We start from the raw sequence: 43,989 nt of genomic DNA on the forward strand, positions 1-43,989 counted from the left end.
TTACTTGGGGGATAGGCAAATCTACATCAAGTATTTTTCTATCTCCTCTCCAAAAGTTTCTTCCATCAATTACAGCATCAATACCACCAGCTATACCACCTGTTATAGCTCCGAAAGCAGCCCCTGTTAATCCATCGTTAATTCCATTTTTTAGTGCTTGTCCAATATTTTGACCTGAGACTAAACTATTACCAAAGCCTCCTACAAATCCAGCACCTAAGCCAGAGGCTGCCCCTATAGCAGCACCATTTATAAAACTCGAAGAAACCGCCACTGAGGTACTCATAAACCCTCCTGCAAACGTACCTCCAGCCAATGAAGCACTCACTCCAGAGCCTATACCAGCTCCCACAGCCCCTGCCACAGCTCCTACTGCGAAATAGCCAAGTCCTTTAGCATCAAGACGTGCATCATTTGAAATCCAATTTATCACTCCTCCTACGACAGCACCTATGATTAAATGCCAAAACTCCCCATTCTCATCCACATACACCAGCGGGTTATTCAAACAATACCCATACCTATTAAAGTTTTGGGTGTTAAAAGGGTCTTGGATATAGTTGTCGGGCATTAGAAACCTATGCAAAGCAGGGTCGTACAAACGCCCATTCATATGAATAAGCCCTACGCTTGAGAGGTGTTCGTGTCCTGTATAACCGCGGTCAAGTAGTAAGTTTTCTAACTTATTGCCATTGCCGTCAGTGATGCTTAGCACCTTGCCCCAAGCATCAAAATGGCGGGCTTCTACGAGCTTGCCGTTAAGGTCGGTGATGGCTATAATACTATCAAGCTGATCGCGGTGTAGGAATAATAATTTGCCTTCTTCACCATTGCTGCTGTATACCGCAGGAGCACTATACGGGTCGCCACCGAGATAAAAGACAAAGTCAATACTTCCTTTTGTTTTATCCTCTTTAATTTCTACACTGCCATCGGCACTGTAATGTTTATGAATAGGGCGTTTTTCCTTTTCAGCTTCAGCATTACCGTAATAGCAATGTGAACGCTCGCCAAAGGCATTGTACTTAATTTTATTTTTCTTCTATAAACTGAGAAGGCACTATTTTATCTAAACAATTATTCACAAAGTACTCCCATTCATACACTTCTATTTCTCCACCAAAAGTACTAATAACACATAGTTTACTTTTCTTTATAGCTGTAAAATATCCATAAACTCCTCCCATATAGAAAAGCATATCAAACTTCTTATCAAAAAGAAATTTAGCTAACTCATTTTCTGGAAGAGATGATTTATATGCTCTTGAGTTTGAAATAAATCTCACATCTCCTGTCGCAACTAACTCACCTTTACTATCAGTAATATAAGTACGAGTATATAAGTAACTTTTCCTTTTCTTAAAAAGTCCTTGAGGTTTTATGTTATAATAGTTAGGCATTAAGTAGCAGACAAAAGAACCGTCTAAATACTCCTCTTTATAAGCCTTATAGTTTGGCACTCTAAATAAAATATTATACAATCCAAATATATGAAATTGCTTGAGTTCTTCGGTTTCATTTACTATCTTAGCTTTTCTCACAAGATACTCTATTCTATCCTCTAACTCTTTCAGTTCTCCCTTGATATGCAACCTATCAATCATATTGATAGTATCTTGAGAGTACAAAAAGCACCAAGAAGAATTCAATACTATAATAATAAATAGCCTCCTCATTATCATTATCTTGATATATAAAAAATATTATAGGAATTTGTGATTTGAGTAGCATCTATTTTATGAAAACTACCGCCATTAGCTGGGTTCATAACATAATAGAATGTTTTTTGTATAACACTTCCATTAAGCTTTATAATTGTTTTTTGAACAATACGTTGCATAATCACACTATGTCCAACACTTTGTCCCATATTCATATTAATAGCTACCCTTGCTCCTCCTTGCATTTTAGATAATACTGTTGGTAAAGATATAAGTTTAAAATGTTCTCCTGCTACAGTATGTCCAGAAGCATTTGCATAAGCACCCCAAAGTCCCACATCATCTAAAGGAACTATATTAGGGTCACTTCCGAAATTAACTAAATCTCTTATTTGTTCCTGAGTCATATTTCCTCCAAAAGACTTGTCTACAGCTTCTGCACTGGCTGGTAAACAATTATTATCACCTACTTGTCCAACTTTAGGAATATTTTGTTGAGCTAATATGTTTTTTTGCACAGTAGCTCCATCCCAAAAACGTCTTCCGTCAATAGCGGCATCTATACCTCCTGAGAGACCTCCTATAACACCTCCCATTGCCATTCCTATCAATCCATTAGTTATACCACTACCAAAAGCTTGTCCGATATTTTGCCCTCCTACCAATCCATTACCAAAGCCTCCTACAAATCCAGCACCTAAGCCAGAGGCTGCCCCTATAGCAGCACCATTTATAAAACTCGAAGAAACCGCCACTGAGGTACTCATAAACCCTCCTGCAAACGTACCTCCAGCTAATGAAGCACTCACTCCAGAACCTATACCAGCCCCTACAGCCCCTGCCACAGCTCCTACTGCGAAATAGCCAAGTCCTTTAGCATCAAGACGTGCACCATTTGAAATCCAATTTATCACTCCTCCTACGACAGCGCCTATGACTAAATGCCAAAACTCTCCATTTTGGTCTACATATACCAGTGGGTTATTCAAACAATATCCATACCTATTAAAGTTCTGGGTATTAAAAGGGTCTTGTACATAGTTATCGGGTTGTAAGAAACGGTGTAGTGCTGGGTCGTACAAACGAGCATTCATATTGATAAGCCCTACGGTTTGCAGGCGTTCGTGTCCCGTAAAACCACGGTCAAGTAGTAAGTTTTCTAACTTATTGCCATTGCCGTCAGTAATGCTTAGCACCTTGCCCCAAGCATCAAAATGCCTTGCTTCTACGAGTTTGCCATTAAGGTCGGTAATAGCGACAATACTCCCTAATTGGTCTCTATGCAAAAAGAGTAGTTTTCCTTCTTCTCCATTGCTGCTGTATACCGCAGGAGCTGAATATGGGTCGCCACCGAGGTAAAATAGAAAGTCAATACTGCCCTTTGTTTTATCCTCTTTGATTTCTACACTGCCATCGGCACTGTAATGCTTATGAATAGGGCGTTTTTCTTTCTCAGCTTCCGCATTGCCATAAAAACTATGGGCACGATTGCCAAAGGCGTTGTATAAGTAGGTGATACGCTCTTTGTCCTTTACGTATAGCTGTTCAGGACTTATTTTTCAATATTTTAATGTACTTAAATCACGATGCAAGGTTACAAAATATTTTTCAAAAAGATAGTCTTTATATCCATAATCTATTAGTAGCTTGAGTTAACTATTACGAAAATAATAATATGTCTTGCTGTATCGGAGTTAATTGATTTCTGTTGATGTATATAATTGTTCTAACACATATTCACTAGGAAATCCACGTTCCTTTAGCCATTTGATCTCTTCTGTGTTGTTAAGAATTTCTTTTGCTAAATTTTGATATTCCTGCCCAATTGCCATATAGTATGCCCATTTGTAAAGTTTTCTCTTAGGCTCTAAAATATGGGCTTTCTCTTGGAATACTATTGCTTGAGTAGTGTCATTTAGTCCAAAGAACCACTCAGCAATGAAGAGCCTTTTTCCTACAAAGAAAAGATACTCGGCTGATACTGCAAATTTAGGATTTGCTTCGGTAAACCACTTTCGCAATAGGCAGCTCATAGGCTCTGTGGACTGTATCGGGTACTCCTCTTCTACTAAGATGTTATGCAAAAAGTAGAGAGCCCTGATATGTAACTGCATATCATTAGGATAGCGTTCTAAAAACTCCTCAACTGTGCTGATCTTTTCAGTCCAGCTGATAGGTTTATGAAATCCAAAGTCTTTTTCTATTTCTGAAAACCAATCTCTCCAATTCATCATTTATAAATTACAGGCGTTTTCTATCATTCTCATTCTCTCTGGGTCGGACATATCCCAATACCACCACTTGTAAGGAGTGTTTTTCTCTTTAAGATAGCGCCTTTGATAAGCAATTTTAAATAGATGCAAGAATAAGATAAGAACTTTATCTAATTCCTCCTCAGGAAGGTGAATTATCTTTATCAAGTTATGGTATTCTTTTCCTCCTTTTCTCAATAATACACAAGGGGTAAAAGTTGTTCGTAACTTACTATTTACAATAGAATTAGAAATATCTTCCTCTTCAGGTTTTGATTGTATTATAAGCGAGGAAAGTTCTCTGAGATATTCTCTTTTCTGATCTACGTTGAACTTACAGAAGTATGTTGTAATTTCTTTTTCTTCAACAAGCCCTTGAGCATATTTGTTTAGCCGTATTTCTTCAGTGTTTATCATCTTAATTAGGATATATTTTTATATAAGGTTTAGATCTATTTATATTACCATCGAAAATATCTATTTTTCTCGGAGTATTATCAATAAAAGATTTAGCTCCTGGAATAGAATTTTTAATTTTACTCCATTCTTTACTATTAAGTCCCTTTTCTATTACATAATCCCAATCAGAATAAGGCCCAGCTTTTCCAGCAGCTCTACTCCCAACAACTGTAATAGGTCTTCCTATACGATTTGCTGCATTTTGAATCCGTAATAATTCAGCATTAGACAATTTTACACTAGTATTTGTCTCTATCCTTATAGTTTTAATACCATTTTCTAAGGTTTTGACTGGGATAAGCTTCGTTTCTCCCTCTATTACATTAGAATGTTGAATTTGACTTTTTAAGCTAAGTTCTATTTTTGAATTTTCAGGTTCTATACTTAAAGGTTTAATTCCTTTCGAAGAAGTCTCTAATGGTGAAATAGATTGTCTTATAGGATTGCCTGTCCATACATTATTTCCAGACTTGTAGGCGGCAAATCCTCCACCAGCACCTCCTATAACAGCACCTCCTATACCACCATACAAAGCACCTTTTCCTGCTCCTCCCAAAAAATCTCCATCACCACCAGGCAGTCCACTCATAAATCCTCCAGAAATAAATCCTGAGGCTATTCCTCCTGAGACCCCAGCAATAGCTCCCCCCATAATTCCTCCTGAAATTCCAACAGCAGCTAATTCGGCTGCAACAGCTTCTCCTACGGCAATTCCAACTCCTGCAGAAGCTACTCCTATAATAGCACCTCCTGTAATACCCATCCAAGTATCTGCATTGCTATAATTCCATTTAAACGGATTGTATGTGCCATTAGCTTGCGCTCCTCCTATATAAGCACCTATTACCGCAGCAACTAAAAATATCCATTCCCCATCCTGATCTACATATACCAACGGATTATTCAAACAATACCCATATCGATTAAAGTTCTGCGTGTTAAAAGGGTCTTGTACGTAGTTGTCAGGTTGTAAGAAACGGTGTAGCGCTGGGTCGTACAACCGTCCGTTCATATGTATAAGTCCTACCGTTTGTAGGTGTTCGTGTCCTGTAAAACCTCGGTCTAATAGGGTAAGTTTGTCTAGGGTGTTACCTGCAGCATCTTCTACTTTTATGGGTTGTCCCCAAGGGTCAAAATGGCGTCTTTCAGCGATGTTGCCGTTCTCATCGGTGAGCATTACTATAGAACCCAAGTAATCTCTATGTAAGTAATAGAGTTTTTGCGTTTCACCGTCCGAAATGAGTATTGCAGGGGCACTATAGGCATCACCGCCTAAGTAAAGTATAAACTTGGTGCTGTTATCGGTTTTGTTACATACTATCTCTACACTACCGTCGTGGCTGTAGTGTTTTAGCATTGGGCGTTTGGCTTTTTCTACTTCGACATTACCATAATAACAGTGTGAACGTTCACCAAAGGCATTGTATTCATAGCTTATTCGCTCTTTGTCCTTTACATATATCTGCTCAGGAGCTTTAAAAGCATTATACCTTACAATAGGCAAAGGGTGTTTTTCTAAATGAGTATCGCCTGCTTCGTTGGTGATAGGTTACAAAATCATCTCACTAAAAAAAAGATATTGCTTAATAGTTTCATCTTTTACATTAAGTACAAGGATAAAATAAGCATTATCCTTTTTATATTCTAAAATGTATTTAATAGCTCTTTTAGCACTTCTCAAAGCATAATCAGCATCAGACTCATTTTTTTTCTTTCGCAACTCCAATTGTCATAATTATGTTCAAAATAATTATTTTTATACTCTACTACATCCCCTCCAAAAACTGTAATTTTTAGTTTTAGGCATTCTTCTAAAATCTCTAAGGCATCATTTTTTGAAAAAGATTTTTGTATTGTTCCATATACTGGAGTTCCTCTTTTTAGTAGTGCTATTAATTTATCTGTTAATTCCATATTATTTAACGTGAGTTCGACGTAAGTAATTGTTTAACAATCAGCAAAATATTTTAAATCTCCCACGAATTTCACGAATTTTCACGAAATTGAGACTGTATAAAACTCTTTACTTTATATTATCTCACGAATTTTCACCTGACGGTGAATTATTTTGTGAATATATTATGTTACAAAGCTGTAAATCAATATTCTGTTATATCGAACTGACGTTAATTATTATGACCATCAAAAACAGAACAACTGTATATAATTATCACAAATAAGCTATAAATAATTTTTTTTTTTACCATAATGTAAATCCATTTCGTGTTTTGAATTGATAATAATCATCTCATCAGGAAGAGATATATTACCAATCAGGAGAATATATTAACCAATCCTTAGGTATTATTTTTTTCTTATACACAATAGTATCCTTATTAAAAATTCCTTCTCCTATGGTAACTAACAAAGTATCTTCTATATTTATACTTTTTTCTTTTAACAGAAAACGACCTACTTGAGAATTTCTTGCTATAAAATTCATATAAATTTTCCCATTTTTTAGCTCGAATTTTCCCATTAGAGCCCTTCTGGGGTCTATTGTTGTTATGTCAGTAGAATCAACATAAAAAAAACAACCAACTTTTCCATCTTTATAAAACTTAATAGCTTTTTTATATTTATTTGAGCAATCTTTATAAAGAACTGTAGTATCTATTTTACTATAAACCGAGTTAAATTCTAAAGGTTTAATAATGTTTCTTTTTTTTAATCTAACCATTCCGTATTCATTCCTAAAATAGCATTGTATATTGAACAGAATAAATAACATTAATATTATCTTTCTTACCATGATGTAAAAGGATTATAAGTTCTGTACTGATAAAAGGTTTCCAATTCTGTATAAAAACTATTGTTGATTGTATTTTGCATTGATAGGAGTTAACCTTATACTCTTTTCGCACTCATCTTCATACCTAAAATAGAGAACTCCATCACACACAGCTGTAAGGATTTTCTTTGTTCTTATTCCTCCTTGCGGGTATTTTACATAGGTATTCAATACTAAAAACTCATCCTCTAAATAAAATCTTCCTCTTTGAGTTCTATTAGGAACACTCTTCCAGCCATAAAAATAATAAATCTTTCCTGTAGAAGAAAACTTACAAGAGATAGAGTTATAACCTGTTTGCAGATACTCAATTTTATAATATTGAGTAGTATCTATCAATGAAAAAATATTTTCTGTAATGATCATATCATTACAATTTTTATATCTACTTCTATTCATCATTTGGCAAGAAAAAGTATTTGCCAATACTGAGACGAAAAATAATATATAGAAAACTTTTCTTACCATGATGTAAAAGGATTATAAGTTCTATACTGATAAAAAGAATCCCATTTCCAAGATTGATTTTCAAAACCTCTGTCTTTTATCAAACCGTGAATAACCACATCTTGAATAGCATGTCTTACTTTTTCGCTATTAGCTCCTACTCGGAAACCACCATATCCCAAAGTTAAAGCCCCCAAACGATGCTTTACCCCCATTTCATTAACATATCCTCTTTTATAATTAGCTCCATAGCAGTCTACTGTATTTACAATAGGATTTTCATATTTCCCTCTAGAATTAATGATTTTGACTTCTTTTTCTTGATCTTTCCTGTTTCTTCTACCAGTAAAAAGATTAAATCCAGCAGTAAAATCTCCTATTCCAATATTTAAGGCTGCTGTTCTATAACTATCGTTTCTATCCCCTAATCCTAAATGTTTAATTCCTGCTCCCCCATCATTTTCATACATCATTCTAAAATCCCCACTATGAAGTCCTATAACCCCTGTTCTTTGCTCAAAATCACCTTTCCAGATGTTTGTTCCAAGAGACAAACCTAATTTACCATCATCCCAAGAAGCCATAGCAGAATAGCGTGTTTCAAAATTGTTCTTCCAGAATCGATTGTAATTAACATACCCCATAAGTCCTACGCCTCCCGAAATAGAAAAATTTCCACTTTGATAACTAGCACCTAAGTTAACCCCCATTCCTCCAGCGTTACCAAAAGCAATAGCTAAAGAGAGACCTACACTAAAATCACCTATAGATACATTGTAGCTTGGCATAAGGACAGAAGAAGCCCCTGTGATAAAGCCATTTAAGACACTCTCTCCCGATAGTGAAGTTGCCACTGAAGAACCACCAATAGCACCCATAACAGCTCCTCCTAAGGTTGACCAAGCAAATTTTTCCCACGACCAATTATCGTGCATAGCTGCGCTAGTAGCATAGCTTGTTGCTCCTATGATAGCACCAACAATAACAGCTGCCCAAATGATTTCTCCATTGGGGTCTGTATATTTTAGCGGATTATTCAAACAATACCCATACCTATTAAAATTCTGAGTGTTGAATGGGTCTTGAATATAGTTATCAGGCATTAGAAACCTATGCAAAGCAGGGTCGTAGAGACGTCCGTTCATATGTATTAAGCCTACACTTGCGAGGTGCTCGTGCCCTGTATAGCCGCGATCTAACAATAAATTTTCTAACTTGTTGCCGTTGCCGTCAGTGATGCTTAGCACCTTGCCCCAAGCATCAAAATGGCGGGCTTCTACGAGCTTGCCATTAAGGTCGGTGATGGCTACAATACTGCCTAACTGATCGCGGTGTAGGAATAATAATTTGCCCTCTTCACCATTATTAGAAGTATATACCGCAGGAGCTGAATACGGGTCGCCACCGAGGTAAAATAGAAAGTCAATACTTCCTTTTGTTTTATCCTCTTTGATTTCTACACTGCCATCGGTACTGTAATGTTTATGGGTTGGGCGTTTCTCTTTTTCAACTTCCGCATTGCCATAAAAGCTATGGGCACGACTACCAAAGGCATTGTACAAATAGGTGATACGCTCTTTGTCCTTTACGTATATTTGCTCAGGACTTTTGAGCATATTGTAACGTATCACGGGCATTGGTGCCTCTTTATAAAAAGCTTCGCCTGTAGAGTTCAATACTAATTTTTCTTGGTCATAACCCTTAGCAGGATATTTATAAGTACCCAAAAGACTATTTTCAGTAATGCGCCCACGCTCATCATAGCTATGGGTTTGTGCTGGGGTGTTGGCATCGCCCCAAGCGGTCAGGCGGTCTAAGTTATCATAGCTAAAATCCTCTTGTTTACCCCAAAAGCTGTATTGACGGCTATCTAATAGTCCTTTTTGAGGGTTAAACTGCCACGTAAGTGCTCCAATTGCCTTGTCTTCATTTTGCAAGAGCTGACTTACAGGAAAGCCTTTGTCGTAGGTATACGTCTCTTTTACATTGCCTTTATGACTTACAAGGGGTTGTCCGTAGGGGTTTTCACTGCTGAGTTTCCAAAGGGTTACACCCTTGTCGTCCTTCATTTCCACGAGTTCACCATTTTGATAGCGGTATTGCACCATTGCACTCGCGCGTTTGCCTGCTGCCTCTGCGGTGGTCATTTCCTTTTGTACCCGACCGAAAAGGTCATAAGTATAGGCTTGGGTATACTTTGCCCAAGGGTTGGTCTCGCTGCTGGTAAGTAGCTGGCGGTTGTGGTCATAAGTATAGGTGTAATGATCGCTATTGCCGTCCTGGTTCTCATTGTCTATTTGGGTCAGGAGCTTTTCGGCATTATAGGTATAGCGGATGAGCATATCGGTATGGTCGCCTACTAAGTGCTTGCTCTTCAAGCGGTCGCTGTTGGGCTCGTAGGTAAGCGTAGTTTTACCCTTAGGGGTAGTCTCCTCAGTAAGACGCCCCCAGCTGTCGTAAGCGTAGCGATAAACACCTGCGGCAGGGTCGGTAAGGCTTGTTTTGCGACCCCAGCCGTCTTGGGTTATTTTCTGTTCGACCCCCTCGTAGTTAGCAGTTTTGAGTGCACCATTGCCAAAGTAGGTGTACTTAATCGTGCCTCCTGGGTCGCTTTGGCTTATGGTTTTTCCGATAGCATTTTGGGTAGTGGTGATTTGTTTAGAGCCATCGTCTACAGTGGTCTTTAAACCGTCGTAAGAGGTGCGAATGGTCTTGCCGTGAGCGGTAGTTACTTGCACAGGACGCCCATAGCGGTCGTACTCAGTGCGTGTCCAGCCCTGTGGACTGCCACCAGCAGCAAAAGGTTCACTTTTACCTATGGTTCTTCCTAAGGCGTCATACTCATAGCGCACAGCAGTAGCTCCCAAGGCAGTAGACGCTTCACTTTCCAAAAGCCAACCGAGTGCGTTGTAGGTTTCACTTGTATAGCTGTCGTCATCACTATCCGAGCGGATGTTGTATTTGCTGCCATTCGCTTCATAAGTAGTGTGCAGGCTTTTATCTAAGTAATCAGTTACCTTTATAGGGCGATTCCAGATATCATATTGGTAGGAGGTAGACTGCCCCCAAGGGTTTGTTTCTTTATGAAGATTACCGCGCTCATCGTAGGTAAAAGTTGTTTTTAAGCCTTCAAAATCGGTATGGGTAGCAACGAAACGGTGGGTAGGGTCGTAGGTGTATTGCTCACTGCGCTTTTGTCCGTCTTCAGCAATAGTTTCCTTTTGGGTTATATTGCCATAGGGGTCATAACTAAATTTTTCGGTGTGCTCGCCTGTGCCGTTGCCTTTTGTTTTGGCAGTGCTGATTAACCCATTCTCATAAGTATAGCTTTCCTCAGCCGTAAAAGTATCACCGTCCAAAGTGCTTGCTGTGCGTTTATGGGTGAGCAAGCCCATACGGTAGGGACTGCTTTCTTTTGGGGCGTATTGCAGTTCCTGTACTTGTTTATAGCCATCGGTTTCTGTGGTGATTTGTGTAGGGTTGAGGTCAGCATCATAGGTAAAAGCTTGGGTGGTAGTAACGCCTTTGAGTTTATCCTCAATAACCTGCTTGTCCAACTGGAGTTTAAAGCACTTGTTAGGGGCTTCGGAGTGGGTGTAGATATAGGTGGTTTTGGAAAGAAAATCAAGTGTAGGAATATATGTTGAAGGGTAACTGAGTGTATATTCATTGGCAGGAGCTCCTCTTAATAAAATATCTCTCTCTTGATAAGAATACAATGCTTGAACATTTTGTTTGTTTGCTTCAAACCAATTACTACGACATATTCCCTTAAAACCTAAAAATCCTAATCCATCAGAGTGTGTATAGGCACCATAATAGTTAAAATGTTGTTCGGTGTTTGGGAAATTAAATCCAGAACGCTCTATTTTAGATACTAAATATATAGAAGGCACACTTCCTAATCCTATATAAGGAAATTTATGAGCAAAATGAGCATCCTCATATAGGACTCCGTGATAATGTGTTTCAGGGTCTAATCGACTCTTACCTTCGTTAGATTCCATTTTTCCATAACTAATACTATAAGCTTGTTTATTATTGATAGTACGTAGAAGCATTTCTTCTTTATTATTCTTTTGTGAGTAGAGTGTCTCAACACAGTTGTCAAAAAGTAAAGAAATATCCATAAAAACATTCTTCTTATCTGGATTTGAAAATATCAAATGACCAGAAGACCCTGTTGAGAAATCTATATATCTATCACTTCCTATTCTTTCAAAAAGATCTCCTGTGTTACCAATGTTTTTATATATTTTAAAACCTCTGAAATCCTCTTTTTTATCTCTATTTCCAATACGGAACTCTAATATATCACTTTTTCCATCATTATTAAAGTCAATGGCGATGAGACGAGTGTCTATATACCCATTGCCATCAGGAGATGGGTATACCTCATAAAGGAAAGGTAGACTTATTTCCTTCTTAGTTGTAAACCCCTTCCCTGTTCCATACAAAATATCATAGACTTTGGTAGAAGTAGTTCTAGGTAACATTAAGTCAATTTTTCCATCTCCATTAAAATCACCAATCACAGGAGGTATTGTGTGAGTGAATAGCAGTGTATTTTTATATAAAATCAATGGGTTATGTTCTTCTATAAGCTTTTTGAGTTGATACTGCTCATTAAGTTCATAAACATATATAACCCCCTGTGAAATATGCACTAAATCAGTCTTACCATCACCATTCATATCAATGGCTTGCAAGAGGTCGCCATTCTCATATTGTTTTTCTAATTCTCCTATATGTTTAGTATAGTTATTTTCTTTTCTCCTATCCAAATCTAACCAATTTACTTTAACGCCCCCTTCAATATAGTGCTTGCAACTACAATGCCCTCCATACTCTCCTTCACAATCTGTGCTTAATATCAAAGGCTCTTCTATTGTAAGAATATCTGTAAGTCCATTCCCATCAAAATCTCCCGATAGTACTTTTATTTTAACAGGTACATCTATATCTTCTCTATAGCATCTTTCTTCTGTATAGGTTGGTATTTGAAATTCTTTACTATACTGATAAATAAATGGTGTAATAGAATATTTTGAATATATATCAAAAAGCAATTTATTATCTTTTACTCGTGTAGCTATAAAAGCCTGCCCTTCCATCTGGTAATTAAGATGAGAGAGAATCTGTGCAGGAAATATTTCTTTAAATTCTGGCATAGAAACACCTATGGTAAAAGGAGCTTCTTTATTCCTAAACCCATCAAAAATATATACTTTTTTATAGGCATCAGGACCTTTTGTAGGATACATTATAAAGTCCAAATAACCATCTCCATTGAAATCTAAGGAAACTACTGCTGAATTTAAGTTGCTTACTCCTGTTAATCCCAAACTTCCTTCTGATTTTATCAAACTTAGTCCTTCGTTACCTATATTTGTATATCTTAATTCTATTGGATTTCTTAGTACTCCTCCTACGCGCTCTTGTATATTAATCAATCTATTATAGCCTAAGCTATTGCTGTCGTATTGTAATTCATAGCTTCTATAATGTCCTTTATCAGCATAAGTATCAATAGAGAGTAAAGGTCTTATGTTCTCAAAATATATCCCTGCAACATAAAAGCTAATAGGACGCTTTCGTGGTATAGGATCATAGGTAAAAGAGATTGACCCTCCTTGATAGTTAATGACATCAGGGAGACTCATATTATTTACTTTTACATATTTATAAATAATACTTATTCCTATAGCATTTTCCCAAGAAGATATATTATATTGGAGAGGATCGCTACTTTTCTCCCCCTTCCCATAATACGCCTTACTCCCATCAGGATATAGCACTTCAAAATAACTCGGTCCAAAGATACCATTTCCAAAAGTTCCCTTGGCTATAACCTTCACATTCGAGAAATTCTCTGTCTCATACACTGCTCCATCTGCTCCGTGAGTGCCTTCTTTAAGCAATAAGCGCTGACCATCAAGAGCAAACTGATCCGTTTCAGTGAGATTAACCCCTGTGAGTTGTCCGTTGTGGTAAGGGGTGGAGCCTACACGGCTAATCTTTGAGATACCCGTGATATTCCAGCCATAGCCTGCAATGTCATTACCCGCCTGACTGTTATAGGTAAGCGCAAGATTAGGCTGCACGCCATTGATACCCGCAGGCACTGCAATAGGAATGGTATACACTGCTGCCCCTGTGGCACTCACGTCCAGACTGCTCGGGGTGATGCCTAAGTCAGTCCCCGACACCCCACCAGCGGTTGTTGCACTGCTCACAGGTAGCTGCGTAAGGGTAGGAGGCGTAGGCTCATCACGATGAAAAGAAGTCTTTTTGATGATCTTATAAGGCAGCTCCTGTGCTGTAACAGTTAGGCTGCTTAAGCTGAGTAATATGTAGAGTATGTGTTTCATAGTAATAATAGTAATATAGGTATTGTTATTTTTTTACAATTTTAAAGATTTTCTTGCTACCATCCGAGAATGTAGCCACCATAAAGTAATAGCCTGCTGACCAAGTGGAGATATTGATATGGTAAGGTTCTGTAGGTGGGAGGTTATCAATTTGTTGCATTAACTGTCCGTTGACGGTGAAGATTGCTAAATGCGTAAGCGCTCCATTTTCGCTGTGTTGCCAATAGACTCCTATCTGGTCGGTAGCAGGGTTAGGCACACCATATAGCTGTACTTTTGAGTTATCGCTATTTAAAGATTTGAGATTATCAGGAAGTTCATCAAAAATTTCTTCATCAGTAGCCTCATCGGTTGCATTGAGACACAAGAGCGCACGGCGCTGGTTGCCAGCGCTATCATACTGAAAACAGTACTCTTTTTGAGCGTAGATACTTAAAGTACCAAAAAAGAAGAGGAAATATTTTAACATTGTTTAGTAAGTTTGGTAATAATCGGCACAAAGGTAGGAATAAGAAATGAAAAGTGCAAGAAAATATGGGAAATATTTTTTGCACTTTTATACTTCATTATTAGTTATTAAAAACTAAGTCGAATTCATCAATAATAGTAACAAAAGCAGGAGGTAAATATTCTCTACGTATTTTATCTACTATAACTTGTGACATCTCCTTATAAAAAGCTATTGCTATACCTCCTGTTATGCAAGCAATGGTATCGCTATCACCACCTAATGAAATTGCTAATCGTATAGCGCTATCATAGTCTGTGCTCTCCAAAAAGGCAACAATTGACTGGGGTACTGTACCTTGACAACTTTCGTCAAATGGAAAAGTAGGGCGTATTTCATCAAGGGTAAAATCTAAATCATATCCAAACTTTTGCTCTATATAAGCTTTTATCTCAGCTTTATTTTTACCTGTTCGTGCCAGAAAAATAGCAGCTGCTGTAGCTTGTGCTCCTTTGATACCCTCTGGGTGATTGTGTGTTACTACTGCTGTTTTTTCTGCTTTTTTAAGTACTTTATCTAAATCATTATAAGCAAAACCCACCGCACTTACACGCATTGCCGAACCGTTCCCCCAACTATTGTAGGGTGGTGCGGGGGTATCGTGTGCTAACCACTTAAAAAAACTTGTTCCATAACCTCTATTTGGATAACGCTTACCATAGTCTAATATTGTTTGAGCAAAATCCTTATTGTGAAGGATCGCATCGGCTATGGCAATAGTCATTACTGTATCATCCGTAAAGGTTGTTTCTCTTTTAAATAGTGGAAAATCAGTAGTTCGTGTGTTATTAAATTCGTATACTGAACCGATCACATCTCCTGCTATTGCTCCTAAGATCGTCTGTTTCATAACTAATAATCAATTAGTTGATTATGGTATTACTCAATGGTTTGCATTTCTACTAATCGTTTGTACATACCATTTTTTTGTATTAGTTCGCTGTGGGTACCTTGTTCTACGATACGTCCTTTTTGCATCACGACAATCAAGTCGGCATTTTGTATAGTGGAAAGGCGGTGAGCAATAACTATAGAGGTACGGTGTTTCATCATATTCTCTAAAGCGTTTTGCACCAATCGTTCGCTTTCGGTATCGAGTGCTGAAGTAGCTTCGTCGAGTACCATTATAGGGGGATTTTTCAGTACGGCACGGGCAATACTCAAGCGCTGTTTTTGACCTCCACTGAGCTTGCTACCTGCATCACCTATATTAGTTTCAAAACCTTCAGGCAAGTCGTTTATAAACTCATAGGCGTTGGCGATTTTGGCTGCTGTTATAAGTTCCTCATCGGTAGCATCGGGTTTACCTATCAGTAGGTTGTTCTTTATGGTATCATTGAAGAGTATAGAGTCCTGCGACACTACCCCTATAAGTTTGCGCAAGGAAGTGGTTTGCATATCTTTTACATCCACTCCATCGATGAGGATTGCACCTTCGTTTACATCGTAAAAACGAGTGATTAGGTTAGCAATAGTACTTTTTCCACTCCCTGATTGCCCTACTAAAGCTACTGTTTTTCCTTTAGGCACTTCTAACGAAAAATGGGAGAGCACGGGTTGTTCAGCATAAGCAAAAGTAACCTCTTTTAAGGTGATAGCTGTAGTAAAATTTTTTATCACCACAGCGTTTTCACGTTCTTTGATGGGGTTTTCGTAATCGAGTATTTCCAAGATACGCTCGGCAGCAGCATTTCCGCGGCGCATATCGTAAGAAGCTTTGCTGATAGCTTTAGCAGGTGTGAGGATATTGTAAGCTAAGCCCATAAAAGCGATGAACTGAGTTCCCTCTAAAGTTTTGTCGACCAACACCAGAGAACCACCGAACCACAACAATATAGCAATCATCAAGATACCGAGGAACTCACTCATAGGGGATCCTAAGTTTTGTCTATTCATTACCTTGTTGCTTAATCGGTTAAAGGTTTGGCTAGAGTCGGCAAATCGCTTGGAGAATATACTTTCGGCATTGAATGCTTTGATGACACGCAATCCGCCTATAGTTTCTTCTATGAGAGAAAGAAATCGCCCTTGTTCTTGTTGTACTGCTATAGAGTTCTTTTTAAGAGATTTACCTATTTTAGAAATGATAGCTGCTGCAATAGGGATAAATATAAAAGTAAACAGAGTGAGTTTTACGCTGATGCCTAACATTACTAAAATAGAAAATATGATGGTAAGAGGCTCACGTATAAACGATTCTAATGCTGAAAGCATAGAGTTTTGTACTTCGTTTACATCGCCTATCATACGGGACATTATATCACCCTTGCGTTGATCGGAAAAGAAAGCTATTGGCTGATTGACTACTTTTTTATACAGATTATTGCGCAAATCTTTAAGTACCCCATTACGAAGATAGGTAATAAAAAAAGAAGCTAAATAACTGAATAAATTTTTTAGTAAGAAAAGAGAAAGCACCAAAGCAATCACAATTGCTAATGCCCAAATGGTATTCTCGCCTGCTAACGCACCTACTTTATAGTTCAAATAGGCTTTGCCATAACTACCCAGATCTAATAGATTTCCTGAATAGACAGGTTCTTGTAATATAGGTTGCGTTTTGCCAAAAAGGACATCGAGCATAGGAATCAGTGCGACAAACGATAAGGCGCTGAAAAGTGAGTAGAGTATATTAAAAAATATATTCAGAAACGCCTGTTGTTTATAGGGCAATAGGTAAGGGATAAATCTCTTGAGTTTCATTCTTATTTTTTGTATTTTTTAACGGTTTCGTCCCTTCTTAACTTTTGATTATCAGTATATACAAATTCAGGAACGAAATAGATTTGGCGAGGTACTTCGTACTTTAGCATATCTTTATCCATATAGATATCGTGAGCTAAAGTAGGGTAATCTTTTTCATCGCCTTGTACGTATAATACAGCGCGCTGTCCTAATTCATCATCAGGTTCTTTGGTAATAAAGTAATCTCCTTTGATATACTTTTTGATTTTGCGTTCTACACTTTCAGGAAAGACCTTAAAACCGCCAGAGTTGATGATATTGTCGAAACGTCCTAACCACTCAAACTCATTGTGAGAGATAAGGTTTACCATATCGTTTGTAACTACAGGGTGATCGGCAATTAAAGGAGCATTGATTACTAAGCAATGGCGGTCGTCTTGGGTGAAAATCACATTAGGCATTGCCTTGTAAGTAGTTTCGTGTTGCTCGGTGTGATTTACCTTACGCATCGCAATATGCGAAATGGTTTCGGTCATTCCGTAAGAAGAGTATACTTCGGTAGAAATATTCTGTAATTTAGCTTCTAACTCACCATCAATAGAAGCTCCGCCTAAAATTAGTTTTTTTACACGAGGTAAATCGGTAAGAGATTTTGCTGCTTGTAAAGGAATCATTGCACAGAAATCGTAATTTTTATTGGTGAGCGATAGCGGCATAGATGAAGGTCTGATAATATCGAGGTGCAAGCCCAGAACAATTGCACGAATGAGCATCATTTTTCCTGCGATAAAATCGGCTGGCAGACACAACAGAGCACGGTCTTTGGGTGAAAGGTTTAGATATTCACCTGTAGCCAAAGCAGAGTTTACCATTCCTTGTTTTTTAAGTTGAATTTGTTTAGGGATACCTGTTGATCCTGAGGTTGTAGCTTCGATATAATCTTTATTATCAAGCCAATCCAAAAGAAATCTTCCTACCGCTTTACGGTAAGGCAAGCCATCCTTTACATAGGCTACTGCTAAAATGATTAAGCGTTCTCTATCAATAGGGAAACCGTTGATTCTAAAATCTTTATGTACAAATTTGTAATCTATTTCTTCCATATAAAATAATATTATTGTTTAGATAGCAATTGCAAAACTACAATTTTTAAACGAAATAGACAAAATTAAATACAAATATTAGATTTTTTCTACTTGAAGCTACAATGAAAAAAGTTACCCTTGATATCAAACCTCTCAATTCTGGAAAATTATATTGATTTAGAAAAAATTACTAATTCATAGATAGCAAATAGAAAAATCACCTTAGTATTTCTTTTTATTTTTTAGCTGTATTTGAGCATTTTACAAAAAAACAGCAAAAATATTTTCTCTAATGTTCAGTTTTATATCAAAAAAATTCTTAATTTTACCGCATCAAATTCAAATATTATGTATCAATTAGACCGCATAGATTTAAAAATCTTAGATGAACTACAAAAAGATAGCAAACAATCGGTTAAAAGTCTATCTGAAAAAGTAGGTTTATCAATTACTCCTGTTCACGAACGTATTAAACGGATGGAAAATACAGGTGTTATTCAAAAATATGTTGCTGTTGCTGACCCTAAAGCCCTTGGGAAAAGGCTGATAGCTTACTGCCAAGTAAAACTTTTGAGACACAGCGGACAACTATTTGAAGAATTTGAGAAATACATTAGTAATCTTGACGAAGTGCTTGAAGCCTCGTATATGGCAGGTAGTTACGATTTCCTCCTGAAAGTTATACTCAACGATATGGAAGATTATCAGAAATTTGTTGTACAGAAACTTTCTAAAATGGAAATTATTTCTAATATTCAAAGTTCTTTCATAATTCAACAAATCAAAAATACCTCTTGGATTAAAAGTATAAACGAAGAAGAAACTGAATAAAATCAATCTAAAAAATGCACATAGCCATTGCAGGAAATATAGGTGCAGGCAAAACGACACTTACCTCCCTATTAGCTAAACACTACCAATGGGAAGCCCACTTTGAAGATGTGGTAGACAACCCTTATTTAGACGACTTTTATCACCAAATGGAGCGCTGGAGTTTTAATTTACAAATATACTTTCTAAACAGTCGCTTCCGACAGATTTTGGATTTTAGAGAAAAGGGCAACGATATTATTCAGGATCGTACTATCTACGAAGATGCTCATATTTTTGCTCCTAACTTACACGAAATGGGGCTGATGAGTTCTCGTGATTTTGACAATTATAAATCACTGTTCGCTCTAATGGAACGCTTAGTTCTCCCTCCAGATCTACTGATTTACCTCAGAAGTTCAGTACCGAATTTGGTAAATCAAATACAAAAACGCGGTCGGGATTACGAAAATACAATCTCAATAGACTATCTAAACCGCCTCAACCAACGATATGAACAGTGGATAAAGGGCTATGATAAAGGGAAACTACTGATTATAGAAGTAGACAATATTGATTTTGTAAACAACCCTGAAGATTTAGGTGATATTATCAATAAAATAGATGGACTTCTTTATGGATTGTTTTAAAATTAAAAAGAGACACCCACTATATCTATAGTGAGTGTCTTTTTTTCTTTTATATTTTATTTGTTATTAAAAGAATTTGTTTACGTGGAAAGCTACCAACCCATCGATTGGTTTTCTAAGTACAGTTCCTAATTTAAGATTGTTTTCAGCTAATACTTCTTCCAAGATATCTTGGAGGAAGAAAGCGATACTACCCACGAAGTTGATAGGCACTTCGTAGCGATCTTCATACTGAGAAATCCAGTGGTCTACAAATAGTTGCATACCTTTTCTCACCATATCGCGGCAATATTCGTGATTTTTGTTTTCAACCACAAATTTTGCAAAAGTAGCCAAGTAACTATTAGGGTTAGGCATTTTGTACAAGTGGTTTTTAATCACATCAGAGCCCAATTCATATTGGTTTTCAAATTTTTGCACGAGGTCAGCAGGCATTTTCTTGAAGTAATAGTCGATAATCAAGCGTTTGCCATAGAAGTTTCCACTTGATTCGTCCATCAAAATATAGCCTAATGAATCTACTGCTTGGTATAATTCTTTACCATTCCAATAAGAACAGTTAGCACCTGTACCTAAGATACATACAATAGCTTTATCGGAGGGGGCTGTAGTAGCAAACACAGCAGCATAAGTATCTTCTTTTACTTCTATTTTAGCGTTTTTGAAGATAGTTGCTAAGCTACGTTCTACAAAGTAACGGATGCGTTCAGTACCACAACCAGCACCATAGAAATAAATTTCGGATACTGAATTTCTGTTTTCAAACAATTGGTAATTGGTGGTAATACGCTCTACGAGAATTTCTTCTGTAAGTACTTCGGGGTTCAACCCTAAAGTTTGCGTAAAAAATATTTTTTCACCTTTGCTGTTTAAGGCAGTCCAATCGGCCTTAGTAGCACCACTGTCTACAATTAAAATCATATCGTTTCGGTTTTTAAATTATTATTATTTTATTAAAAAAAGGTGAGTTTACCCCTAAGTTGGGCAACTCACCTTTTTTAAGAATTACAATTTAGCAACGTGTTGAGCTAAATCTACTAATTTGTTTGAATAACCAGTTTCGTTATCGTACCAAGAAACTACTTTGAAGAAGTTAGCACTCAAGCCGATACCAGCTTTAGCATCGAAAATAGATGTATTTTTGCAACCTACGAAGTCTTGAGAAACAACCAAATCTTCAGTGTATCCAAGGATACCTTTCAATTCACCTTCAGATGCTTTTTTCATAGCAGCGTTGATTTCTTCAAGTGTAGTTGGTTTTTTAGTACGGAAAGTCAAATCAACAACTGAAACATCGGCAGTAGGTACGCGGAAAGCCATACCGGTAAGTTTACCGTTGAGTTCAGGAATTACTTTACCTACAGCTTTAGCAGCACCTGTGGTTGAAGGAATGATGTTGCAAAGAGCTGAACGTCCACCTCTCCAATCTTTTTTAGAAGGGCCGTCCACTGTTAACTGAGTAGCAGTTGTAGCGTGAACTGTAGTCATTAGGGCTTCTTCGATACCGAAGTTATCGTTCAATACTTTAGCGATAGGCGCCAAGCAGTTAGTTGTACAAGAAGCGTTAGACACGATAGTATCAGTAGGTTTTACTGATTTGTGGTTCACACCCATTACAAACATAGGAGCATCGGCTGATGGAGCAGAAATCACTACTTTTTTAGCACCTGCATTGATGTGAGCTTGTGCTTTTTCCAAAGTGGTGAAGATACCAGTACATTCAGCAACTACATCGGCGTGTACTTCGTTCCATTTAAGGTTGTTAGGGTCTTTTTCAGCAGTAATACGCACTTTTTTGCCATCTACTACTAAGTGACCATTTTCTACTTTCACATCACCTTTAAAAGTTCCGTGAACTGAATCGTATTTCAAAAGGTAAGCGATGTAATCTACATCCAAAAGGTCGTTAATACCAACGATTTCTACGTCGGCTCTTTCATAAGCAGCACGGAATACGAGACGACCAATACGTCCGAAACCGTTAATTCCAATTTTTACTGACATAATTCTGTTAAATTTAATTTATTCGTTATTTAATTTTAAGTTTGTTACGTTACTAAGTTGCCATTATTTCGGCTACACGGAGGAGTTCTGTATCTATTTTAGAACTACCTTTGATAGCTTTTTCAAGCGGGGTAAGTTCCATTTTATTGTTACGGATACCCACCATATAGTTAGATTTACCTTCAAGTAGAGATTCTACAGCTTTTACTCCCATACGGCTTGCTAAAACGCGGTCGAAGCAAGAAGGAGCCCCCCCCCGTTGCATGTGGCCTAATACAGATACACGCACATCGTAATCGGGGTGGTGTTGTTCTACGTATTCTTTAAGTTCGAATACGTTTTTACCTATTTTATCGCCTTCGGCAACCACTACCAAGCTAGAAGTTTTACCAGTCATACGACTTTTTTCCAAAGATTCAAGTAGTTTTTTAAGTCCTATATTCTCTTCTGGGATCAAGATCTCTTCAGCTCCTGCTCCTACTCCAGAGTTGAGAGCGATATGCCCTGCATCACGCCCCATTACTTCGATGAAGAACAAGCGGTTGTGAGAGCTTGCTGTATCTCTAATTTTGTCGATAGCCTCAATTACAGTGTTGAGAGCTGTATCATAGCCTAAAGTAAAATCAGTACCATAAATGTCGTTATCGATGGTACCAGGGATTCCCATTACAGGGAAGCCAAATTCTTTGTTGAACAAGAGCGCTCCAGTAAAAGAGCCGTCACCTCCTATTACTACTAAAGAATCTACTCCTGCTGCTTTTAGTTTTTCATAGGCTACTTTGCGCCCTTCAGGAGTTCTAAAGTCTTTAGAGCGGGCAGATTTCAAGATAGTACCCCCTCTGTTGATAATATCGCGAACGCTACGAGCGTTCATTGGTTCGAAATCGCCTTCTATCATTCCCTGATAGCCGCGATATACACCTACCACTTCGATATTGTGGTATGCACAAGTACGTACCACTGAGCGAATGGCGGCGTTCATACCAGGAGCGTCTCCTCCTGATGTTAATACTGCTATTTTCTTTACTGACATTGTCTGTTTTTAATTTTCCGCCTCAAAAGTACGAAATATTTTTGATATGGCAATAATTTTATGTTTTTTTTTTAACTTAAAAAATATAACTATTTATCTTTTTAGGAGTTAGGAAATAGGAAATAGAAATTAGGGATTAGGAGTTATTATATTCTTTTAGTGCTTCGGCTAATATGTGAATTGCTTTTACGATTTTTTCTTTTTCGAGTACATAAGCAATGCGCACTTGGTTACGCCCTAAACCTTTGGTGGCATAAAAACCTTCGGCAGGAGCTAACATTACTGTTTCGTTATTCACTGAGAAATGGTCTAAAAGCCATATACTGAAATCTTCAGCGTTTTCTACAGGTAGTTCTGCGATACAATAGAAAGCGCCTTTAGGCATTGATACGCGTACCCCTTTTACTTTTTGGAGTTCCTCAATAAGCACATTTCTACGTTGGGTGTATTCTTTTAGTACTTCTTCAAAGTAAGTGTCGGGTACATCAAAAGCGCGCTCTGCACCTATTTGAGAATAAGTAGGAGGAGAAAGTCGGGCTTGTGCGAATTTTAAGATAGATTTTATCACCTCTTTATTCTTAGACACGACCCACCCGATACGCGCTCCACACATACTGAACCGTTTAGACACCGAATCTATCATTATAGCATTTTGTTCGATGCCTTCTACTTGCATAATGGAATAATGGGTAGCACCATCGTACACGAACTCGCGGTATACCTCATCGAAAATAAGGAAAATATCGTGTTTTTTGGCTATTGCTGCCAATTGCAAAATTTCCTCTTTAGAATACAAATAACCTGTAGGATTTCCAGGGTTACAAATGAGAAAAGCTTTGGTTTTAGGAGTTATCTTTTTCTCAAATTCTTCTATAGGAGGCAAGGCAAAGTTATCATCAAAAGAAGACGTAATAGGTACACATATAGCATCAAAGGCTTCTGAAAAGCTGATGTAGTTCGCATAATAAGGTTCAGGAATGATAATTTCATCATCGGCATTGGCAACAGTAGCAATTACATAGGTAAGCGCTTCGGAGCCACCATTGGTAATGATGATATCATTGCTATTGACCTTAATATCGTGTTTTTTGTAGTATTCGACCACCTTTTCTCTGAGAGAGTTGATGCCCTCACTTTTGGTATATTCCAATACCTTAGGGGTAAAATCTTTGACTGCCTGAATAGCTATTTCAGGGGTTTTAATATCGGGTTGACCAATATTGAGGTGGTAAATAGTTTTCCCTTCCTTAGCTGCTTTTTCGGCGTAAGGAGTGAGTTTCCTGATAGGAGACTGAGGCAATATTTGCGCTCTATGTGATATTGTAGGCATAAGTTAATTTATCAATTAGTTAATTAGCAAGTTAGCCAATTTATCAATTAACACATTGGCTAATTGACAGATTGGCTAATTATCTTATTTTTTTGCTACTAATTCAGCAATGCGAATAATCACTTCGGTAGCTTTTTCGAGGTTTTCTACGGGTACAAATTCGTATTTACCGTGGAAATTATGTCCGCCTGCAAAGATATTAGGGCAAGGCAATCCCATAAAGCTAAGTTGAGAACCATCGGTACCACCGCGGATAGGTTTGGTTATAGGGGTAATACCTAATTCTTTCATCGCGCGTTCGGCTACTTCTACAATATGCATCACAGGTTTGATTTTTTCACCCATATTGTAATATTGGTCTTTTATTTCGGCTACTGCCACATTAGGGATTTGTTTGTTCAAATCGTCTACAATTTGCTGTACTACGGCTTTGCGTTTATTGAAAAGGTCGCGGTCGTGGTCGCGGATGATAAGCTGAACTACGGTATTTTCTACATCTCCAGAAATATCGGTAATGTGATAGAATCCTTCGCGACCTTCGGTGCGAGCTGGAATTTCGTCGGCTGGTAGTGCATTGATAAACTGAGTAGCTACAAGCATTGAGTTTATCATTTTGTTTTTGGCAGTACCAGGATGCACGTTTTTCCCTTTGAAGTGTATTTTAGCTCCTGCAGCGTTAAAACTTTCGTATTCGAGTTCGCCAATTTGTCCGCCGTCCATTGTATAAGCCCAATCAGCAGCGAATTTTTTGACATCGAATTTATGAGCTCCACGACCTATTTCCTCATCAGGGGTAAAGCCTACACGTATTTTTCCGTGTTTGATTTCGGGGTGTTGCACGAGGTATTCCATAGCGGTTACGATTTCGGCAATACCTGCCTTATCGTCAGCTCCCAAAAGGGTAGTTCCATCAGTTGTGATAATGGTATTGCCTTTGTAGAGCAACAAATCCTCAAAATAAGAAGGTGATAACACTATGTTTTGTTCTTTGTTGAGGACGATATCACCCCCATCGTAATTTTCTACAAATTGTGGATTTACGTTTTCACCAGAGAAGTCAGGAGAGGTATCGAAGTGAGAAATAAAACCAATGGTAGGCACTGGGTAATCTACATTCGATGGTAACGTAGCCATCACGTAGGCATTTTCATCTACAGTTACGTCTTGCAAACCAATGGCTTTCAATTCTTCTACCAATAAGTTTGCCATATTCCATTGTTTTTTGGTACTAGGGGTTGTTTCACTCTCAGGATTAGATTGAGAGTCTATTTTTATGTACTTAATAAAACGGTCTACTAAATTTTTCATTATATATAGTTTTTAGTTTTTCTTGTTTTTTAGGAGTTTATCCCCGTTCCCCCGAAGGGGGACAATTCTCAAAAGTGAGTGTTATATAGGGTTAATTGTTCTAATATTATAGTCAAATAAAAATAGATTGCGAATAAATAAACTTACTTTTAAGGGCGTTTGCAAAAAATTTTATTTATGTGGGTGTTTGCAAAAAGTTTTATTTATACAGGCGTTTGCAGCACATACCCAGCTATCGCTGGCTTTCCTACACAACACACTCTAAGAGTAGTTGATTTTCAAGGTAATCAACTTTGCCAAAGTCTGAAACGATATTTTTCAGTCTTTTAATGGTAAAGGGTCAAAAGTTCTCAACAAAGGATCATCTCCAAATTTCAAAATACTTTTTACTTTTGCTTTATCTGTAAGGTTGAGAATAAACTCTTTAAAAGTATTCCCTGCTAAATATATTCCTGTAGAAAAATCTACCAAATAAATAGGGCATTCTCCCTTATCATCCCGATTTCTACTATCCCAAAACACAACCTCTCCATTTTCACTAAACAAAAAAGGTTCTGCATTAGCTAAGCGCTCTTTATTATCTGCTTCTTTTTTGAGAAATAACCTATCTGGATATTCCTTTAGATACATTTGAAAGATTTCTTTCCAATGTGCATTTCTGTGTTCCAAAGCATCACAATAAGGTGTGTTTTCTCCCATTGGAATATAGGTGAGAAATAAGCCTAACAATCTACCAAAGCCTATTTCTTGAGCAAACTGCAAATAAGAAGGAGGAATTTCAAAACTCCCTATTTGAGTAATATTGCGGGTTGTTGTTAGGTTAGCTTTTGATATGTTTAAAAGTTCTTTATACATTTCTACCCTTCATAAACATCTCTTTGCCATTGCCCTCCTATAAACTCCCTATTAGCACTTTCTCCATAATCGAGGTTAAAAACATCATTGAGAGTAGGGTCGGCTTTTACTAATTCTTCCAAGGGCACCATCTTCCAATCGGGTTCTCCTAAGGGGAGGAAAAACCAATAACCTTCCTTATCGTGTATTACATCTACGATTGGCTCTTGACTTTCTAACCAAGCGGATGTTGTAAATACGGGACGGAGTTTGTCTTCTCTAAATTTGAAATCGGCATTTCTATCTAATAACGGTTGCAAGTAGATTAAATCTTCTCTAAAATTTGTTTCATAAGGGAATACACCTTTGTCATCAGGCCATATCAATTGTAATACAGGGAAATCGGCTGTTTGGTAATAGTTGATTGCTTGTCCAAAATAATCAGGGATATTACGCTTGTCTACCGTTAAGAATTGTACGGGATGTTTTTCTAATACGCCACGATAATTCTTACCTATTTCTATAGATTTTCCTTTTTTTACGCCTTCAAACGCTACCGTATTGAGTACGGTATGGAGTATATCTATTGGCATTCCTAAAGTAATAAGCTCAGGGTGTTTATAGCTTTTCCACAAACCTACTGTATAAGCAAAAGATGGCAAGTAATCAGTTTGAGGTATCATTATCACCCCAAAGCCGTATTTTTCGATATCACTTGTCAATTTATTGATATATTGATTTGCCAATTCGTTAGTTTATTGATTTAATGCCTATCAAGGATTGAATTAACTTGTTGATTATAAACTTCCTACCAATTCACTTACTCGGCAATTGCCGATAATCTTTCAAAGGGAAGATGCGACACAAAAGTGACAATACGCTGTTAATCAGGGATTATCATTTTCCAATTCTTGATTCATATTACTATCATCATCTTCTGGTTTTTTCTTACGTCTTAACTCAAAATTTTTTCCGAGGTATACTTTACGTACCGTCTCATCGGCAGCCAAATCTTCAGGCACTCCTGATTTGAGGATTCCTCCTTCAAACATCAAGTAAGTACGATCGGTAATAGCAAGAGTTTCCTGCACATTATGGTCGGTGATGAGGATACCAATATTTTTATCTTTAAGTTGAGCCACAATGCGTTGGATATCTTCCACTGCAATAGGGTCTACCCCAGCAAAAGGTTCGTCGAGCAAGATAAAATTTGGACTGGTAGCCAAAGCCCGGGCAATTTCGGTACGGCGGCGTTCTCCTCCTGAGAGTAGGTCGCCACGGTTTTTACGGATATGCCCCAAGCTAAATTCATCAATCAACTCATCGGTTTTGCGTTGTTGTTCGGCTTTAGAGAGTTTGGTGAGTTGCAATACACTTTTGATATTGTCCTCAATGCTCAACTTTCTAAACACCGAAGCTTCTTGTGCCAAGTAGCCAATACCGCTTTGGGCGCGTTTGTACATAGGATAATTGGTAATATCGGTATTATCCAAGAAGATCGTACCGCCATTGGGCTTGATGAGTCCCACAATCATATAAAAGGAAGTTGTTTTACCGGCGCCATTAGGGCCTAAGAGTCCAACGATTTCGCCTTGGTTTACTTCCAGCGAAACGCCTTTTACAACCTTTCTTCCTTTGTATATTTTGATGATGTTGTTTACTACTAATTTCATATAGTTAAAACGAAAAGCGATAAGGCATTTCGTTGAGTTCAGTTTCTAAATCTACCCAGTCGTGCACTTCGGTTACGATGCTATATACCATTTCCTCGGTAAGTACTTTTCCTTCGTAAATGTCGGTAATAGTTTGTTCGCTCATCACTTCTTGCAAGAAGCCTTCGTCGCCCATATAATCTACTGCCCATTCTTTGTATTTTGCGGGGTTAGTAGTTATGTGTTCAAATTTATCGATGTGTTCTTCCACAGGAAAATTTTCCACGCATTGCCACGTTTCACCATCCAAAGAGTATATCACGAAAGGGATATCACTTTGCGAGAAGTTTTTACGATAGTAGGGCAAAAACACTTTGGGGATGCGTTTCTCGAAATCGTGGTTATCGCCTCCTTTGCTGTCTTCGGCGCTGGATGAGGGTACTATTAAGCAGGCTTTATCGATAAAATAGAATGACAACGATGTGCCATCTTCATCTTCAAAGCCGTGCCCCCACTGGGCTTCATAGCCGTCGTATTCTTCTTCATTGGCTTTGTAGTAGGTGTGATAAACTTCGAACTCGTGACCACAAATAATCCAGTCTAACACGGCTCTGCCTTTGCAAAGCTGTTTCAACGTTTTCACGTTGGGTAAGTGCTGTAAGTAGGTATTACAATCCATTAAAAAATATTAAATTACCTTGTTTTGTTCTTTTTTTAAAACATAAGCCGAAATAAAAATACTTATTTCGTACAGGAGCATAATCGGTATTGAGACGATTATCTGGCTAGCTACATCGGGAGGGGTGATAATAGCGGCAACTATGAGCACTACTATCAAAGCGTGACGCCTATACTTACGCATAAAAACAGGGGTTACAACGCCCAGCTTAGTAAGAAAATAAATGACAATAGGCAGTTCAAAAACAATGCCACACGAAATGACCGATGAGCGTACTACTGAAATATATGAATCTATATCTATTTGATTTTTCACCTCAGGGCTTACCGAATAAGACCCTAAAAAGTTCACTGAAAGCGGTGTTATAAGGTAATAACCAAACAATACGCCTATAAAAAACAGCAAAGAAGCAATGAAGATAAAACCTCGTGCTAACTTGCGTTCGTGTTCATACAATGCTGGGCTGATGAATTTCCAGACTTCATAAAGCACATAAGGGAATGCGATAATCACTCCTGCCCAAATAGACGTCCAGATATGAGCTGAGAACTGCCCTGCCATTGTACGGCTTTGGATGGTAAAAGGGAGTTTTTCGGCACAGAAAGCGCTTTCAAAACCAAAAAAGTGCCCTATTTTGCAGAACATTTTATAAGTGAAAAAATCGCCATTTTTAGGAGCAAAAATAATTTGAAAGATAAAATCCTTACATACAAAAGCTACTACTCCCACAATTAAGACGGCTATAGTAGCGCGTATTAAATGCCAGCGCAAGGCTTCCAAATGGTCTAAAAAGGACATTTCATCTTGTGATGCTCCCATTGTAAGTTTATTAATTTCTTTTAATAACAAATTTAATGGCGCAAAGATAAAAAATAATTCATAATTAGCAATTATAGGTAATAAAAAAACTGCTTGGTCTCCCAAACAGTTTTTTTGTTATTCAAACATTGTTATTCCATACTCACTACTATAAATTCGCTACGGCGGTTAGCTTGATGTTCTTCTTCGGTACAAGGGACACCATTAGAGCAACCATTTACCAAACGAGTTTCGCCATAACCTTTAGCTGTTAGGCGTTTACGTTCAATACCTTGTTTTACTATCCATTCGAGGGTAGATTTTGCGCGTTTATCTGACAAGGCTAAGTTATAGGCATCGGAAGCGCGGCTATCGGTGTGAGAACGGATATCAACTTTCATCTTAGGATACTGTTTCATCACCTCTACTATCTTAGCGAGTTCTACGGCTGCATCAGGACGTATATCAGACTTATTCAAATCGAAATAAATTTCTTTGATATTGAATACTTTGGCTAAATCAGTATTTTTAGAAATTGCGACTTCTCTTGGTTTGAGAAGCATTTCGTAGTATGTTTCGCCTTCTTTATCGGTGTTTACTTTCACTTCAGCAGTTTCATATTTTTCTTTTTCGCCACGCAAGTAGTAATACAATTCTTTACAATCTACCTCATTGAAAGCAAAAGTACCATCTTCTTTAGTTTTTTGTTTAGCGACTTCTTTCATTGTTCTATCAGAAAGTATAATGAGTCCATCAACAATTACATTATTCGTTTTAGCATCTTTTAAGACTCCTTTGAGCATTTTCTCACAATCAAAAACTAAAGGTTTTTCTTCAAAGAAGCTATAAATATCATCTCTACCTTTTCCTCCTGGGCGGTTAGATGAGAGGAAGCCTATTTTAGAATCGCTATCCATTATAAAGCAGAAATCATCATCGGCACTATTACCTGGGCGACCAATATTGATAGGTTTAGAAGTCGTACCATTTTCATAGAATTTTACAGCGAAGATATCCAAACCACCTAAACCAGGGAATCCATCAGATGAATAGTACATTACGTTGTTTTTAGAGATGAAAGGGAAAGATTCGCGTCCTGGGGTATTGATTAGATTTCCTAAATTTTCAGGTTTTCCGTATTTGTTATCTCCTAAAATTTCTACTCGGAAAATATCAGATCCGCCTAAGGTACCTCCCATATCGGATGCAAAGTACAAATATTTTTCATCAGGGCTTAAGGCAGGGTGTGCCACATTGTATTGATCGCTATTGAAAGGCACTTCTACCACATTACCCCACTCGCCATCACTACCTTTGGTAGCGCGAAGTATTTTTAGAAGAATGGTATCATCCTTATCTGTTCCTAATTTTTTATTTACATAGTTGTTACGAGTAAAATAAACTGTTTTACCATCTTTAGTAAAAACAGCAGTAGACTCGTTGAATTTTGTGTTGATAGCAGCAGAGAAGGGTTTCTTATTAGACAATTTTTGTTTGTTGCGATCGGCTACATAAAGGTCGTAGAACCCTTCGCCTGTCCATTGAGAGACACCGCCTTTAGAAGCTCTTCCGCTAGTAGCTGCTGCAAATACGATTTTATCACCGTAGAAAGATGGTCCATACTCAGAGTACTCTGTATTTAAAGCTATAGGATTCAGTTTAAATCTTCCTGAATTCTCTTGTATAGCTTGTTGATAATCTTTATTTTTTTCAAAAAGTACTGCTCGGGTATCTTTATCATCGGTCAATTCGGCGAACTTAGCCATCATTTTATCGGCATCATTATACTTACCTACTGATTTTAGCACTTGTGCATAACGATAGTAATACTCAGGTTTTACTTTGTAATTTGGATTTTCAAAGAGTTGTTTGTACCAAGGGAGTGCTTTTTTGTACTCGGCGTTGTAGTAATAGGAATTACCTAAGCTCTCTAGCATTTCTTGGTTTACAAATCCTTTTTTAGCAATACTTTCGTATATTCTAATAGCATCGACATAAGCAAAGTTTTTGTACATTTCATTTGCTTTTTCTAATTCCTTTTCAGGTTGTGCTAATAGCACTTGTGCACTACATAATAATGCGAAAGTTAAACTTAGTAATCTCATTTTTTATAATTAATAATTAAAAAATAGGGTTAAAATTTTAAAAAGTGGTTAGCTCACACTAAAAGAATCGAGGAGATACGATTTTTTTGTAGGTTTTTACCAATTCATAACGCAAGAAGATTTCGTGTGAACCTGAGTTGTATTTGCGCAATTCGGTAGTTTCAAAATCATATCCATACCCTGCAAACCAACGGTCGTTGATTTGAAAACCTGCCATTACACTCACCGCTGCCGACCAGCGATAAGCTCCTCCTATCACAAATTTTTCGTTGAACATAAAGTTTGCTGAGAAATCTAACTGCAAAGGAGCTCCAAAGGATACTTTCGATAGTACAGCGGGTTTGAATTTTGTATTCTCAGTAAGATCAAATACATAACCTCCTATCAAATATAGGTGTTGTGAATTTTTCAACACTGATACTGAACTGTTATTATAATGAGTTGTTTCGAGCATATTAGGCACTGAAAAACCTATGTAGTATTTATCGGTATACCAATAAACTCCAGCTCCTATGTTAGGTGAAAATACGCTCTCTGTGCCCTCAAGACTGGGATCAGAATTATCTTGTTTGCGCAGTTCGTTATAATCTATTTGAAATATACTTGCTGATCCATTGATACCAAAAGCTAACTTAGAATTTTCAAAGTTTAGGGTATACGATACGTCTATCGCCAAATCGGTTTGGGTTTGAGGTCCTATACTTTCGCGGAAGATACTCCCGCCCAAGCCTATATTGCGCAAGCGTTCCATTGGTTGGTGATAACTGATGCTCCCATTGGTAGGTGCTCCACTAATACCTACCCATTGAGTACGAAACATTCCAAAGAGACTCCCCACTTCACGCGACCCTGTATAAGCAGGGTTAAAGAGCATTGTATTATACATATACTGAGTATATTGAGATTCTTGTTGGGCAAAAATCTCGGTACAAAATAACATTGTTAGTGCTGAAAACAACGCTTTTTTAATCATAATAAAACTGTATTTTATATATTTGCTATTGATTTTTATACTGATAGTACTTTGGGTAAGTACCTACAACTCGGCAAAAGTACATCTTTTTGTTCAAAAAGACACTCTTTTGTATAATTTTTTTTTATATAGTTGAAATTTTTCTCTATTACCTAAAACATAGAATTAGTATAACTATTTATTTATAAATGAGTTACGATTAAAAAAAGCAAAAGAGACGCCTTTTATTTTAGAGTGCCTCTTTTGGGATTTTTTTACATTATAGTTTTATTTTAGTAAGCAAACAGAGGTCTATCTTCCATAAACATATTTACTTCTTCTGCTATTTCTTCAAGAACTTCATCATTATCTCGATTAGTAATCGCACGGTCTATAAAGTCGGCAATGCGTTCCATATCCGCTTCTTTGAGTCCGCGAGTAGTAATGGCAGATACACCTACTCTAATACCACTTGTTACAAAAGGAGAACGGGTATCGAAAGGCACCATATTTTTGTTTACTGTAATATCGGCTTTTCCAAGAGCTTCTTCGGCTTCTTTACCGCTTACGTTTTTATTACGCAAATCAATAAGCATCAAGTGATTATCAGTTCCTTTAGAGATGATATCATAGCCTTTTGCTAAAAGTACAGATGCTAATTTACGCGCATTCTTTTGCACTTGTATAGCGTAATAGAGAAAATCATCGGAGAGGGCTTCGCCGAAAGCTACAGCTTTAGCAGCAATGATGTGTTCTAAAGGTCCGCCTTGGTTTCCTGGGAATACTGCGCTATCAAGTAAAGAGCTCATCATTCGTACTTCGCCTTTAGGAGTTTTGATACCGAAAGGGTTTTCAAAATCTTTACCCATTAAGATGAGCCCACCGCGAGGGCCACGTAGGGTTTTGTGGGTAGTAGTGGTTACGATATGGCAATGAGGGATTGGGTCGTTCAACAGACCTTTAGCGATAAGCCCTGCGGGGTGAGCAATATCAGCAAAGAGGATAGCTCCTACTTCATCGGCTATTTCTCTAAAACGTTTAAAGTCGATATCACGAGAGTAGGCTGAGGCGCCTGCCACTATCATTTTTGGACGTTCACGTTTAGCTATTTCCAATATATTGTCGTAATTGAGTCGGCCTGTTTCCTTTTCTACGCCATAGAATACAGGTTCGTACAATCTACCTGAGAAATTTACAGGAGATCCGTGAGTAAGGTGACCACCGTGAGAGAGGTCGAAGCCGAGGATTTTATCACCAGGTTTGAGACAAGTGGCATATACAGCGGCATTGGCTTGTGAACCGCTATGAGGCTGTACATTAGCATATTCAGCGCCAAAAAGGGCTTTAGCGCGATCAATAGCTATTTGTTCGATTTCGTCAATCACTTCACAACCACCATAGTAACGCTTGCCGGGATAACCTTCGGCGTATTTGTTAGTAAGTACAGAACCTGCTGCTTCCATTACTTGGTCGCTTACAAAGTTTTCGGAGGCGATGAGTTCTATTCCCAACTCTTGGCGCTCTCTCTCGTCCTCAATTAGTTCAAAAATATCAATGTCTCTTTGCATATTAAAATTATTTTGTTGTTTAATACTCTTCTCATTACTTCTATTTCTGGGCAAATATATGCTTTTTTTCAGTATCACACAAGCATCTGTAAAGAAATATTTGTTAGCCCAATACCACGTCCATTGCCATCATCACTACAAAACCTACTAGAAATCCTATGGTAGAAACATCGGTGTTCTCATTTTGCTGGGCTTCAGGTATTACCTCTTCTATGACCACATAAATCATAGCTCCTGCCGCAAAAGCAAGGGCATAAGGAAGTATTGGGGTAAAAAAGAGTACTGCAAAAGCTCCTAATACCCCTGCTATGGGCTCTACAATAGCCGAAAGTTGCCCATAAAAAAAGCTCTTACATCTGCTCACCCCCATACGTCTGAGTGGCATTGCTACGGCTATTCCTTCAGGAAAGTTCTGTAGCCCAATACCGATGGCAAGAGTTACCGCTCCCGCAATAGAGGCTTCGGGAATACCAGCGGCTACCCCTCCAAAGAGTACCCCTACCGCCAATCCTTCGGGAATGTTGTGCAAGGTGATAGCTAAAATAAGCAAAGTAGTTTTTTGCCAATCGGTTTTAATACCTTCTGTTTGTTTGAAGTTGGCGTGAAAGTGTGGTAATAACTTATCTAATACATAAAGAAAAAGTGCTCCCATAAATATCCCCACCGTAGCAGGTAGCACCTTTATAAAGCCTTCACCTTCTGTCATATTAATAGAGGGTATTATCAAACTCCACACACTAGCTGCCAGCATCACCCCTCCTGTAAAGCCTAACATACCATCTAACACGGTTTTGTTTTCTTTCTTAAAAAAGAATACCACTGCAGCCCCCAAAGCTGTTACACTCCACGTGAAAATGGTGGCGTATAAGGCAGCAAGTATTGGGTTAATAGTCTCTAAATAAGTGATAACGTTCTGTAACATTTTATGACCTATTTAAAAATATTTTGGTATAATAACATATCTTTATAAACTCCTTGACTGTAAAGCCAGTCCTTTTGTACACCACTGTAACTAAATCCTACTCTCTCAAAAAGGCGTATACTCACCTCATTATCAGCAGGGATATAAGCAATCAGTTGGTGTAAGTCTAAGTATTGTTGTGTATGAGCTATCAACTGTTGCAAGGCTTCTTTGGCATAACCCTTTCCTCGATAGACGGGCAAAAGAGCTATCCCCACAGCTGCTCTACGGTGCTTCGGACTAAAATCGTATAAATCTACACAGCCCATAGGCGTTCCCTCTTCAAACGCTATAACATAGCGATACTGCTTAGCTTCGTAAATATCTTGATGAGCGTGCTGTATATAGTCTTGCAACAAATGTTTGGCAAAAGGTAATTGGGTTTCACTTACCTCCCACAAACTCTCTTCATTTTCTAACAGATACAAAAAATCTATATCTTCAGGTTCTAAGGCTCTTAATTTTATCATTTTATTGTTCCCTCAAATACAAATTGAGCACTACCACTCAAATAGATATTCTCATACCCCTCACCTACTCTATCGAAACTTACTTGCAAATCACCTCCGCGGGTATGGAGAGTGATAGATTGATTTTCTATTTGTTTAGTATGGTATAAAGCAATTGCGACGGCTGTAACGCCCGTACCACAAGAGTAGGTTTCATCTTCCACTCCACGTTCATAGGTGCGCACTTTAAAGCCATTTTCTCCTTTGCTCACAAAATTCACATTACTACCGCCCTGAGTAGCATAAAGCTCTCCATAGCGTATAGTGGCACCCTCATCTTTCGCATCTACGGTATCTACCTCTTCGACCCATTGTACGTGGTGAGGCGATCCTGTATTTAAGAATACATAACCTTTGTGCTCTTCTACCTCAGTTACATTTTTCATTTGCAAGCGTACATAATTATCACCTTCAATTGTTGCACGATGTTCTCCGTCTACAGCTATAAATAATGTTTTGTGTTCTATAATACCCAATTGTTTAGCAAAAGCCACCACACAGCGTCCGCCATTGCCACACATTGTACTTTCACGCCCGTCGGAATTGTAATATACCATACGGAAATCATACTGCGGGTCGTTCTCAAGCAAAATAAGGCCATCGGCTCCAATGCCAAAACGCCTATGACACAACTGTGCTATTAGTGTTTTGTTATTTTTAGGAAAATTTTCTTCGCGATTATCAATCATCACAAAGTCATTTCCTGTTCCTTGATATTTATAGAAATTCATCATTAAAAAAGGTCAAAAATTAGTAGTGTTAAGTACGCAAAAGGTGAGGCAAAAATAAGGCTATCTAAACGGTCGAGTAAACCTCCGTGTCCTGGCAGTATCGTCCCGCTGTCCTTTACTTTAGCAGTTCGTTTAAAGCTAGACTCTACCAAGTCGCCCACCGCACCGGTAACCACCAAAATCACTGCCAACATAAGCCATTGCCATAGAGGTCTGCCACTGTAATACGAAATAGCCGTAGCAATAAGCATCGCCCCTATGAGTCCACCCACAAAACCCTCAATAGTTTTCTTAGGCGAAATGCGCTCAAAGAGCTTGTGTTTGCCAAAGGCTTTACCTGTAAGGTAGGCAAAACTATCACTCGCCCATATAATACACAACATTCCTATCATCGTAATTTGCGACTCGTTGTTGAATATGTTCTGATAAAAATAATTAGGGTTCGGGTTATTCTCATATTTGTAAATCAGAGGCATAAATATACAACCTCCTCCTATATACAGTAGGCTAATAAGCAGTTTAGTATTGTTACTTTGCTTGCGGATAGGTGTTTTTTCATTGAAAAGCATCATCGTGAGGTATATATTAGTAAGCAAAGTAGCCAAAAGCAGTATATAAACCGAGAAAGGATAAGTTTTTAAGTGAATAAACAGCCACCAAACCAACAAAAAAAGCAAAAATATATGTAATTCCTTGAGCCTGATGAGCATTTTAAACTCAAATAAGCAAATAATACCAAAGGACAAAAATAAGAAGTCGAAAGCGTCGGGGTTGAGCATAATTGCCGATAGCAATAGGAAGACATAAATAAATCCTGTAATTGTTCTTTTAAATAGTTCGTTCATAAATTATTGTTTATCAATAGGTAAATCTTCTAACAGTATCAGGTACGTCCTCTTAGAACTTGTACCATAATTAGAAATTGTTTGTATATCAGGATTATCGGTAAAAGTTTGCAAAGTAATAAGCCCTGTAGGGATATGGCCTATATATTTTTTCTTAATACCTTTCATTCCTTCAGGAATATCTTTTACCATCTGGCTTGTTTTGGCGAAAATGATAAACACCTCTGGCAATTCATCCATTTTCCGATGTTTCAGCTGATGAGAAGAGAGCATTATACCTCCGAGAGAAGTTATAAGATACTCACAATCTATTAAATAGACATTAGAAGTATCAATATCGGATGTAAACATTGGGCTGTGTTCCTCAAACATTTCATTGATCACAGGTGATGCATTACTACTCATTTTCACATAAACGCCTAACTCTTTCAGTATATTGCGAAAGACTTCTTGCACCTCAAGATCTGAGGTACAATAGATAAATTTACCACCATTTTTGGTAAAATTCATTGCAAATTGCTCATCTTCTGTAAGTTGCTGGGGTGGTTCTATGTTATTACGTTTAAATATCTTGGCGAAAAAATTCATTCCTACACTGTAAAATGATGTGTTATCTACATATTTTTTTGCAAATATATACAAAATAAATGAATCTGTGCATTTTCAGTGAAAAAAATTAAAAATTTATGCCTATCTTTGTCGCATCAAAAACAACCTATATGGCAATACATATCAATATTATAGGAGCAGGCAATATGGCTTACCAACTCACGCGTGCATTCTATAATCACCCAGAGGTACAACTTCAGCAACTCTACAGCCGGAGCGAATTAAGCTCTGAGTTCAATACTTTTGAAATAGAGAAAACACATCATCTCAACTTTTTGCGCCCTGCTGATGTGTGTATTATCGCTGTGAAAGATGAAGCTATTGCTGAAATATCCAAAAAATTACCTTTTGAAAACCAATTGGTAGTGCATACTTCAGGTAACACCTCTATTGAGGTTATTGACTCTAAAAATAGGCGTGGCGTGTTCTATCCTTTGCAAACAATGAACAAACAAACGCTTGTAGATTTCAATAGTGTACCTTTTTGCTTGGAAGCTGAAAACACTAATGATTTCTACCTACTACAACGTTTGGCTTTATTGCTTTCCACAAAAACATACGCATTGAACAGTTACCAACGCAGGATACTACACCTCGCCGCTGTGTTTATGAATAATTTCAGTAACCATTTGGTATATATAAGTGAGCAGATATGTAAGAAAAATGAGGTTCCTTTTGAAATTCTACAACCATTACTCATTGAGACTTTTGCAAAACTACAAAACACCTCGGCTTACGATGCTCAAACAGGTCCTGCACGACGCAACGATTCTCTAACCATAGCTAACCACTTGGCAATGTTAGATAACAATAACTATAAAGAAATATATGAGATTATTACAAATTCAATAATAAACACTTATGGAAGAAAAGAATTATAAAGAAAAATTGAAAGACATCACCACATTCATTTTTGATGTAGATGGGGTTTTTACTAATACCCAAGTATTTGTAAACAATGATGGTGACCTTTTACGCAGTATGAATATGAAAGACGGTTTTGCCCTCAAAACAGCTGTTGCTAAAGGATATACCATCTGCATTATTACAGGTGGTGGCAATGTAGGGGTACAAAAGCGTTTTGAAAACCTTGGGGTAACCGATATTTTTATGCTCCGCCACGAGAAACTCGAAACTTTTTTAGAGTACCAAAAAAGCAAAGGGCTTAAAACGGAACAAATTCTCTATATGGGAGATGATATCCCTGATATTCCTCCTATGAAACACTCAGGTTTAGCTACTTGTCCTCAAGATGCTGTGCCCGAGGTAAAAGCAGTTGCTCACTACATATCTCACCGCGATGGCGGACAAGGGGCTGTACGTGATGTGATTGAACAAGTACTAAAAGTACGTGGCGATTGGTTTGATTTCAACTAACAATTAATAATTAACGTGAGTTCGACGTAAGTAATTACTTAACAATCAGTAAAATATTTTTAATCTCCCACGAATTTCACGAATTTTCACGAATTTGGGAGTGTATAAAAGTCTTTATTTTTTTATTATCTCACGAATTTTCACCTGACGGTGAATTATTTTGTGAATATATTATGATATAAAGCTGTAAATCAATATTCTGTTATATCGAACTGACGTTAATTAACAAAAGCTGCTCAAGAAAAGTTTATTTTTTGAGCAGCTTTTTGTATTGATTTATTTATTAGCTAATTATTAGAACGCTTTGATACGATACATCAAACCGAGGCTCACGCGATTGGTATTATCAGTAACATTATTTTTTTCGCGACTTCTTCCTATATAAGCCAAAAAGAAACGCAAGTCTTGTTTTTCAAAAGGCAAATATTCAACTCCTGCATAGTAGCCTATGCTTTTGAGTTCATTATTGGGTAAATCACTTTTAGCAGTTTCATACATACCTTGGGCAAAGATATTCCAATGAGGTACAGGTTGATACTCAGCTTTTAGTACAAAGCTATTGTACTTGGTATCTTTTACAAGTGTAGTGCCACTCATTGGAGTATATTTCAACCTATCTAATTGTTCATTAGCCATCATATAATCAAAGAAGACTTGGAACTTAGGCAAATTGAGTTTAGTTCCCAACATCAAGAGCCAGTTGTTATAGCCATCGGCTTCACTTTGCAAACCACCTCCCCAACGAGTTTGGATAAGATTATCAAACAGATTACCATTCCAATTAAAGATGTAGGTAAGAGGAGCTTTACTTTCGCTGATAGTAGGTGAAGTTGTACCATAAATATCTGCAAATTTATCATTGCGTACATCAGTAATTTGGAAGTTAAACTCGTGATTCTCGTTAGGTGCATAAGTAATCATTGCTCCTAACATAAAGTTATCCATATTCTCAAGGAAATCAGAATATTCATAAATATTCATTGGGTTTAAGTCGAACTCGAAACCACCCCAAGCTTGACACATTTTTCCTGCAGTAAGTGTCCATTTGTCATCTAAACGGAACCCTGCATAAAGCATATCAGTAGCTTTGGCAAGGTTATCCAAAGAAGCTCTTGCATTTGATTTATTCAAACGATGACGAAAACGGTAGAAAATACGGTCGGTAATATCACCTCGTACTTCCCATCGCAATTGACGTGCATAGAACTTAGCTGTCATATCTTGGTCTTTTGCTTTTTCTACATCAAAACTTCCTTGAAAGTTGAAGTACATATTAAACTTCTTATGAATGGGCTGTTCTCCTTCATTTTCAGGCATAAATAGAGGCGCAGGAGCGGTAGCTTTAAGCTGATCGATTTCTGCTCTCAATTGGTTAATTTGATTTTGTAAATCTTGTTGCGCTGAGGCGATACCTCCTATGAGGAGGCTCACTGCTAATAATATCTTTTTCATACGTATTCTTTTTTAGGAAATAGAAGTTAGGAATTAGGAAATAGCTAATTCCTATTACCTAATTCCTGATTTCTAATATTCATTGAAATATTTTTGGATTTGTTTCCAGTCTTTGGTTTTAGTGAGTGCTAACATCAATAGAACACGAGCTTTTTGTGGGTTGAGTGTTTGTGAAGCTACAAATTGATATTTAGCATCATCTACTTCGGCATCGAGGGTAGTTGCTCCTGTAGGTACGCGTGAAGAACGCACAAACTGAATGCCTTGCTCTCTAGCTTTTACTGCCAAATCAAAGATAGTGTGATAGAGGTTACCATTACCTACTCCAGCGTGTACAATACCATCGAATTTAGCATCCATAAAGGCTTTCATTGGCAATTCAGATACATTAGAATAGCTGTATACAATACCTACTTTAGGTAATTCTTTAAGGTTATCTACATTGAAAACAGATTGATAAGTATGTTTGTTTTCAGGAGTGCGGTTAAAGAATACTTTGCCATTGTGAATGTATGCCAATTTGCCATAGTTAGCACCTTGGAAAGTTTCGACAGCAGTGGTATTGGTTTTAATGACATCTTTAGCATCGAGTACGATGTCGTTCATACACACCATTACCCCACGCCCCATAGCATTTTTATCGGCAGCAGTTACTACTGCGTTATAGAGGTTTAGAGGGCCATCGGCACTCATACCTGTAGCAGGACGCATTGCTCCTACCATTACCACAGGTTTTTTGCTGTGTACGGTAAGGTTGAGGAAGTAAGCGGTTTCTTCCATTGTATCGGTACCGTGAGTGATTACCACACCATCATACCCTTCTTTGTTTAAGAGCTGGTTGATGCGTTTGGCAAGTGTGAGCCATACCTCATCGTTCATATCTTGTGAACCGATTTTCACAATTTGTTCGCCACTTATATTGGCTACATTCTTCACTTCAGGGACTGCATCTAAGAGTTGGTAAATACCGAGTTCACCAGCTTTATAGTTGGTTTCAGTATTTGATTTACTTACTCCTGCGATAGTACCACCGGTAGCTAAAATACGAATCTTTGGCTTTTGTTGCGCAAAGACTGCCACAGTCATCATTAAGAGCAATGAGAGGGCAATTTTTTTCATCAATGTTATCATATATAATTTTAGTTATTAGTTTTAAATGGAAAGTTAAGAATTAGAAATTAGATATTTCACATAAACATAATTATTAGGTAACCTACTGCAATGGCTATAATAGTAGCTACAAAACCAGGTATTTGGAACGAGTGGTTTAGTACGTATTTACCTATACGTGTAGTACCTGTTCTATCGAAATTGATAGCGGCGACTACGGTAGGATAATTAGGGATAAAGAAATAGCCATTGACCGCAGGGAACATTGCTATCATTGCCATTGGGTGAATGCCTAAGGCAATCCCTAACGGATAAAGAGTTCGTACCGTAGCGGCTTGACTAAATAAAAGAACAGACATTACAAAAAGAGCTACTGCAAAGAGGAAAGGATATTGAGTAACTATTTGTTCGATGTGCATTTTGAAAAACTCAATATTGCCATTGAAAAAGGTATCGCCCATCCAAGCAATCCCAAAAATAGCTATCACGGCTTGCATACCTGCAATAAATACCGAACCTTTTACTGCTTTGTTGATGTCTACTCGAGCAAAGATAATCATCAAGCCAGCGATAGACATCATTATAATTTCGATGAGTTGGGTCATTCCCATTTGTACTTTCTCACCTCCTACTTCAAAAGATGGACGGAGGCTATCAATAGAACCAAAAAGTACTATAGAGAGGACTCCTATTAGGAATATAATCACTGACGTTTTGGCTCTTTGCAGGTCTTTACCGGTCATTTGCGAAGCGGTATGACTTTCTTTTTCTAAAAGCCCTTCACGTAAACGGCGTTGGTATTCAGGGTCTTTTTCGAGAGGAACGCCCATAAAACTCACGGCTATGGCGCCTACAATCACCCCGATAATCGTAGCGGGGATACACACCATCAGAATATTACCTAACGTAATACCTTTACTACCTAAGAGCTCAGCTGAAAGTAAAGCGGCTGTAGCTGCCGAAATAGGGCTGGCTGTAATAGCCTGTTGCGAAGCTATTACCGATATAGAAAGGGGACGCTCAGGGCGTACCTTGCTATCGGTAGCAATTTCGGAGATGATAGGCAAAAGCGAATAGGCAATGTGGCCTGTACCTGAAAACAAAGTAAAAAAGTAGCAGACAACAGGCGCCAAGAAGGTAATCATAGCGGGATTTTTGCGCAGAATTTTCTCGGCTACCTTCACCAAATAATCTAAACCTCCCGCTGCTTGCAATGTAGCAGCCGCTGTAATAACTGCTACAATGATAAGCATTACATCGATAGGCGGATTACCAGGTTTGAGTCCGAAACAAAAGACCAGAATTCCTAAACCTATCATACCAAAGATTCCGAGCCCGATACCTCCTACTCTGGCTCCTATAAAGATAGCGAGGAGCACTATTAGCAATTCAATATAAATCATATTCAATTAAGAAATCATAATTATGGTTCAAAGGTACGAAAGTTTTAGGAAAGAAAAAAGAAAAATACGATATTTTTTTAACAAATATCGTATTTTTCTTAACAGATAAAACCGTATTTTAAAATAACTATCAGAAAATGAGGTTATCTAAATAAAGTGAAGTTACCGTAGAACTCACGTTTGTCGTACAATTGATCGTTGATTTCGATGATATACCAATAGTCGCCTGATGGCATCGCTTGTTTTTCATACGTACCATCCCAGCCTTCTCCTGGTTCTAACTTCACTAATCGACGACCATAACGATCGAAAATGTAGATACGGGCATTTACATTGTTGTCTAAATACTTCGCTTTCCATACATCATTCTCTCCATCTCCATTGGGCGTGAAGAAGTTCGGCACTTCTATATCAAAGTATTCTAAATCGTAAGTCGCTGTTACTGTACAACCTTCTGCATCTTCCACGCGTACATTCACTACTTTATAACGACGTCCGTTTACTAACTTATCAGGATCGTCATGGTTGATTTTGTACACCGGATTATCTCCTTTACTCACCTCATTAAAGTAGTATGTATAACCTCTAAAGTTATTCGTCCTACCTCCTCGTGCTAATACCTCTAAGGTGTTGAGCGTGGTATTAGTCGTTACTCTCGTAACTGTAAGTGGTGTGTAAGGATCTATCGTGATAGTCTCGGAGGCACTACAACTTCCCGTCATTCCTGGAATAGAGGATACTATAGTATAGGTTACTTCAACCGTTTGGGTAACTGAACTTCTATTGAAATTATCAATATAAGCTACATTGCCTGTGGTTCGTGTGAAAGTAGCTGCTGGAGCTCCATTCAAACTATAGGTTATCTTACTATAGTCGGGCGATGGATTGTTGAAATGTACCTCTAAATAATCTACGTAACTATTAGAACTTGCTTGACAAGTACCATAGTATTTGAGTTCCTTGATTGTAACATCTGGTAATTCTTCTACTGTGAATGACAAGGTCTTAGT

The 43,989-nt window shown here is 37.8% G+C and carries 40 protein-coding genes; 4 read left to right on the forward strand and 36 right to left on the reverse strand.

The features are described 5' to 3' along the window. The 14 genes from JMN12_RS15185 to JMN12_RS06050 all read right to left on the reverse strand — a co-directional run. Positions 1-715, reverse strand: a 715-nt coding sequence (locus JMN12_RS15185; protein WP_317193611.1) for an RHS repeat-associated core domain-containing protein, incomplete at its 3' end; no start/stop codon positions are given. A gap of 316 nt (positions 716-1,031) precedes the next feature. Beyond that, a complete protein-coding gene (locus JMN12_RS15190) occupies positions 1,032-1,649 on the reverse strand; it encodes a hypothetical protein (protein ID WP_238423826.1) in 618 nt (205 codons plus the stop codon). Between the two features lie 32 nt (positions 1,650-1,681). Then, positions 1,682-2,947 carry an RHS repeat domain-containing protein gene (locus tag JMN12_RS05995; protein WP_238423827.1) on the reverse strand — a complete coding sequence of 422 codons (1,266 nt, stop codon included), beginning with the start codon at positions 2,945-2,947 and terminating at the stop codon, positions 1,682-1,684. A 408-nt stretch (positions 2,948-3,355) separates the two neighbouring features. After that, entirely contained in the window at positions 3,356-3,895 is a 540-nt protein-coding gene (locus JMN12_RS06000) for a hypothetical protein (protein ID WP_203080643.1), read from the reverse strand. Next, positions 3,896-4,330 carry a DUF5958 family protein gene (locus JMN12_RS06005; RefSeq protein ID WP_203080642.1) on the reverse strand — a complete coding sequence of 145 codons (435 nt, stop codon included), beginning with the start codon at positions 4,328-4,330 and terminating at the stop codon, positions 3,896-3,898. A 1-nt stretch (position 4,331) separates the two neighbouring features. Then, complete coding sequence (locus JMN12_RS15195; RefSeq protein WP_238423828.1) at positions 4,332-5,876, reverse strand: RHS repeat-associated core domain-containing protein; 1,545 nt, start codon at positions 5,874-5,876, stop codon at positions 4,332-4,334. Positions 5,877-6,049: 173 nt separating this feature from the next. Next, on the reverse strand, positions 6,050-6,286 hold the full coding sequence (locus JMN12_RS15200) for an Imm40 family immunity protein (RefSeq protein ID WP_227002972.1): 237 nt from the start codon (positions 6,284-6,286) through the stop codon (positions 6,050-6,052). A 352-nt stretch (positions 6,287-6,638) separates the two neighbouring features. Next, positions 6,639-7,052 carry a hypothetical protein gene (locus JMN12_RS06020; protein ID WP_203082259.1) on the reverse strand — a complete coding sequence of 138 codons (414 nt, stop codon included), beginning with the start codon at positions 7,050-7,052 and terminating at the stop codon, positions 6,639-6,641. A 129-nt stretch (positions 7,053-7,181) separates the two neighbouring features. After that, positions 7,182-7,529, reverse strand: a complete 348-nt coding sequence (locus JMN12_RS06025) for a hypothetical protein (protein WP_203138016.1) — start codon at positions 7,527-7,529, stop codon at positions 7,182-7,184. 95 nt (positions 7,530-7,624) lie between these two features. After that, a complete protein-coding gene (locus JMN12_RS06030; RefSeq protein ID WP_203138018.1) occupies positions 7,625-13,981 on the reverse strand; it encodes a polymorphic toxin type 23 domain-containing protein in 6,357 nt (2,118 codons plus the stop codon). Between the two features lie 25 nt (positions 13,982-14,006). Further along, complete coding sequence (locus tag JMN12_RS06035; RefSeq protein ID WP_198475768.1) at positions 14,007-14,450, reverse strand: T9SS type A sorting domain-containing protein; 444 nt, start codon at positions 14,448-14,450, stop codon at positions 14,007-14,009. 100 nt (positions 14,451-14,550) lie between these two features. Continuing rightward, entirely contained in the window at positions 14,551-15,339 is a 789-nt protein-coding gene (locus JMN12_RS06040; RefSeq protein WP_203084857.1) for an ADP-ribosylglycohydrolase family protein, read from the reverse strand. A gap of 29 nt (positions 15,340-15,368) precedes the next feature. Then, positions 15,369-17,192, reverse strand: coding sequence for an ABC transporter ATP-binding protein (locus tag JMN12_RS06045; RefSeq protein WP_198467627.1), 1,824 nt, complete (start codon positions 17,190-17,192; stop codon positions 15,369-15,371). Between the two features lie 2 nt (positions 17,193-17,194). Next, positions 17,195-18,277, reverse strand: coding sequence for an AMP-binding protein (locus JMN12_RS06050; protein WP_198467626.1), 1,083 nt, complete (start codon positions 18,275-18,277; stop codon positions 17,195-17,197). 330 nt (positions 18,278-18,607) lie between these two features. Here JMN12_RS06050 and JMN12_RS06055 point away from each other — a divergent pair, with 330 nt between their 5' ends. Continuing rightward, on the forward strand, positions 18,608-19,090 hold the full coding sequence (locus tag JMN12_RS06055) for an Lrp/AsnC family transcriptional regulator (RefSeq protein ID WP_034555180.1): 483 nt from the start codon (positions 18,608-18,610) through the stop codon (positions 19,088-19,090). Positions 19,091-19,104: 14 nt separating this feature from the next. Continuing rightward, positions 19,105-19,719, forward strand: coding sequence for a deoxynucleoside kinase (locus JMN12_RS06060; RefSeq protein ID WP_009412373.1), 615 nt, complete (start codon positions 19,105-19,107; stop codon positions 19,717-19,719). Positions 19,720-19,785: 66 nt separating this feature from the next. Here the strand turns inward: JMN12_RS06060 and JMN12_RS06065 are convergent, their stop codons facing one another. From JMN12_RS06065 to JMN12_RS06150, 18 genes are all read right to left on the reverse strand, one after another. Continuing rightward, positions 19,786-20,640, reverse strand: coding sequence for a hypothetical protein (locus JMN12_RS06065; RefSeq protein WP_009412374.1), 855 nt, complete (start codon positions 20,638-20,640; stop codon positions 19,786-19,788). A gap of 84 nt (positions 20,641-20,724) precedes the next feature. Continuing rightward, a complete protein-coding gene (gene gap, locus JMN12_RS06070; RefSeq protein WP_203138021.1) occupies positions 20,725-21,723 on the reverse strand; it encodes a type I glyceraldehyde-3-phosphate dehydrogenase in 999 nt (332 codons plus the stop codon). 52 nt (positions 21,724-21,775) lie between these two features. Further along, positions 21,776-22,756: a 6-phosphofructokinase gene (pfkA, locus tag JMN12_RS06075; RefSeq protein WP_009412376.1), complete on the reverse strand. Its 981-nt coding sequence runs from the start codon at positions 22,754-22,756 to the stop codon at positions 21,776-21,778. 136 nt (positions 22,757-22,892) lie between these two features. Further along, entirely contained in the window at positions 22,893-24,086 is a 1,194-nt protein-coding gene (locus JMN12_RS06080) for a pyridoxal phosphate-dependent aminotransferase (protein WP_203138022.1), read from the reverse strand. 84 nt (positions 24,087-24,170) lie between these two features. After that, the gene (gene pepT, locus JMN12_RS06085; RefSeq protein ID WP_009412378.1) at positions 24,171-25,394 is read right to left on the reverse strand and encodes a peptidase T; all 1,224 of its coding nucleotides are present in this window, start codon (positions 25,392-25,394) and stop codon (positions 24,171-24,173) included. Positions 25,395-25,712: 318 nt separating this feature from the next. Further along, positions 25,713-26,249, reverse strand: a complete 537-nt coding sequence (locus JMN12_RS06090) for a hypothetical protein (protein WP_203138024.1) — start codon at positions 26,247-26,249, stop codon at positions 25,713-25,715. A gap of 2 nt (positions 26,250-26,251) precedes the next feature. Further along, positions 26,252-26,950, reverse strand: a complete 699-nt coding sequence (locus JMN12_RS06095; protein WP_238423829.1) for a DUF4262 domain-containing protein — start codon at positions 26,948-26,950, stop codon at positions 26,252-26,254. 165 nt (positions 26,951-27,115) lie between these two features. Beyond that, a complete protein-coding gene (lptB, locus tag JMN12_RS06100) occupies positions 27,116-27,901 on the reverse strand; it encodes an LPS export ABC transporter ATP-binding protein (RefSeq protein ID WP_009412381.1) in 786 nt (261 codons plus the stop codon). A 4-nt stretch (positions 27,902-27,905) separates the two neighbouring features. Next, positions 27,906-28,559 (reverse strand): hypothetical protein, encoded by a 654-nt coding sequence (locus tag JMN12_RS06105; RefSeq protein ID WP_009412382.1) that lies wholly within the window; start codon positions 28,557-28,559, stop codon positions 27,906-27,908. A 9-nt stretch (positions 28,560-28,568) separates the two neighbouring features. Continuing rightward, the gene (gene tatC / locus JMN12_RS06110; RefSeq protein WP_034555183.1) at positions 28,569-29,378 is read right to left on the reverse strand and encodes a twin-arginine translocase subunit TatC; all 810 of its coding nucleotides are present in this window, start codon (positions 29,376-29,378) and stop codon (positions 28,569-28,571) included. Positions 29,379-29,509: 131 nt separating this feature from the next. Beyond that, positions 29,510-31,462, reverse strand: coding sequence for an OmpA family protein (locus JMN12_RS06115; protein ID WP_203138026.1), 1,953 nt, complete (start codon positions 31,460-31,462; stop codon positions 29,510-29,512). 58 nt (positions 31,463-31,520) lie between these two features. Continuing rightward, positions 31,521-32,435, reverse strand: coding sequence for a type IX secretion system membrane protein PorP/SprF (locus JMN12_RS06120; protein WP_198467618.1), 915 nt, complete (start codon positions 32,433-32,435; stop codon positions 31,521-31,523). Positions 32,436-32,707: 272 nt separating this feature from the next. Then, positions 32,708-33,982 (reverse strand): serine hydroxymethyltransferase, encoded by a 1,275-nt coding sequence (glyA, locus tag JMN12_RS06125; protein ID WP_034555763.1) that lies wholly within the window; start codon positions 33,980-33,982, stop codon positions 32,708-32,710. 103 nt (positions 33,983-34,085) lie between these two features. Then, positions 34,086-34,904 (reverse strand): ZIP family metal transporter, encoded by an 819-nt coding sequence (locus tag JMN12_RS06130; protein ID WP_198467615.1) that lies wholly within the window; start codon positions 34,902-34,904, stop codon positions 34,086-34,088. Between the two features lie 8 nt (positions 34,905-34,912). Further along, entirely contained in the window at positions 34,913-35,413 is a 501-nt protein-coding gene (locus JMN12_RS06135) for a GNAT family N-acetyltransferase (protein WP_203138027.1), read from the reverse strand. Beyond that, positions 35,410-36,186 carry a diaminopimelate epimerase gene (dapF, locus tag JMN12_RS06140; RefSeq protein WP_203138031.1) on the reverse strand — a complete coding sequence of 259 codons (777 nt, stop codon included), beginning with the start codon at positions 36,184-36,186 and terminating at the stop codon, positions 35,410-35,412. The genes JMN12_RS06135 and dapF overlap by 4 nt, the downstream gene beginning before the upstream one ends. Next, positions 36,186-37,028, reverse strand: a complete 843-nt coding sequence (locus tag JMN12_RS06145; RefSeq protein WP_009413483.1) for a phosphatidate cytidylyltransferase — start codon at positions 37,026-37,028, stop codon at positions 36,186-36,188. Before JMN12_RS06145 ends, dapF begins: the two co-directional genes overlap by 1 nt. Before the next feature lie 3 nt (positions 37,029-37,031). Then, a complete protein-coding gene (locus JMN12_RS06150; protein ID WP_009413482.1) occupies positions 37,032-37,616 on the reverse strand; it encodes an LUD domain-containing protein in 585 nt (194 codons plus the stop codon). 131 nt (positions 37,617-37,747) lie between these two features. Between JMN12_RS06150 and JMN12_RS06155 the strand changes: the two genes are divergently transcribed. Both JMN12_RS06155 and JMN12_RS06160 read left to right on the forward strand, forming a co-directional pair. Next, the gene (locus JMN12_RS06155) at positions 37,748-38,518 is read left to right on the forward strand and encodes a Rossmann-like and DUF2520 domain-containing protein (protein ID WP_203138036.1); all 771 of its coding nucleotides are present in this window, start codon (positions 37,748-37,750) and stop codon (positions 38,516-38,518) included. Continuing rightward, positions 38,499-39,014, forward strand: coding sequence for a KdsC family phosphatase (locus tag JMN12_RS06160; RefSeq protein ID WP_009413480.1), 516 nt, complete (start codon positions 38,499-38,501; stop codon positions 39,012-39,014). The genes JMN12_RS06155 and JMN12_RS06160 overlap by 20 nt, the downstream gene beginning before the upstream one ends. Before the next feature lie 294 nt (positions 39,015-39,308). Here the strand turns inward: JMN12_RS06160 and JMN12_RS06165 are convergent, their stop codons facing one another. The 4 genes from JMN12_RS06165 to JMN12_RS06180 all read right to left on the reverse strand — a co-directional run. Next, positions 39,309-40,466: a porin gene (locus JMN12_RS06165; RefSeq protein ID WP_203138033.1), complete on the reverse strand. Its 1,158-nt coding sequence runs from the start codon at positions 40,464-40,466 to the stop codon at positions 39,309-39,311. A gap of 72 nt (positions 40,467-40,538) precedes the next feature. Next, complete coding sequence (gene ansB / locus JMN12_RS06170) at positions 40,539-41,597, reverse strand: L-asparaginase 2 (protein WP_203094605.1); 1,059 nt, start codon at positions 41,595-41,597, stop codon at positions 40,539-40,541. Between the two features lie 56 nt (positions 41,598-41,653). Continuing rightward, complete coding sequence (locus JMN12_RS06175) at positions 41,654-42,979, reverse strand: anaerobic C4-dicarboxylate transporter family protein (protein ID WP_203138034.1); 1,326 nt, start codon at positions 42,977-42,979, stop codon at positions 41,654-41,656. A gap of 143 nt (positions 42,980-43,122) precedes the next feature. Next, the coding region (locus JMN12_RS06180; protein ID WP_203136113.1) for a T9SS type B sorting domain-containing protein at positions 43,123-43,989 on the reverse strand (867 nt) is incomplete at its 5' end.

Source organism: Capnocytophaga genosp. AHN8471, assembly GCF_016806945.1.
Taxonomy (GTDB): Bacteria; Bacteroidota; Bacteroidia; order Flavobacteriales; family Flavobacteriaceae; genus Capnocytophaga; species Capnocytophaga periodontitidis.

Bases quoted from the DNA above. Each gene is read 5' to 3' on its own strand.
- JMN12_RS06105 (WP_009412382.1), bottom strand. From the start codon at position 28,559: ATGGATTGTAATACCTACTTACAGCACTTACCCAACGTGAAAACGTTG.
- JMN12_RS06130 (WP_198467615.1), bottom strand. From the start codon at position 34,904: ATGTTACAGAACGTTATCACTTATTTAGAGACTATTAACCCAATACTT.
- JMN12_RS06020 (WP_203082259.1), bottom strand. From the start codon at position 7,052: ATGGTTAGATTAAAAAAAAGAAACATTATTAAACCTTTAGAATTTAAC.
- JMN12_RS06005 (WP_203080642.1), bottom strand. From the start codon at position 4,330: ATGATAAACACTGAAGAAATACGGCTAAACAAATATGCTCAAGGGCTT.
- JMN12_RS06145 (WP_009413483.1), bottom strand. From the start codon at position 37,028: ATGAACGAACTATTTAAAAGAACAATTACAGGATTTATTTATGTCTTC.
- pfkA (WP_009412376.1), bottom strand. From the start codon at position 22,756: ATGTCAGTAAAGAAAATAGCAGTATTAACATCAGGAGGAGACGCTCCT.
- JMN12_RS06090 (WP_203138024.1), bottom strand. From the start codon at position 26,249: ATGTATAAAGAACTTTTAAACATATCAAAAGCTAACCTAACAACAACC.
- lptB (WP_009412381.1), bottom strand. From the start codon at position 27,901: ATGAAATTAGTAGTAAACAACATCATCAAAATATACAAAGGAAGAAAG.
- JMN12_RS06050 (WP_198467626.1), bottom strand. From the start codon at position 18,277: ATGGAAGAAATAGATTACAAATTTGTACATAAAGATTTTAGAATCAAC.
- tatC (WP_034555183.1), bottom strand. From the start codon at position 29,378: ATGGGAGCATCACAAGATGAAATGTCCTTTTTAGACCATTTGGAAGCC.
- JMN12_RS06040 (WP_203084857.1), bottom strand. From the start codon at position 15,339: ATGAAACAGACGATCTTAGGAGCAATAGCAGGAGATGTGATCGGTTCA.
- JMN12_RS06045 (WP_198467627.1), bottom strand. From the start codon at position 17,192: ATGAAACTCAAGAGATTTATCCCTTACCTATTGCCCTATAAACAACAG.
- JMN12_RS06025 (WP_203138016.1), bottom strand. From the start codon at position 7,529: ATGATCATTACAGAAAATATTTTTTCATTGATAGATACTACTCAATAT.
- JMN12_RS06065 (WP_009412374.1), bottom strand. From the start codon at position 20,640: ATGATTTTAATTGTAGACAGTGGTGCTACTAAGGCCGATTGGACTGCC.
- JMN12_RS06060 (WP_009412373.1), top strand. From the start codon at position 19,105: ATGCACATAGCCATTGCAGGAAATATAGGTGCAGGCAAAACGACACTT.
- JMN12_RS06160 (WP_009413480.1), top strand. From the start codon at position 38,499: ATGGAAGAAAAGAATTATAAAGAAAAATTGAAAGACATCACCACATTC.
- pepT (WP_009412378.1), bottom strand. From the start codon at position 25,394: ATGAAAAATTTAGTAGACCGTTTTATTAAGTACATAAAAATAGACTCT.
- JMN12_RS06135 (WP_203138027.1), bottom strand. From the start codon at position 35,413: ATGATAAAATTAAGAGCCTTAGAACCTGAAGATATAGATTTTTTGTAT.
- dapF (WP_203138031.1), bottom strand. From the start codon at position 36,186: ATGATGAATTTCTATAAATATCAAGGAACAGGAAATGACTTTGTGATG.
- gap (WP_203138021.1), bottom strand. From the start codon at position 21,723: ATGTCAGTAAAAATTGGAATTAACGGTTTCGGACGTATTGGTCGTCTC.
- JMN12_RS06165 (WP_203138033.1), bottom strand. From the start codon at position 40,466: ATGAAAAAGATATTATTAGCAGTGAGCCTCCTCATAGGAGGTATCGCC.
- JMN12_RS06030 (WP_203138018.1), bottom strand. From the start codon at position 13,981: ATGAAACACATACTCTACATATTACTCAGCTTAAGCAGCCTAACTGTT.
- JMN12_RS06115 (WP_203138026.1), bottom strand. From the start codon at position 31,462: ATGAGATTACTAAGTTTAACTTTCGCATTATTATGTAGTGCACAAGTG.
- JMN12_RS06175 (WP_203138034.1), bottom strand. From the start codon at position 42,979: ATGATTTATATTGAATTGCTAATAGTGCTCCTCGCTATCTTTATAGGA.
- JMN12_RS06150 (WP_009413482.1), bottom strand. From the start codon at position 37,616: ATGAATTTTTTCGCCAAGATATTTAAACGTAATAACATAGAACCACCC.
- ansB (WP_203094605.1), bottom strand. From the start codon at position 41,597: ATGATAACATTGATGAAAAAAATTGCCCTCTCATTGCTCTTAATGATG.
- JMN12_RS06000 (WP_203080643.1), bottom strand. From the start codon at position 3,895: ATGATGAATTGGAGAGATTGGTTTTCAGAAATAGAAAAAGACTTTGGA.
- glyA (WP_034555763.1), bottom strand. From the start codon at position 33,982: ATGCAAAGAGACATTGATATTTTTGAACTAATTGAGGACGAGAGAGAG.
- JMN12_RS06155 (WP_203138036.1), top strand. From the start codon at position 37,748: ATGGCAATACATATCAATATTATAGGAGCAGGCAATATGGCTTACCAA.
- JMN12_RS15200 (WP_227002972.1), bottom strand. From the start codon at position 6,286: ATGGAATTAACAGATAAATTAATAGCACTACTAAAAAGAGGAACTCCA.
- JMN12_RS06035 (WP_198475768.1), bottom strand. From the start codon at position 14,450: ATGTTAAAATATTTCCTCTTCTTTTTTGGTACTTTAAGTATCTACGCT.
- JMN12_RS06055 (WP_034555180.1), top strand. From the start codon at position 18,608: ATGTATCAATTAGACCGCATAGATTTAAAAATCTTAGATGAACTACAA.
- JMN12_RS06120 (WP_198467618.1), bottom strand. From the start codon at position 32,435: ATGATTAAAAAAGCGTTGTTTTCAGCACTAACAATGTTATTTTGTACC.
- JMN12_RS06080 (WP_203138022.1), bottom strand. From the start codon at position 24,086: ATGCCTACAATATCACATAGAGCGCAAATATTGCCTCAGTCTCCTATC.